Source organism: Microbacterium sp. CFH 31415 (assembly GCF_022538185.1).
GTDB lineage: Bacteria > Actinomycetota > Actinomycetes > Actinomycetales > Microbacteriaceae > Microbacterium.
On the sequence record NZ_JAKYXC010000009.1, the window covers coordinates 169990 to 227660 of the forward strand.

The following is a 57671-nucleotide window of genomic DNA, read 5'->3' on the forward strand; positions in this document are numbered from 1 at the left end:
GAGCACCTGGGCGTAGCGCGGGATCGCCGCGCCGACATCGGCCGCGGCACCCAGCGCGTCATCGGACCCCGACCAGATCGGCACCGACGCCGCCACCGCGAGGCCGTCGCGCTCGATCTCCGACGCCGTCCGTCCGAACGCCTCGCTGAGGTGCGTGCCCGTCACGATCAGCTGAAGCTCCAGCTCGGCGTGCGCCTCGATCTCCCGCAGCAGCCCGCGCAGCAGACCGTAGTCCGCGCGCGTGCCCGTGAGCACGGCGATCGTCCTCATGCCGCCGCCAGCGCCGGCGAGCTGGGGATGCACACGACCCCGGCATGGATGGCCTCCGCCGCGGGGACCGCGGCGTGCGGCAGGTGGCGGTAGGGCGCCTGGGTGTGGAGCAGATTCCACATCGGGCGGCACTGGAGTCCGGCGTCGTTGGTCGCCGTCAGCACGTCGTCGCGGACGGTGCGCCCGGCGTCGAACCGCACGGCGCACAGCCAGTAGTTGCTCTCGGTGCCCGCCGGCTCACCCACGAACGTCGCTCCCGGCATGCCGGCGAACCGCTCCCGGTACCGTTCGGCGAGACGCCGCTTGGCGGCGAGGAGCGCGGGCAGCCGCTCGAGCTGCGCGACCCCCAGGGCGGCGTTGAGATTGGGCATCCGGTAGTTGTAGGCGACCTCGTCGTGGTCGAACTCCCAGCGGTGCGGCACCTTGGCCGTCGTCGTGAGGTGCCGCGCGTGACGAGCCAGCTCGGCGTCGTCGGTGAGGATCATGCCACCACCGCCGGTCGTGATGATCTTGTTGCCGTTGAAGCTGATGATCCCGAGCCGGCCGAAAGTCCCCGTGTGCACACCGCCCGCGCGGCTGCCGAGCGACTCGGCAGCGTCCTCGACGACCGGGACGTCGTAGTCCGCGGCCAGCGCGACGAGCTCGTCGATGCGCATCGGGTGACCGAGCGTGTGCATCGGCACGATGGCACCGATCCGCCTGCCGCTGACGGCGTTGACCGGGCCGTCCGGCGACGAGGAGGCCGCGCGCAGCACCTGCGCGACCGCCTCCACCGACATTCCGAGCGTCTCGGGGTCGCTGTCGACGAAGAAGGGCCTCGCTCCGACGTGCGCGACCGCGTTGGCCGTGGCGACGAACGACAGCGTGGGCACGATCACGTCGTCGCCGGGGCGCACGCCGGCGAGCTGCAGTGCGACCTGGAGGGCCGAGGTCCCGTTCGACACGGCGACCCCGTGGCCTGCGCCGGTGAATGCGGCGATCCCTTCCTCGAACTGCGAGACGAAGGCGCCCACGCTGGACACGAACGTCGAGTCGAGGCACTCCATCACGCGCTCCTTCTCGAGCGGCGAGATGTCGGGCACGTGCAGTCCCACGAACGGCGCATCGCCGACGATGTCGCGCAGCGCGGCGACGACCTCTCCGGGAGCGTTCATACGATGTAGGCGTCGGTCCGGTAGCGAGCAAGGTTGGCCGGGTCTGTGAACCACTCCGCCGTTGCTCGCAGACCGTCCCGGAAGCCGTCCACGCCGTCGAACCGCGGCTGCCAGCCGAACAGCTCCTTCGCGCGGGAGTTGTCGGAGAACAGCCGCTCTACCTCCGAGTTCGCAGGCCGCAGGCGCTGCGGGTCTTCCGTCGCGGTGGCATCGACGCCCATCGCCTCCGCGATCAGGTCGAAGGTCTCGCCGATCGACACCTCGAACCCCACGCCGAGGTTCACGACCTCGCCGACACCTGCCGTGCTGGTCAGCGCCGCGGTGAAGCCCGCCACGGTGTCGGGCACATAGGTGAAGTCGCGCGTCGGGGTGAGGGCGCCCAGCTGCACCTCGCGCTTCCCCGCGGCGAGCTGGCTGATGATCGTCGGGATCACCGCCCGCGCGGACTGCCGCGGGCCGAACGTGTTGAACGGACGGATGGTCAGGGCCGGGAGCTCGAAGGAGGTGTAGTAGGCGTTGACCATCTGGTCGGCGGCGATCTTCGACGCGGAGTAGGGCGATTGCCCCTGGAGCGGGTGGGCCTCGTCCATCGGCACGTATCGCGCGGTGCCGTAGACCTCGCTCGTCGAGGTGTGGATGAAGCGGCCGACCTCTGCGGCGCGCGCGGCGTTGAGCAGGTTCACCGTGCCCTGGATGTTGGTCTGGACGTAGAGGTCGGGCGCGGCGTAGGAGTAAGGGATCGCGATGAGGGCCGCTAGATGCAGCACCGCCTCGCGGCCGCGCACCGCCGACATCATCAGCGCAGGATCGCGCACGTCGCCGGGGAGGAACTCGATCTCGGCGGCGACCTCGGGCGCCAGCCCGTCGAGCCAGCCCCGCGAGTCGAACGAGTTGTACAGCACGAGCGCGCGCACGTCGTGCCCGTCCCGAACGAGCTGCTCAGCCAAGTGCGAGCCGATGAATCCGTCAGCTCCGGTGAGCAGTACCTTCATGCCGGCCAGTTTACCCGGCCGGCATGACGGCTCATTTGAGCTTCACCGTTGCAGGCTTGCCCTTCGCGTAGCTCACCGTGCCGCCTTCGAAGGTCTGCGAGCAGGTGCTGCCCGAGCACTTCTCCACACCGGCCGGCCAGCCGAGCTTGCCGCGCAGCCAGCCCGCCTTGCTGTACGCCGTCATGACGGTCATGGACGACACGAAGGTCCCGCGGTCGGAGGAGTGCACCCAGCCGTCGGCGAACCGCTGGGCGAGACCGCTCCCGTTCAGGTCGGCGACCACCTGGACGGCGACCTGCGGCTTCCCGAGCGACGTCGTCACCGCGGTCTGCTCGGCCGCGGCGGTCGCGATGGCCTCGGCGGTCACTCCGACGCGCGCCGTGGCCGCCTTGCCCTTGATGTACTCGATGACGCCGCCGTCGAACGGCTGCACGCACGCCTTGCCCGTGCACGTCTCGGGACCGATCGGCCAGCCCAGTGCGCCGCGCAGCCAGCCCGCCGCGCTGTAGGCGGTCATGACCGTCGTCGAGGACGCGAAGCTGCCCGCGGCGGACGAATGGATCCACCCGCCGTCGAACGCCTGCGCCGTGCCGTTGCCGTTGGGGTCTGTCACGGTCTGCTCCGCGGCGCGCGGCCAGCCGAGGAAGCCGCGCAGCCAGCCGGCGGCGCTGTATGCGGTCATGATCTTGGCGGACGAGGCGAAGGCGCCGCGCGCCGAGGCGTGGACCCACCCCTGGGCGTACTTGCGCGCGAGTCCGTTCCCGTTGGGGTCTGCCACCGTCTGCACGGCGGCCGCGGCCTTTCCGAGGCCGGTCGTGCTTCCGGCGCGCACCGCCGCCAGCTCGTCCGGTCCGGCGTCGAGGATCGCCACCGCGGGCTTGCCGCTGGAGTAGACGATCACTCCGCCGTCGAAGGACTGCGAGCACAGCGTGGCCGAGCAGGTCTCGGCGCCGGTCGGCCACCCCAGGCCCCCGCGCAGCCACCCTGTCGCGCTGTACGCGGCCATCACCGTGTTCGACGAGACGAACGTCCCGAACCCCGACGAGTGGATCCAGCCCCTGGCGTACTTCTTGGCCAGGCCCGAGCCGTTCGGATCGGCGACGAGCTGTGCGAGCTGGGAGCTGCCGAGAGCGCCGGTGATGCTGATCTGCTGCGCCGCCGCCTTGTTGATGGCCGCGGCGTCCACCCCGACGGAGGCGGTCGCGGCGTCGCTGCCCACATAGCTGACGATGCCGCCGACGAACCGCTGTACGCACGCCGTGCCCGTGCAGAGCAGGGCGTCGGTCGGCCAGCCCAAGGCGCCGCCGACGCCGCCGGCCGCGGTGTGCGCGGTGGCGATCCGTGCCGGGGAGGCGAAGATGCCGCGCGTGGACGAGTGGATCGCGCCCCCCTGGAAGGTCTGGCTGCGACCCTTTCCGCCGGTCCCCGACACTGCCTTGTCGTCGCTCGTCGGCCAGCCGAAGGCGCCGCGAACCCATCCAGCCGCACTGTAGACCGTCATCGCGTCGGCCAACGTCGCGAAGGTGCCCGCCTTCGATGAGTGGATCCAGCCGCCGTCGTACTTGCGCGCCAGCCCGCTGCCCTTCGAGTGCGAGACGACCTGCACGCTCGATGTCGGTTCGCCCAGCGGTCCCTTGGCCCCGCCCTGAGCCGCGTACTCCGCGGAGATCGCGGCCGCAGAGACGTTCATCGTCGAGGTCGCCGCGCCACTGCCCGTATAGGAGATGATGCCGCCTGCGAACGGCTGGGTGCAGGTACCGCTGGTGCAGGTCGCCTGGGCGACCGGCCAGCCGAGATCGCCGCGCAGCCAACCGGCGGCGCTGTAGGCCACCATGATCGGCGTGAGCGACGAGAACGTGCCGGCGTCCGACGAATGGATCCAGCCGCCCGTGAACTTCTGCGCGAGACCGTTGCCGTTGGGATCGGTGACGGTCTGCACCGCGGCGAGCGGGTTGCCCAGCGCGCCCGTGGCACCTCCCCTTCGCTTCCACTCGGTGGCGATCGCGCCGGTCACGGGGAACGCTGCGGGCGCGGCGACGACCGCATGGGTCGAGCCGAACCAGTCGGTGAAGAACTGGTAGAAGTTGCGGTTGCCGTAGGAGGAGCACGCGTCACCGGTGCCGTAGCCCGCGCGGATGGCGGCGGCGTTGGGGCGGTACGGCGTGTAGTAGTAGAGGTTCGCCGTGGCCTGGTTCTGGATGTACACCGCCGACTTCCCGCACGAGGACTTCGGGTGGTACAGGATGTTCCACGTCTTGCCGGGCGCGTACCAGGTGAAGAACTTCGAGGTTCCCGCAGGGTTCGCGTACCGCTTCATCTGCCAGGCGCCGCCGTAGACCTGGTTGAAGAAGCCGTAGTAGCGGGTGTCGCACGCCGCGGTGTCGGGGCAGCCCTGTCCCATCGCCGCACGGTAGTTGTACGCCGAGGGGGCGTTGGAGAGGATCAGCCCCTGCTCCTTCTGCAGCATCACCAGCAGCACCTGCGGGTTGATGCCGCACGCCTGGGCGACCTTGTAGATGATGCGGGATGCGCGCTCGCGCGTGCCGCCCGAGTACTTGCCGCACATCGCGTCGGCCGTGACGGTGCGGGAAGTGTCGTAATAGTCCTTGAGGCAGGTGTACCCCGACCGGCAGCTCTTCACCTTCGACTGCAGGAAGGTCTGGATCTGAGCCTCGGTCATCGTGGAGCGGTTGAAGAAGACCGCATCGCTGATGATGTTGCCGGCCTGGAACTTGCTCAGGTCGGCGGTCTTCACGATTCCCGTCGATACGCTCGACCCCGTCGTCGGCGCCGCTGCCGCCGCGAGCGGTGCGGTCAGCACCCCCGCGATGAGTGCCACGACCGCGATCGCTGCCGCGCTGATCCTGTTCATGGACGCACGCGCGCCACCGTTTTTAGCCCCCGCCATGTGACCAGTGTGACGGAAGTGCCGAATGTTGACAACACGCGGGCCGGAATCGGAGGAGCAACACGCCGTTCTCGGAGATCTCGCGGTCCGCGTACAGTCAGAGCTCGGCGTGCAGGTGCCAGACCTTGTCGGCGGCCTCCCGCCACGAGAATGCGCGACCTCGATCGCCGGCCCGCACGGCGAGCCGGTCCGCTGCCGAGGTGCTGGCCAGCGCCTCGGCCAGCGCCTGCGCCAGCCCGTCGGCGAGAGACGAGGCATCCGCTCCGTCCACCCGACCACCGCCGTCGACGATCACCTCGTCGTGCACCTCGGATGCCGCGGCGATGACGGGGACACCGAGCGTGAGCGCGTCGACGACACGCCACGGGAAGGCGTTGCGCCGGCTCGGAGCGAGGAACGCCAGCGCAGACCCGAACACCGCTGCGCGGTCGGCCGCGTCCAACGCGCCGCGCACATGCAGCCTCCGCTCCGGGATGCCTGCTGCCGCGGCGAGGTCCGCGACCGCCGGCTCGCCGCCCTCCGCCACGTCGATCACCACGATGGGCAGATCGAGCCCCGATCCGGCGATGGAGTGGAAGCCCACCTCGAGCCCGTCCGATGCCGCAGGTCCGCCCGCGAGCATCAGGAAGCCCTCGGGAAGGTTCAGCGCGCGGCGACGACCGACATCATCGGTGGGAACGGCGAAGCCGAGGGGCGCGGCGCCCGCGATCACGCGCACCCGGTCGCCGACCCGGGCGATCCCCGACAGGCGCTCGGCCATCGAGTGCGTGGGCACGACCACCGCGTCGGCGTGCTTGACCGCACGCTTCAGCATGGCCCTGTTCCAGGACACCGCAGTGCGCGGCAGGTCGCCGGGCGACTCCCACGGCCGCAGATCCCAGATGGTGACCACGGTCTGGTCGTGGTCGTGCACGCGGTCGTGCTTCACGAGCGGCGCCAGGAGCGTGGGCGAGTGGATCATCCCTCTGCCGATGCCGGTCCCGGCGCCCATCTGGAGCGCAGCGGCGAGTTCGCGGCGCGGGAGCGCGGTCCTGCGCAGACCGGCCAGACCCGGCACGTCGGCGGTGCCGCCGCCCGCGGGCGCGATCCCCTCGACCTCGCACCCGGGCGGCGCACCGGCGATGAGGGCGCGGGTGAGATCACGGGATGCCTCGGCCAGCGCTGGTTCGGTAGGAACCACGAGCTGGTCCAGCATGACGCGCAGCGTGGCGACCACGTCAGCTCTCCGGAGTCGCGGTCGGGGTCGGCGGGTGGAGCGCGGTGCGCACGAGTTCCTCGATGTACGCGTAGTCGGGATCGTGCTCATCGATCCCGCCTGCGGGCGTGAGCTCGATCGTCTGCACCGGAAGCTCCTTGGCCTTGAGAGCGAGGTCCACCAGGAACGGCAGCAGCGATTGCGGCAGATCGGTCTGCACCACGTCGGCACCGGCGGATGCGACGTCCTGGAAGCGGGTCAGCACCGTCTGCGGGGTGAACTGCGCGAGGATCGCCTGCTGCAGGATGCGCTGACGCTCCATCCGGTCGAAGTCGTCGGTCGTGTAGCGCGACCGGGCGTACCACTGCGCGGTGTCGCCGTCCATGTGCTGCGGTCCGGCCTCGATCCATCCCGTAGCCCACTCGTCAACCGGCTGACCGGTGTAGGACGGGCCACCCCCCTCGGGCAGCCGCTCGGCCACGTCGATGTCCACGCCCCCGAGCGCATCGATCAGGGCCGCGAACCCGTGCATGTCGATGAACACGTAGTACGGGATCTCGACGCCGAGGATGCCCTCCGCCGCGTCCTTCGTCGCCTCGATGGCGGGCGCCGACCCATTGCCGACCGCGTCGGGGTAGAGCGCGTTCCCGTCCTGGCAGACCTCGACCTCGGTGCGCAGCTGATTGATGCCGCTTCCCCACCCGCACGTCGGGTCGGAGAAGCCCTGATGACCGTCCGGGTAGCGGTCCTGCATCGGCCCCTCCGCGAAGGGGAAGTGCGGCATGTCGCGCGGGATGCCGGTGATCGTCGTCGCACCGGTCTCGGCGTTCACCGACACGACCGAGATGCTGTCGAACCGCATCGAGTCACGGCCCGCGCCGCTGTCGGCGCCGAGCAGCAGGATGTTGTAGTAGCCGTCGGAAGGCGCGACGGCGGGGCCGCTCTCGCCGAAGATCTCGCCCAGCGTGTCACGCGCGCTGCCGACGACGTTCGCCGCGTACGCGGCCGTGCCGCTCGCAGCGACGAGCAGCGCGATCGCCAGCGCGGCGATGCCGAAGCGCGCGACGCGACCGGTCCGGACCAGCCGGACCAGCCGCAGCGTGTCGACGGTGAGCACGATCCACAGCACTGCGTAAGCGACGAGCAGCACCTGCGCCGCGACGAGCACGACCCAGTTCGTCGCGATCGTGAGGAAGACGGACTGCCAGAGGAGCGCGCACAGCACGGAGAGCACGGCGATCAGCCACATCGCGAGCGTCGCCCCGAGGCCGATCCGGCCGAGCCGCCGATTGCCGGCCAGCGCCTGCGCCGAGCCCGGAAGGAGGAAGTTCAGCAGGACGAGCCACCACCCGCGCCGCGTCATCATGGCGCGGGACGACGCGTCGGGATAGCGCAGGGGCCTCTCCTCGACGACCTGCGGCGCGCGGTACCCGGAATGGATCCGCGGCGGGCTGGCAACGGTCACAGGGACTCCTTGAGCCGCCGGTTCTTCTCCTCGACCTGGCTCTCGAGCGTGCGGGCGTATGCCTCGACGCTCTCGGCGAGCGCAGCGTCAGAGGTCGCCAGGACGCGCACCGCCAGAAGACCCGCGTTCTTGGCGCCGTTGATCGACACGGTGGCCACGGGAATACCCGCGGGCATCTGCACGATGCTCAGCAGCGAGTCGAGCCCGTCGAGGGTCGCGAGCTGCACGGGGACGCCGATCACCGGGACGGCCGTCACGGACGCGAGCATGCCGGGCAGGTGCGCCGCGCCGCCGGCGCCGGCGATGATCGCCTTCAGTCCGCGACCGCGCGCCTCGCGTCCGTACCGCATGAGTTTGTCGGGCGTACGGTGCGCGGAGACGACCTCGACCTCGTGCGGGACACCGAAGTCGGTGAGCAGCTGCGAGGCGTCGCTCATCACCCGCCAGTCGGAGTCGGATCCCATGACGACGCCGACCAGGGGCGCGTCGGAAGAGTGCAGCGGGCGAGTCACCCGTCAAGGCTAGGGGTCGTGCCTGGAAGAACCCCGCAACGGCGCGGTCCGCCGTGCGATCGCGGTCAGTCCTGGAAGAAGGATGCCGCGGCCCGTGCCCGGTAGGCGACGTCGTCGAGGTCGTCACCGCTCACGGTGATGTGACCGACCTTGCGCCCCGGCCGGGGCGCCTTGCCGTATGTGTGCACCTTGGCGTCGGGCTGATCGGCCATCGCGGCCGCGAATCGCGCGTCGAGGGGCTGCTCGGCCGGACCGCCCAGCACGTTGACCATCACCGACCAGGCCGCCGTCGGCTCGGTCCGGCCGAGGGGAAGGTCGAGCACCGCGCGCAGGTGCTGCTCGAACTGGCTGGTCACCGCGCCGTCCTGCGTCCAGTGGCCGCTGTTGTGGGGGCGCATCGCCAGTTCGTTGACGAGCAGCCGCTCGTCGGTCGTCTCGAAGAGCTCGACCGCCAGCATCCCGGTCACACCGAGGCCCTCGGCGATCGCGATGCCGATGTCTGCGGCGACGGCGCGCAGCCTCTCGCTGCCGTGGGGCGCCGGCGCGAGCACCTCGGCGCAGACGCCGTCGCGCTGCACGGTCTCGACGACGGGGTACACCGCAACCTCGCCGGAGGGCCGCCGGGCCACCTGCTGTGCGAGCTCACGCGAGAAGCCGACGAGCTCCTCCACGAGGAGCGCCCCGCCCCGGGCATCCTCGGCGAGCGTTGCGAACCAGTCGTCGGCCTCCGTAGCGGCGCCGACGACCCGCACACCCTTGCCGTCGTAGCCGCCTCGAGGAGTCTTCACGACCGCCCGGCCGCCGTGTTCGTCCAGGAAGGCCTGCAGCCCTTCCGCGTCGGTCACCGCCGCCCAGTCCGGCTGCGGCATCCCGAGCTCCGCCATCCGCGTCCGCATGACGAGCTTGTCCTGCGCCACGGCGAGGGCGCAGGGGCCGGGGTGCACCGCGACACCTGCCTCGACCAGCGCGGCGAGGACGTCCTGCGGAACATGCTCGTGGTCGAACGTGAGCACGTCGACATCGCGCGCGAAGGCGAGGACCGTGCCGGTGTCGCGGTAGTCGCCGACGGCGGTGGCGGCGAGGAATGCCGACATACCGGGCTCCTCGGCGAGCACGCGCAACTCGACCCCGAGCTCCACCGCGGGCGCGATCATCATCCGGGCGAGCTGCCCGCCTCCCACGACTCCGACTCGCAATGCCATGCCGCCCACCTCTCTCATGCGACCTCCATCATCCCGCACCACTGCGGGACTGCGGAGCGGTCAGCGAGCGGCCGGCAACGGCGGCTGCGGCGGCAACGGCGGCAGAGCGTCGCGGTGAGCGAGGATCTGGTTGACCTCGACCTGGTCGACGAGGGCTTCATGGACCAGGTCGACGCTCGGGATGTTCACGAGACGGAGTGCGGGGTCGACACCGTTCGACAGGGTCAGGGTGCCGGCGCCCCACATGCGCTGCAGCAGACCGCGTCGAACCTGGATCGTGTAGCCGCGCACGTGATCGAGTTCGCGGTGGCGCACGTTGAGCACACCGTTCCGCTCGAGCACGCGGCGCGTGGTGATGGTGTAGACGTGGCTCCACCACCTCAGGAACGGCAGGAGCACGAGCAGCAGCACGACCACACCGGCGGCGGACAGCAGCATCCAGTTCTCCAGCGGCGCCGGCAGGTTGCCGTAGAAGAACCCGGTGGCCGCGGCGACGCCGATGAGCACGATCGCCGACCACGAGAGCTGGCGTGCATGCCCGCGGAAGCGCGCCACCCGCAGCTCGGGGGTCGGTGCGCCCGGTGCCGGCGTCAGCGGCCGGCCGCCGTAGCTGATCGGCTGCGTCATGCTCCCATTGTGCGCGTCACGGACGACACCGCGCTCGCGCACCGCCGTTACGCGTCATGCGGGCATGTCAGCGCACGTGGACGACATCGCCCGCCGACACCGCGCTCTCGAACTCCGAGTCGTGCAGCACGACGAGCCGTCCGTCATCGTCGATCCGCTGCGCACGTCCGCGCAGCACATCCCCGTCGGGGAGCGACACCGCCACATCGCTGCCCAGCGTCGAGCAGAGGGCCTCCACTTCGGCGAGGACGCCCGAGGCGGCCGCGTTGCCCCGCGCCGCGATCAGCGCGTCGAGGTGCTCCTCGAGTGCCGTGAGGTAGTCCGCGACGAGTGCGTCGTCATCGGCCTGGACGCCGAGCGCCTCGAAGGACGTCGCGGTCTCGACGGGCAGGTCCGTCTTCGGCATGCGCGTGTTGACTCCCGAGCCGATGACGACCGTGTCGGGATGCCCCGGCACGACCTCCGCGAGGATGCCGCACACCTTGTACCCATCGAGCAGGACGTCGTTCGGCCACTTGAGCCGCGCCGTGTGACCCGTCCCGCGCAGCTGCGTGGCGACCGCGCGGGTCATGGCGGCCCCGGCGACGAGCGGAATCCAGCCGCGCGCGGCGGGTGGGATCGCACCGACGCGCACCACCACCGAGAGTGCCAGCGCGGTCCCCGGCGGCGTCGTCCAGGAGCGGTCGAGCCTGCCCCGGCCCGCGCGCTGGTCGGTCGTGAGCAGCAATGACAGGTGCGGCCACTCCTCGGGCGCCTCCGTGACGTGGCGGATCACGTCGGCGTTCGTGGAGTCGGTGGTGTCGACGACCTGGACGCGCGGGGAGACGGCGGCGGCGAGGGGATAGCCCTCGGATGCGATCGGCATGGGTCTCACGGTACCGGCGCGATCACCGGTTGCGCAGTCCGGTGTAGTACACCCAGAGCTTCCGTGAGCCGTACTGGAGCTGATACCACTCCCGCTGCGCATCCAGCACCTGCACAGCCGTTCCGCCGGGCACGGTCACGACGACCTTGCCCGCGGGGGAACTGCGCAGCCCCACGGGCTTGGTGGTCGCCATCTGCTTGACGGGATAGCTCGCGGCCGTTCCGAACGTGCCGTGGAAGTGCTCGTACACCGTGCGCGAGATCGCCCGCAGGGCGGCCTGCGGAGGGCCGTTGTCACCGATGATGGAGATCGCGTACGTCGACCGCTTGCCGTAGACGATCGCCGTGTCGCCCTGCAGGAGCCCGGAGGCGATCCACAGCGCACCCGGCTTGCTCGCCTGTGCGACCCCCGGAGGGATGCCCGATGCGATACGGGATCGCCAGATCTGCGTCCGCATGATCGACAGGAGCGCGTCGGAGTTCTTCTTCGAGAGGATCGACCCGCTCGACAGCTTCTGCACGAGCAGGGCGAGGTCGTTCGACGTGGACCGGTTGCCCGCGTAGAGCACGCTCGTGCCGCGCGGCACCGATCCGTATGTGGTGTTGGTGAATCCCGCACCGCGGATCATCGCGTTCAGGTTGCTGATGCCGATCCAGTGCGCGATGTCGGTATGGCAGTAGTTGTCGGACACGTGGAGCATGACCCGGATGCAGGTGCCGAGAGGCACGCCCGAGGGCAGGCGCGTCGACAGGGTCGCCCGGCCCTGATCGATGCGCTTGTACGCCGCCCACGCTGCGAAGATCTTGAGCATGCTCGCCGGCTCACGCCGGGTTCCGCCGCTCACCTGCGAGATCTGCCCGAGACCGCCGATCTCGCGGACCGTGACGCTGAACGTGCCCGAGTACTTCGACATCGTCGAGCGGATCGCTGATGTCAGCACGCCCTGCAGGCGGGTCTTCTCGGCGGAGCACGTGGTGTTCGTCGCGACTCTCGCGCTCAGCGCGTTCGTGTCGCCCACGAGGAAGAGCGGCTTGTTCGCCGCAGTCAGGCGTGAGGCCATGTCGTCGGGTACGCACTCCGCCCGCGGGTAGTAGAGCGGCTGGTGCATCGCGGCGGCGGCCGCACCGGCGATGCCGATGTGCGCAGGCCGCGCGGGATTCACAAGCATGGACACCCGCCGTCCTCCGGACTGGTTGGCGACCAGCATCGAGAGGGTCGGCGCATCGATGTGGGCGAGGCGCGTCACCGCGAAGCCTGCGGCGCGCAGCGCCGGCTCGTAGGCGGGTGCCATCGCCGCCGCTGCACTGCGCACGATGACGATCGATCGCGTGCCTGCCGCCCGCAGGAGCTCGATGGTCGCCTTGTCGAGTGGGGCCGAATGGCCGTTGACGACCAGGGTCCTCTTGCTCTTCGCCCGGCCCATGACGGCCGCCAGCGGTGCATCGTGGTTGGTCAGGCCACCCGCGATGTAGACGGTGTCGGCGGCGCTCGCCTGCTGCCCGAACACGAGCCGCGACGTCTCGTAGAGGTTCGCGCCGCCGAGTCGGGTGACGTCGGGGGTGACGGTGCGCGCTGCGGTTCCGACCGCCGTCGTCACGTACGACGTGCCGCCGACGATCACGATGGAACTCGGCGCCAGACGGCGCAGCTCTGTGAGCACGGCACCGGGGATGGCTGTCTTCTGCACGAAGAGGACGGCGGCGCCGCGCTCTGCCGCCAGCGGAGCCGCGACGGAGGCGAAGATCGGGTACGCGCCGGGAACGAGGTACACGGTGCTCGCGCCGTTGGGGAACATCGCCTTCGTCGCCGACACGGAGGCCGCGTACGCATCGGCTCCGGCGTTGATCCTGCGCGTGGACGGCACCGGCACGGGAACCTCCGCGGCGGCGAGAGTCTGCGACCGCAGCGCGGCGTCGGGCGCCGGGTCAGGCGCGGACTCCTCGTCGGTGGGCTCCGTCGGCGACGGGGTGGGATCGGGCGCCGGTTCGGGCGTAGGCGTCGGCGTCGGGTCGGGCGTCGGCGTCGGTTCCGCCGTCGGCGCCGGGTCCGGCGCCGCCGTCGGACCCGGCTCCGGAGAAGACGTCGGCGTCGGGGTCGGCGTCGGGTCGGGCGTCGGCGCTGCAGGATCCACGGCGGACTGCTGCTGCGCGTCGTCTCGGACGTCCGCGTAGGCGGCTCCCGCCGCGACTTCGCCGAGGGGCGGAACCATCAGAGCGGCCGCGACGATGACGGCGGCCGCTCGAAGCGACCGCATCCTGAAATTCCGTGAACGACCTGACACCGTGCTCCCGACCCTACCTGCGAGATCACTCGGGGGCATGAGAGCGACATGAGATTCGCGTCGGACGGCTGCCGGGTGCAGCATCCCGAACCCCCTCTTCCGACAGTGATCATCGTGACCCCTTGTGCAAACCCTCCAACCGCTCGACGAGGGCCGCCGATAGGGTGGAATCCGTGACCGATCAGCCCGACCTCTTCACGACCGCCGGCAAGATCGCCGACCTCCGCGCACGTTTCCAGGAAGCCGTCCTCGATCCCGAGGAGGTCGCCAAGGAGAAGCAGCACGCGAAGGGCAAGGGCACGGCGCGCGAGCGCATCGACCAGCTGCTCGACACCGGCAGCTTCGTCGAGCTCGACGAGTACGTGCGCCACCGCACCACCGCGTTCGGCATGGACAGGTCGCGGCCGTACGGCGACTCGGTCGTCACCGGCGTCGGGACGATCCACGGCCGCACGGTCGCGGTGTACTCGCAGGACTTCTCGACCTTCGGCGGTTCGCTCGGCGAGGTCGCCGGCGAGAAGATCATCAAGGTCATGGAGTTCGCGCTGCGCTCCGGCATCCCGATCGTCGGGATCCTCGACTCGGGCGGCGCCCGCATCCAGGAGGGCGTCGTCGCGCTCGGCAAGTACGGCGAGATCTTCCGCCTGAACACCCGCGCCTCCGGGGTGATCCCGCAGATCTCGATCATCATGGGCCCGGCCGCCGGCGGCGCCGTGTACTCCCCTGCCCTCACCGACTTCGTCGTGATGGTCGACAAGACGAGCCAGATGTTCGTCACCGGCCCCGACGTCATCAAGACGGTCACCGGCGAGGACGTCGGCATGGAGGAGCTGGGCGGCGCGCACACGCACAACACCCGCTCCGGCGTCGCTCACTACCTCGCAGAAGACGAGGACGACGCGATCGACTACGTGCGCACCATGCTCGGCTTCCTGCCCGACAACAACATGGCGGAGCTGCCGGTCTACGAGTCGGGCTTCGAGTTCGAGACGACCGATGCCGACCGCGCCCTGAACGCGATCATCCCGGACTCGCCGAATCAGCCGTACGACATCCACCAGGTCATCCGCGGCATCGTCGACGCCGAGGACTTCCTCGAGGTGCAGCCGCTGTTCGCCCCGAACATCGTCATCGGCTTCGGCCGCATCGAAGGCCGCTCGGTCGGCATCATCGCCAACCAGCCCTCGCAGATGGCCGGCACGCTCAACATCGAGGCCGGCGAGAAGGCCAGCCGCTTCGTGCGGTTCTGCGACGCCTTCTCCATCCCTATCGTCACGCTCGTCGACGTTCCCGGCTACCTGCCCGGCACCGACCAGGAGTGGACGGGCGTGATCCGCCGCGGCGCGAAGCTGCTCTACGCCTACGCCGAGGCGACCGTTCCCCTCGTGACCGTCATCCTGCGCAAGGCCTACGGCGGCGCGTACATCGTGATGGGGTCGAAGCAGCTCGGCGCCGACATCAACCTGGCGTGGCCGACGGCCGAGATCGCCGTGATGGGCGGTCAGGGCGCGGTGAACATCCTGTACCGCGGCGAGATCAAGCGAGCCGAGGCCGCGGGTGAGGATGTCGCGGCCGTGCGCGCCCGTCTCGCGAACGAGTACACCTACAACGTCGCCTCGCCGTTCCTCGCCGCCGAGCGCGGCGAGCTCGACGGCATCATCGAGCCCGCGCAGACGCGGGTCTCGATCGCGAAGGCGCTGCGGGCGCTGCGGGGCAAGCGTGCGAGCCTGCCGCCCAAGAAGCACGGGAACATCCCGCTGTGAGCCTGGCGGACGAGGGCGCCCCGGGCGTCACGATCGACATCCTGCGGGGCCAGGCCTCCGAGGAGGAGCTCGCGGCGCTCATCGCCGTCGTCACCGAGGCGTACACGGGCGAGGCTGCCGAGGCCGTCGCCCCCGATGACGCGCCGCGCTCGGCGTGGTCGCTGACCCAGCGCAACCTGCGGGAGCCCCTGCGCCGCGAGCTCGGCTGGGGTCGATTCACGGGCTGAGCGTGCTCAGCCGCGAATCCGGTTGTCGTGTGCCGCCGCGGGCGGTGTGTCGAATCGTCGTGCACCGGCTGATGCCGCCTCGCGCCTCGCGCCACCCGCCTCGCGCCGCCCGCCCCGCGCCACCCGCCCCCACCGTGCCGCAACGGCGGAGATCTCCGGCGACACGCCGGATGGCGGCGTTCGTCTCCCGCATGTCGCGCACGATCCCCGATGTTGCGCGGGGGGGCGCACGCGACGCTGCACTTCCAACCGGACAAGGCCCCCGAGTGTCCCCCGAAATACCTACAGACGGGGGGCTTGCGGCCCGGAGATACTTGTATCGCTGGAACGCTTCTGCGTTCGGCCGACTCGCTCTCCGCTCTTTGCGGAAGACCCGAGCTCGGCCACGCGGACTGTTTTCGGGTAACAGTCCGCCAGGCGAGGGGCGGGCGGCTTCGCCGCCCCTCGCCTCCTCAGATTCGGCTCCCCGTCTCGGTTCCCCTCCCCCATCGAGGCGGGGAGCATTCTCGTCCCCAGCGCGCATGCCGCTCGCACGCTCGGCCCCACACGCCGGGACCTCGCCGTCGACGACGATTCGAGTCAGCGCACCTCGGCCGCGCCGGGGTGCGGGATCTCGCGCCAGAGGTCCACGCCGTCCTCTTCGGAGGGGCCGCCGACCGAAGGCGACCGGCCGACCACGGTGACAGCCACGCGCGCATCGGGCGAGGTGCGGATGTAGAGCCGATCGGAGCTGGCCGAGCGCAGCGCCTCGGCGAGCTGTGCGCGGATGATGGACAGCGTCTCGTCGTCGACTCCCTCGAGCCCGCCCTCGTCGAGCACCGTCACGTTCGCACCGCGGCGGCGAGCGCGTTCGAGCTCGGCCCGCACATCGTCGTCGAGCAGGCGCGGTCCGCGCATCTCGTCGCGCAGCCGGCCCTCGGCCAGCCGCGCCTCGAGCCGATCATCGTCGGTCAGGCGACCGCCGGTGGCGACCGTGCGCGTGAGGACCGGGCCGGCCACGGCGAGCGCCTGCTGCACCTGCACGCGGCGCTCGCGCTGGCGGCCGACCTGAGAGGCCTGCCAGGCCGACGCAGCGCGCTGCAGCTGGGCCAGCCTCGACGTGTCGCGCGCGGCGCGGTCGAGGGATCCGACCAGCAGCTGCGCACACGTCACCCACACGATCGAGCCGACGAGTCCGAGGGCGAGCGCGTTGGCGGGGCCCATCCACGCCATCGAGCCGACGGCGAGGATCACGATGCCCGCCCACGCGGCCCACGGCCGGCGTCGCACCATCACGATCGTCATGAGCGCCCCGATGCCGCCGAGGTACCACGTGGCGAAGCCGGACGTCACCGAGCCCGGGCCCACCGCGAACGAGATGGCGCTCGGGACGACCACCGCGGCGGCCAGCGCGAGGATCATCGCGGGCACGGGGAGCCGGCCGCGCGTACGGTGCACATCGCCGATGTGCTCCTCCTCCGGCGCCGCGGCCGACGGCGCCGGGTCCCAGAAGATGCAGAGCCAGGTCGTCGCGAGGTACATCCCGAGCGTCGCGACGACGATGAGGGGGTAGGGCACGGCCGCTTCGGTCCACCACAGGCCGCGTGCTGCGAGGTAGGCCGTGAAGGCGACGGCGAGCGCGACCAGGACGTTCTTGACGCTGATCACTCCGGCTTCCCCTCCCAGTCGAGGCGCACGGTGGTGCCGTGCCGGCCGGTGTCGATGTCGGCGGATCCGCCGACGGCGGCGACCCGCGCGAAGATCGAGGCGCGGATGCCGAGGCGGTCGTCGGGCACGTCGTCGAGGTCGAATCCCTCTCCGAGGTCGCGCACCTCGACGTGGACGACGTCTCCGGATGCCTCGACCGACACTCTCAGGCCGGCGCCGCCCGCGTGCTGCAGGGCGTTCGCGATGGCCTGGGTCGCCGCGAGCACAAGCGCCCGTGCGACCCGGCCGGGGATCTGCGGGCCGTCGGCCACGATGTCGCGATCGACCAGCAGGTCTGCCCCGAGCTCGCGCGATGCGGCATCGATGTCGTCGGCGATCGAATGGGCGTCGCGCGGTTCGTCGGGCCCCTCGTGCGCATCCTGTTCGGTGTTCGCGAGGCGGGTGAGGGCTTCGCGCGCCATCGCGACGGCCAGCGTCTGGGCGCGCGGAGTGTCGGCGCGTTCGGCCGCGATGAGCGCTGCGAGCACGCTGTCATGCATGAGCGCTGCGACCGCGATGCGCTCCTGCTCCGCAGCATCGGCCGCGGCCGCCTGCGCGTACGACGACACCGCGCGGGCGCGGGTCTCGTCGACGTTCGCCGCGACCGACCGGAACACCCAGCCCAGCGTGAGGATGACGCCGCCGAGGATCAGCGCGAACGAGACGTCGAGGCCGTTCGCGAACCAGAACTCGGTGGCGAAGCCGCCCTGGATGAGGCGCACCAGGCCGAACAGGAGCGGCGCGAGGATCGTCCAGACGATCTGCAGCGGGAAGGGGAAGGCGAGCACCGCCGCGAGCGTGGCGATGTTGACGAGGTACCAGATCCACGGTTGCGGTGTCGCAGGCGGGTCGCTGCCGGCCGTGGCGATCGGCCACGCGATCAGCGCGAGCATGTAGACGAACGCGAAGACGCCCGCGGCGATGCGGACGCCGCGGCCGACGAAGCACGCGATGATCATCACGGCGAGCGGAGCGAACACGACGACCACGAGCGGCTCGTGCCAGCCCGGCTGCTCGTCGGACGGTCCGATCGCGCTCAGGAACGCCTGCAGCCCGAGCACGAGCGAGCCGAAGCCGGCGACGATGGAGATGATGCGCTCGACGCGCGTGCGCGTGAACGACCCGATGCCCGCGGTGGCCTCCCGGGAATGCGGAATGTGCCCCCAGGCGCTGTCGAGGACCGCCGGTGCGTCAGACGCCACGCGCGATGTCCTCCTGGTCGGCGGGTTCGACGATCCCATCCTCCATCGCCCGCCGCAGCAGGTCGACCTTGGTCGGCGCGGGGCGCCCGACCTCGACGTACTTGACCCGCACCCGCGTGATGTTCTCCTTCGCGGTCGAGTAGGCGACGCCGAGCCGGTCGGCGACGACCTTGAGAGGCAGGCCCGCCGCATAGAGGCGCAGCACCTCGCGCTCGCGCGCCGACAGCTGCGCGTCGGCGAACTCGCGGTCGCCTTCGACGGCGCTCGCCCATTCGACGTTGTTGAGCGGCTCGCCCTTGGCGACCGTGGTCACCGCGGCGATCACGTCGTCGATGCGCGATGACTTGCTCACCACGCCGGCGGCACCCGCGGCGAGCGCCTCGCGCACGGCAGCGGGCCGATCGGCGACGCTGTGGATGATCACGCTCGACCCGTCGAGCACGAGGCGGCGCACGTTCTCTGTCACCGTCGTGCCGTCGCCCAGCGTGAGGTCGAGGACCACGACGTCGGCCGGCGCGGCCGCCGAAGCGGTGCGCCACTTGAGGTAATCGGTGACGGTGCTGCCCGAGAAGACGACGTCCTTCGTGCCGACGCGTGCGCACGCGGCCTCGAGTCCGAGTCTGACGGACTCATGGTCGTCGATGAGCGCAACCCGGGTCATTCCGCCAGCCTAACGCCGACCGGCGGCGGGGGTGAGAGCCGCCACAGCCTCGACGTGGTGCGAGTGCGGGAACAGGTCGAGGGCCTGCGCTCCCGTCGTCTCGTAGCCCGCCTCGCGGAAGGTCGCGAGGTCGCGGGCCAGGGCCACCGGATCGCACGCGACGTACACGACGGCCGCCGGCGACAGCGACGCCACCGACTCCACCACCACCCGGCCGGCGCCGGCACGCGGCGGGTCGAGCAGCACGACGCCGCGCGAGAGCCGCTCGCGCTCGGCGGCGGACGCCTCGGCGGCGAGCCGGGCCAGCCAGCGGTCGACACGGCCGGTCTCGGCTCGCGCGCCGACCCACTCGGCGAGGTTCTCGCCGGCGTGCTCGGTCGCCCGAGGGTCGGACTCCACGCTCGTCACCCGCGTGGCGTGGCCGCCGACCTCGCCCAGCGTGGCGGCGAAGAGCCCCACGCCGCCGTACAGGTCGAGGTGCCAGGCGTCGGCATCCCACCCGACGCCCTCGCCGAGCCCGCGCAGCGTCTGCCCGACAGTCGATGCGAGGGTGGATGCCGCGAGCCGATGCACCTGCCAGAAACCGCCGGCGTCGACCCGGAACTCCCGGTCGCCGACGCGCTCGACGACCACCTCGGGCGTCGCCGGGCGAGGACCGCCCGTGCCCGCGCCGCCGCTGCTCCCCTTGCCGCCGCCGCTCCCCCCCGTGCCGCCGGCGCCGCGACTCCGTCCGCCGCGTCCACGGCCGCGCTCGGCCTCCGGCCGCGGGAGCACGCGCACGCGGCCGTCGGCCGGCTGCACCAGATCGATGCGCCCCGGCTCGGGGGACGCCAGGCTCAGCGCGATCCGCTCGACGTCGGGGGTGGCCAGCGGCAGGCTCCCCACCGGGATCACGCGATGGCTGCGGGCGGCGTACGGGCCGATCCGGCCAGCGTCGTCGACGTGGAGGCTCACCCGCGTGCGCCACCCGGTGCCGTCCGCGCTCTCGGCGTCGGATCCGGAGCCGGCGGGGGCGATGGAGACGTCGGGGTCCGGCATCCCACCGAATCGCTGCAGCGCGTCGCGCAGCACCTTCAGCTTCAGCTCGCGCTGGTACTCCAGCGCGATGTGCCCGAAGTCGGCGCCGCCCGGCCGGCTCTCGGGCGCGACAGCGATGTCGGCCTCGCGCCACACGTGCGGGCGGCGGTGCGGCGAGGCATCCCTCACCTCGATCGCCTCGGCGCGCCAGAAGGAGCTCTTGCTCGCGTCGGTGACCCGCGCGAGCACGCGTTCGCCGGGCAGGACGTCGGGCACGAACACCACGCGCCCCTCGTGCCGGGCCACGAACACGCCGCCGTGGGCCACGTCTCCGATCTCGAGTTCGAGGATCGGGCCGCGGTCACCAGTCGAGTCGGTCACGAAGGAGAGCCTACGGTGGACCTATGCGCGTGTGCCTCGCCTCGACCTCGCCTGCCCGCCTCATGCTGCTGCAGCAGTTCGGCATCCGTCCCCTCACCGTCGCCCCCGACGTCGATGAGGACGCCGTCGTCGCGGCTGTCGAAGCCTCCGAGGGCCGCACGCTCGCGCCGGACGAGCACGTTCTCCTGCTGGCGCGCCGCAAGGCCGCCGACGTCGCGGCGCGGCTGGCCGATGACATCCCGGGCTTCGACGGCATCGTGATCGGCGGCGACTCGATGTTCGAGCTGGGCGGCGAGGTGCTCGGCAAGCCCTACACGGCCGACACCGCGGTCGCGCGCTGGCACGCGATGCGCGGGCAGACGGGCGTGCTGCACTCCGGCCATGCCGTGGTGCGCATGGTCCCCGGCGAGCCGGCGCGCGAGGTGCACGCCGTGGCCGAGGCATCCGTCACCTTCGCAGATGATCTGTCGGACGCCGAGATCGACGCGTACGTCGCGTCCGGCGAGCCTCTGCACGTCGCCGGCGCCTTCACCGTCGACAGCCTCGGCGGCGCGTTCATCACGCGGGTGGAGGGCGACCCCTCGACGGTCGTGGGGATGTCGCTCTCGACGCTGCGTCGACTCGTGCGCGAGCTGGGCGTCGAATGGACGGCGCTATGGGCCACGACGGACCCCTCTCTCGAGCACGCCGATCTGGGCGAGGACAACGATCGGGACCTGCATTCCGCGCCCTGACCGTCATTGTGGGAGGCGTCCCATGTTTCGGCAGTGTTCTTGTGCGAACCAGTCAAATCCCGGCCGCGACGCGTGGGTAGGCTGGCACGCATGCCTCAGATCGCCAAGGTTCTCGTTGCCAACCGCGGCGAGATCGCCGTCCGCGTCATCCGTGCCGCCCGTGACGCCGGGAAGGCGTCCGTCGCCGTCTACGCCGAGCAGGACCGCGACGCCATGCACGCCCGTCTCGCCGACGAGGCGTACGCCCTCGACGGCACCACCAGCGCCGAGACCTACCTGTCGATCGACAAGATCCTCTCGGTCGCCCGCCGCTCGGGCGCCGATGCGGTGCATCCCGGGTACGGCTTCCTCGCCGAGAACGCCGACTTCGCGCGCGCGGTCATCGGCGCCGGGCTGATCTGGATCGGCCCGAGCCCGGAGGCCATCGAGGCGCTCGGCGACAAGGTCACCGCACGCGCCGTCGCCGAGAAGGTGGGCGCGCCGCTCGCCCCCGGCACCCCGGGTCCCGTCGCCGGCGCCGACGAGGTCGTCGCGTTCGCCGAGCAGGTGGGCCTCCCCATCGCCATCAAGGCCGCCTACGGCGGCGGCGGCCGCGGCCTCAAGGTCGCCCGCACGATCGACGAGGTGCCCGAGCTCTTCGAGTCCGCCACCCGCGAGGCGATCACCGCCTTCGGCCGCGGCGAGTGCTTCGTCGAGAAGTACCTCGACAAGCCGCGTCACGTCGAGACGCAGTGCCTCGCGGATGCCGCGGGCAACGTCGTGGTGATCTCGACGCGCGACTGCTCGCTGCAGCGCCGCCACCAGAAGCTCGTGGAAGAGGCGCCCGCGCCGTTCCTCACCGACGAGCAGAACAAGACCCTCTACGACGCGTCGAAGGCCATCCTCAAGGAGGTCGGCTACGTCGGCGCGGGAACGTGCGAGTTCCTCATCGGCGCCGACGGCACCATCTCCTTCCTCGAGGTGAACACCCGTCTGCAGGTGGAGCACCCCGTGTCGGAGGAGGTCACCGGCATCGACCTCGTGCGTGAGCAGTTCCGCCTCGCCGAAGGCCAGGAGCTCGGCTACGGCGACCCGACGCCCGAGGGGCACTCGATCGAGTTCCGCATCAACGGCGAGGACCCCGGTCGCGGCTTCCTCCCCCAGCCCGGACCGATCCACGTCTTCAAGACGTTCGGCGGTCCCGGCATCCGCCTCGACTCCGGCGTCACCGCCGGCGACACCATCTCCGGCTCGTTCGACTCGCTCCTGGCGAAGATCATCGTGACCGGCCGCGACCGCGCCGAAGCTCTCGAGCGGTCCCGCCGCGCACTCGATGAGTTCGAGGTCGCGGGCATGCCGACCGTGCTGCCGTTCCACCGCAAGGTCGTGCGGGACCCCGCCTTCACCGCCGAGGACGGCGAGTTCGGCGTCTTCACGCGCTGGATCGAGACCGAGTTCGTCAACGACATCGCGCCGTGGGACGGCGAGCTCGAGGCCCCGAAGCCCAGCGAGCACCGCCACACGGTCGTGGTCGAGGTCGCGGGAAAGCGCCTCGAGGTGAGCCTGCCCGACCGCGTGGTCGCCGCGCCCGGTGTCGCGGGGCGTCCTGCCGCGGTCCCGCCGTCGCGCCGGTCGCACGCGCCGACCGTGGTCGCGGGCGCCTCGGGAGACGCCGTGAAGGCGCCGATGCAGGCGACGATCGTCAAGGTCGCCGTCGAGGAGGGCCAGCAGGTCGTCAAGGGCGACCTCGTCATCGTGCTCGAGGCCATGAAGATGGAGCAGCCGATCCAGGCGCACAAGGACGGCACCGTCGGTGCGATCAACGCCGATGCCGGCACGACCGTGTCGGCCGGGCACCAGCTGCTCACCATCTCCTGACGCCTCTCGCCCGACGTCGACGCGCTCGCGCTGTCGAAGCGCTCGCACTGTTCAACGCGCGCGCGCTGTCGAAGCGCTCGCACTGTTCAACGCGCGCGCGCTGTCGATACCTGCAGTCGCGCACGCTCCCGCGGACCGCGAGTGCACGAAAGGGCAGCGGATGCCGCGGCATCCGCTCATCGACCGTCAGCGCGCGACTGCTCAGGCGACCCGCCCGATCCTTCGGCGATCAGCCGCCGTACACGTTGTGGTCGACGACGTGCATCGCACGGGCGGCGTCGGTGATGCTGCCCGAGAGCGACGGGTAGACGGCGAAGACGCGGGACACCTGGTCGACCGTGAGGCGACGCTCGACGGCGATCGCGATCGGGTAGATCAGTTCGGATGCGCGCGGTCCGACGATGACGCCGCCCACCACGGTGCCGCTGCCCTCACGGGCGATGAGCTTCACGAAGCCGTCCTTGATGCCCATCATCTTCGCGCGCGGATTGGCGGCGAGCGGCAGCTTGTGCACCACGGCGTCGATCAGGCCTTCGGCGATGTCCTTCTCCTGCCAGCCGATCGTCGCGATCTCGGGGGCGGTGAAGATGTTCGAGGTGATGCGGCGGCGCTCGAGTGGGATCACCACGTCGCCGAGCGCATGGAAGATCGCGGTGCGCCCCTGCATCGACGCGACCGATGCGAGCGGCACGAAGGTCGTGCAGTCACCGGCGGCGTAGATGTTCGGCACCGACGTGCGGGCGACGCGGTTGACCTGGATGTGACCAGAATCGGTCATCTGCACACCCGCCTGCTCGAGCCCGATTCCCGCGGTGTTGGGGATCGAGCCGACCGCGACGAGGCAGTGGCTGCCCTCGACGGTGCGTCCGTCGCTGAGGGTCACCAGTACGCTGTCGCCGAGGTTCTCGACCTTGTCGGCACGCGACTTCGACAGCAGCGTCATGCCGCCGCGCTTGAACACGCGTTCGAGCACGGCCGCGGCATCCGAATCCTCACCCGGAAGCACCTGGTCGCGGCTCGAGACGAGCGTGACCTTGGCGCCGAGGTTCATGTAGGCGCCGGCGAACTCGGCGCCCGTGACACCCGAGCCGACGACGATCAGGTGCTCGGGGATGGCCTTCATGTCGTAGAGCTGGGTCCACGTCAGGATGCGCACGCCGTCCGGCTTCGCCGTCGGCAGCTCGCGCGGGGACGAGCCGGTCGACACCAGGAGGGTGTCGGCCTCGATGCGGTCGAAGTCGGTGCCACCGGCGCCCGTCGAGACGACGACGGCGTTCTCGCCCTCGAGGCGGCCGTGCCCGGAGATGATCCGCACCCCCGCTTCGGCGAGGGAGGCGCGCATGTCGTCGGACTGCTGCCGCGCGAGCGACAGGAGGCGCCGGTTGACAGCGGCGAGGTTGATCGCGATCTCCGGCTTGAGCGGCTTGCCGTCCTTGCCCTTGGCGAACAGCTGCACGCCGAGGTCGCTCGCGCCCGCGATCGCCACGGCCGCGTCGGCGGTGGCGATCAGCGTCTTCGACGGAACGACGTCGGTGATCACCGCCGACCCGCCGATGCCCGCCCGTTCGACCACGGTCACCTCGGCTCCGAGCTGGGCGGCGGCCAGCGCCGCTTCGTAGCCGCCGGGGCCGCCACCGATGATCGCGACGCTCTGGGTGCGCTCGAAGCTCAAGGACATGGCATCCATTCTCTCCCGCGCGACGGCGTCGGCACGACACCCCGGCGGCCGCCCCCGGCTGGCCCTCGCCCCCGCCGCGCTCCTAGAGTGTCGGCATGTCTGACACCACCGGCAATCCCCTCGACGATCCCGCGGCCGACCCGTTCGAGGTCGCAGCCGCCGCAGCGGCCGACATCGCCCGCATCACCGGCGTCGAGCAGCACGACATCGCCCTCACCCTCGGCAGCGGCTGGGGCAAGGCAGCGGACCTCATCGGCGAGACCACCGCGACGTTCCCCGCGACCGAGGTCACCGGTTTCTCCCGGCCTGCCCTCGAAGGCCACGTCGGCACCCTGCGCAGCGTCGTCACCCCGAAGGGGCGCCGGGTGCTGGTGATCGGCGCGCGCACCCACTACTACGAGGGCCACGGTGTGCGCAGAGTCGTCCACAGCGTCCGAACCGCCGCCGCGACGGGCGCGCGCACGATGGTGCTCACCAACGGCGCCGGCGGCATCAAGCACACGTGGAAGCCCGGCACGCCGGTGCTCATCAGCGACCACATCAACCTCACCGGCGACTCACCGCTCGAGGGCGCCACGTTCATCGACCTGACCGACCTCTACTCGCTGCGGCTGCGCGATCTCGCACGGACGATCGATCCGTCCCTCGACGAGGGCGTGTACTGCCAGTTCCGCGGGCCGCAGTACGAGACACCCGCGGAAGTGCGCATGGCCAAGACGATCGGCGGGCACATCGTCGGCATGTCGACGGCGCTCGAGGCGATCGCCGCACGGCAGGCGGGCATGGAGGTGCTCGGCATGTCGCTCATCACGAACATGGCGGCCGGCATCCAGACCACGCCGCTCAGCCACCAGGAAGTCATCGACGCCGGCCGAGAGGCCGAGCCGGTGATCTCGTCGCTCCTCGCCCGCGTGGTGGGCGCGCTGTGAGCGACGAGGAGGCCCCGGCGGCCACACCGGACCGCCAGGAGCCCGCGCCCGCATCGGTGCCCGCCGGCGCCGCGGACGGGGCGTCGGTCCTCGACCGTGCTCGCGCGTGGCTCGCGCAGGACCCGGACGGCGAGACCCGCGCCGAGCTGCGCGCGCTGATCGCGGCGGCCGATTCCGGCGACGCGGCTGCGGCCGCCGACCTCGACGACCGCTTCGGCGCGCGACTCGCGTTCGGCACGGCGGGTCTGCGCGGCGAGCTGGGTGCGGGCAGCAACCGCATGAACCGCGTGCTGGTCGCGCAGGCCGCCGCCGGTCTGGCGGCGTACGTGCGCGAGAGGGCGGGCGAGGTCGAGAGCCCCACGGTCGTCGTCGGCTACGACGGGCGACGCAACTCGCACGTGTTCGCCCAGGACTCCGCCGAGATCTTCGCCGGGGCCGGGCTTCGCGCCATCCTCCTCCCGCGCCTGCTGCCCACGCCCGTGCTCGCCTACGCGGTGCGCCACCTCGGCGCCGCCGCCGGCGTGATGGTCACCGCGAGCCACAATCCTCCGAACGACAACGGCTACAAGGTCTACCTCGGCGGAGCGGACGACGGGTCGCAGATCGTCGCGCCCGCCGACGCCGACATCGCCGCGCACATCGAGCGCGTGGCCGAACTCGGGGACATCTCCACCCTGCCCCGCTCCCTCGGGTACGAGATCGCTCCTGAGTCGATCGTCGAGGACTACGTCGCGGCGACCGCCGCCGTCGCCCCCGCCCCCGCGGGCGCGTCGGGTCTCTCGTGGGTCTACACCGCGATGCACGGCGTCGGCTGGGAGACGTTCTCGCGCATCCTCGAGACGGCCGGATACCCGGCGCCCGAGCCGGTCACCGCGCAGATCGAGCCCGACAGCGCGTTCCCCACCGTGGCGTTCCCGAACCCCGAGGAGCCCGGCGCGATGGACCTCGCCTTCGAGCGCGCCCGTGAGGTCGGCGCCGAACTGATCATCGCCAACGACCCCGACGCCGACCGCCTCGCGGTCGCGCTGCCCGACACCTCCACCCCCGACGGCTGGCGCCGGCTTACCGGCAATCAGATCGGGCTGCTCCTCGGCTGGCGCGCGGCGCGCCTCGCGGCCGAGACCGGGGCCACCGAGGGCGCCTCGCTGGCGTGCTCGCTGGTGTCGTCTCCCGGGCTCGAGGTCGTCGCCCGGCACTACGGCCTGGACTTCCACTCGACCCTCACCGGGTTCAAGTGGATCTCGCGCGCGCCCGGCATCGTGTTCGGGTTCGAGGAAGCGCTCGGCTACCTCGTGAACCCCGAGACGGTGCGCGACAAGGACGGCATCTCCGCCGCGGTGGCCATGCTCGGCATGGTGTCGGAGGCCCGCGGCCGCGGCGCCTCGCTTGCCGACCTGCTCTCCGAGTTCGACGAGACCTTCGGCGCCTTCGCCAGCGACCAGATCTCGGTGCGGGTCGACGACGTGTCCACCATCGGCCGCATCATGGCGGCGCTGCGTGCCCAGCATCCGTCCGCCGTCGGCGACGTCGCGGTCGAGCGGATCGACGACCTGCTCGAGGGAGTCGACGATCTCCCCCGAGGCGATGTGCTGCGGCTGTGGCTCGTCGACGGATCGCGCGTGATCGTGCGACCGAGCGGCACGGAGCCCAAGCTGAAGCTGTACCTCGACGTGCGCGGAGACTCGTCGGGCGACGCGGCCGAGCGCATCACGGCACTCGCCGCGGGCGCGCGGCGACTGCTCGACGACCTCGGCGCCTGAGGCGCGCGCTGCAGGCCGCAGCGGCGATCCGTCCGCGGGTCCGCGCGCGCTGCGGGACGCGGGCCGCGCGTGTCCGGACCCCGTGCTAGAGTGCAGGTCGCGATATATCGTGAGCGCGTCGTCTTGCGGCGGGTGCATGCTATCGCCGGGGGATCGACGCTGACTCGAGGAGTGGTGATGGCCGTGGCGAACGGCGAGTACGAAGCGGATGCCGCGGCTGAGGCATCCGATCCCCCTCACTGGCTCCGCAAGGTCGTCCTGTTCCTGAGCGGCCAGACGATCAGCCTGCTGGGCTCGATGCTCGTGCAGTACGCCGTGTTCTGGTACCTCACGATCGAGTACCGGTCGGGCGTCTACATGATGCTCGCGGCGCTGTTCGGGTTCCTGCCACAGGCGGTGGTGTCGATCTTCGGCGGGGTGTGGGCCGACCGGCACAACCGCAAGTACCTCATCATGGGCGCCGACGCCGCGATCGCCCTGTCGACGCTCACGCTGGCCCTCATCATGATGACCGGATTCGACGCCGTATGGCTGCTGTTCGCGGTGATGGCGGTGCGCTCGGCAGGTGCGGGCATTCAGATGCCCGCCGTCGCTGCCCTGCTCCCCCAGATCACGCCCACGCGCAACCTGATCCGGGTGAACGGCGTGAACGGGTCGATCCAGTCGGCGATGGCGCTCCTCGCCCCGGCTGCGGCCGGCGCGATCTATGCATGGTCGTCAGCGGCGACGGGCGGCACCGCGGCGTCACTCATCCCCATCTTCTTCATCGACGTGGCGACCGCTGTGATCGGCATCGGAATCCTCGCCTTCATCTCGGTGGGAACGGTGCGCAAGGCGTCCGAGGTGCAGACCGGCTACTTCGCCGACCTCGTCGACGGCGTGCGGTACGTCGTGCACCACGCGTTCGTGCGCTGGCTGCTGATCGTCTTCGCGATCATCTTCGTGCTCACGGTGGCACCCTCGAACCTCACGCCGCTCATGCTCGTGCGCTCGTTCCCCGCGGGGGCCGAACAGGACGTCGTCAACCTCGCGGTGCTCGAGATCGCGTTCAGCGTCGGCATGATGCTCGGCGGCATCCTCGTCGCGTCGTTCTTCGCCAAGCGCAGCCGGATCGGGCTTATCGTCGTCTCGTCGCTCGTGTTCGGCGTGCTGTCGATCGGCCTCGGACTCGCGCCGAACGTGTGGATCTTCTTCGGCTTCATGTTCCTCGTGGGGCTCGCCGTACCGTTCTTCTCGACGCCGTCGATGACCCTCCTGCAGGAGACGGTCGAGCCCGAGCGGCAGGGGCGCGTGTTCGGGTTCATGGGCATCGTCATGGCCGTCGCGATGCCATTGGGCATGGTCGTCTTCGGGCCCCTCGCCGACGTCCTCCCGATCGAGCTGCTGCTGGTCGCGGCGGGCATCCTGACGTTCGTCGTGATCGGGCTCGCCGTGTGGCTTCCGGCCGGGCAGCGCGCGATCGCGGCGGCACGCGCTGCGTCGCAGGTGGCCGGGGGCGACCCCGCGGTGGCCGCGGCCGCGGTCGAAGAGGCGATGCACACCAAGGAGCCGTGAGCCGCGGCATCCCGCCCCGCGTCCTAGGCTCGGAGGATGCTCCTCACGCAGCCGACCACGCTCGAGAACGACCACGTCCGCCTGGAGCCGCTCAGCGCTGATCACGTCGCGGACCTCGCCGCCGCGGCGGTCAGGCTGGAGCACGCGTGGTACACGTCGGTTCCCATGCCGGACGAGGTTGCGGCCGACGTGGCGCAGCGCCTGCGGTGGCAGGACGAGGGGCACATGACGGCGTGGGCCGTGCGCAGGCTCGACACCGGCCGCGTGATCGGCGAGACGACGTTCTGCAACATCGACCAGGCCAACCGGCACGTCGAGATCGGCCACACATGGATCGGCCTCGAGGCCCAGCGCACGTTCGTGAACACGGCGTCGAAGCTGCTGCTGCTCGGGCACGCGTTCGAGGCGTGCGACGCGATCGCCGTCGAGTTCCGCACGCATTGGCACAACCGGCAGTCGCGCGCGGCGATCGCGCGCCTGGGCGCCAAACAGGACGGCGTGCTGCGCAATCACCGTCTCGGTCCTGACGGCACGCTGCGCGACACCGTGGTCTTCTCGATCCTGCCGACCGAGTGGCCCGCGGTGCGCCTCGGTCTCCAGGAGCGGCTGCGCGGCGGGTGACGCATGCCGCGGCCCTCGCGTCGCGGCCTTCGCCCCCGGCCTTCGGGCCCGCCCTTCGCTCCCGGCCCTCGCGCCCGCCCTTCCCCCCGCCCTTCGCCCCCGCCCCTCGCGTCCCTGCCTTCGCCCAGAACAGGAGGTCTGGCCGAGACAGGACGATTCCCGGCAGAACGTCCTGCGTGCGCCAGATCACCTGTTCTGGGCAACCCGGAAGACGAGCGGATGCCTGCGGCAACGGCTGCGCCGCGACGAGCGGATGCCGCGGCTCAGCCGTCGATGACGGCGACGAGCTCGTCGAGGAAGCCGCCGAAGTCGGCGGAGCGCCGGACGATCCGCTGCACGCTGTCGCGCTCGGAGAACACCTCGACGAACTGCTCGAACACCGTCTGGAACGCCTCGCGGTCGGTCTCGGAGAACGCCACCAGCGCCACGACCTGCACGCGCCCTTCGCCCCACGGAATCGAAGGGTCGGCGATGCCGATGGCGATCGAGGTGCGGGTCGCGGTCATCCCGAGCGCGTGGGGTACGGCCAGCGCGTCGGTGAACGCGGTCGACGACAGCTTCTCGCGCTCGATCGTGCGCTCGACATAGTCTTCGTCGATCACGCCCTGCGCGATGAGCGCGTCGCCGAGGAGACGGATGACGGCCTCCTCGCCTCCGGCCTCCCCCAGCCCATGCACGAAGGCCGACGGCGCGAAGTACCGCTCGAGCTCGGTGCGCAGCCGGGCGAGCCGCCGGCTGCGACGGATGCGGCCCGCGGCCGCCTGCACGCGCTCGATGTCGGCGTCCGTGAGGAACGGCTGGATCTTGACGATCCGCTCGCCCGGCACCGCCGGGTCGATCGTCGTGAGGACAAGGTCCGTGTCGATCGACGCCCAGTCGGGGTCGACGCGGGTCTCGACGCCGACGACCTCGATCGCCTGACCGAGAGACCGGTCGACGCTCGACCGCAGCAGCTCGTGCAGGTCGTAGTACCCGGGGCACACGATCGTCGCGGTGAGGAGCTGGTCTGCGCGCCGGCTGCGCTCGAGGCGGCCGCCGACGTGCATCGCGATGTAGGCGATCTCGTCGTCGGGCAGCGGGATGCCCAGGCGCTCCTGCAGGCGGCTGGCGATGAACACCGCCACCTCGAAGATCATCGGGTACGTCGACTTGAGCGACCGGGTGAGCGGGTTGCGCGACCACGCCTGCTCCCGGGCCCGGTGCTGCAGGTTCTGCACGTGCAGCGCGAGCCGCAGGATGAAGTCCTCGTGGGCGATGTCGACGAGGAACTCGGCCGACGCGGTGCCGACGACATCGCGCACCGCCGCCTCGACCTCGGGGTCCAGTCGTGATCGGGCGTGATCCGCCGGCGCCTCGGCCCCGGGCGCGACGACGCGCGTGAGGACCAGCGTCGCGAGATGCTGCAGGTCGCCCGACCCGAGCTCGACGCCGAGATGCTTCTCGGCGAGCCGGCCGAGCAGCGCGGCGACCTCCTCCTGCGCGGGCTTCGATCCGGCCGTCGGGCGCTCGAGGCCGCGGTCCTGCGACACCCGGTCGGCGGCGATCGCGATGTGCATCACGACGTCGGCGATCCCGAACTCGTTCACGAAGTAGCCCTGGGCGCCGAGCTCGGCGACGAGGTCGGCCTTGAACGGCCCGAAGGCAGCCGCACCCACGGAATCCTCGCCGAGTGTGCGGCGCAGGGCGACGATGTCGAACGATCCGGCGTCCATCTCGTCATGGGCCAGGCGGCTGAGCAGCCGCCGCTGCGCCATCTCGGTGCCGCGCAGCCGCGCGCGGGACGCGGAGCGCTCGAGGGTCAGCTCGGTTCCGCCGAGCAGGCCGCGCACGCGCGCGAGGTCGGCGTCGAGCGTGGCCGGGCTGACGTGCAGCCGGTCGGCGAACTCGAACGTGTCGACGCCCTCGGGGTCGTCAAGCAGTGCGCGCACGAGGGTGTGCAGGCGATCGCGCGGGGTGCCGGCATCCGTCCCCGTCGTCCGCTGTGCAGCCGCCGCATCCGCTCCCGCGCGATAGCCGAGCGACCCCGATTCGATCGCCGTGCCCGGTGCGACGCGCGCGTTCACCGCGGTCACATACGAGCGGATGCTGCGCGGCGTGACGCCGAGCGCATCGGCGAGGGTCGCGGCCGTCGCCCACTCTCCGTCGCGCAGGAGCAGGCCGAGCAGCCTGTCCTGTCGCGCTCTCGTCACGGGGGGGTCCTTGCTTCGACGGCGGGCCTCGGCGCCCGGGTTCTGCCAGTCAACCACGCGTCGCACGCGGGCGAGCCGCGCCGCCCGCATCCGCTCGATCTTTCCGCCCCTCCGGAAGAAGGACTGGTTGTCCGCTCCCAGGGAACTCACAAGAATGGCCACATGGAGGCGGGTCGATGAGGATCCTCGTGGTCTGCGGAGCGGGTGCGTCGAGCACCTTCGTCGCCCAGCGCGTGCGCCATGCGGCCCACGACGCCGGGTTCCCCTATTCCGCCTTCGCCGGCACCGAGCAGTCGCTTCCGATCGACCTCGACGCCGCGGATGTCGTGCTCATCGGTCCGCATCTGGCCCACGCGATGGAGCGCATCGAGCGGGATGCCGCGGCCCGGGGCACGACGGTGGTGCTGCTGCCGCCCGACATCTTCACCGACCTGGACGGCACACGGACGCTCGCTCTCGTCCGCGACGCGGTCGGACCCGCCGGGGGGCCGGCTCCGACCGCGGCGGGCACACCCGGGCCGGCCGCAGCACCCTCCTCCGCCGACCCGATCACCACCAGCGACTGACGACAGAGAGGTCACACCAATGCCATCCATCTCACGAACCGTCCGCATCGGCTCGTCCCATGGCCTGCACGCCCGGCCGGCGAAGCTCTTCGCGCAGGCGGCGAAAGAGGCGGGCATCCCCATCACTGTCGCCAAGGACTCCGGCAGTCCCGTCAACGCGGCGAGCATCCTCGGCGTCATCGCGCTCGGCGTCGAGCAGGGCGACTACGTCACGCTGACGGCCGACGGCGACGGCGCCGAGGCTGCGCTCGACACCCTCGCCGAGCTCCTGACCACCGACCACGACGCGGCCTGAACCATGACCGAGCTGCGTGGAGTGGGAATCGGCCTCGGCGTCGCCCAGGGGCCGGTGGCCCGCATGGCCGAGCCGCTGCCGGCGCCGAGCGATGCGCCGAGCACGATGACTGCCGATGACGAGAAGGCGCGCGTCACAGAGGCGGTCGCCGCGGTCGCCCGCGAGCTGGAGCAGCGCGGTGCGCAGGCCGGCGGTGCCGCGCAGGACGTGCTCGAGGCGCAGGCCATGATGGCCGAGGACCCGAGCCTCGCCGACGAGGTCGCCTCGCGGATCGACCAGGGAAAGACCGCAGAGTTCGCTGTCTTCGACGCGTTCGCCTCGTTCCGCGACCAGCTCACGGCGCTCGGCGGCTACCTCGGCGAGCGCGCCGCCGACCTCGACGACGTCGCCCAGCGGGTGATCGCCCGGCTGCGGGGCGAACCGGCTCCGGGAGTGCCCGATCCAGGGCATCCGTTCGTCCTGGTCGCCAAGGATCTCGCGCCCGCCGACACCGCCCTCCTCGACCTCGACAAGGTGCTCGCGCTCGTCACGAGCGAAGGCGGTCCGACCTCGCACACCGCCATCCTGGCGCGCGAGAAGTCGATCGTCGCCGTGGTCGGCGCGGTCGACGCGAGCGGCCTGCGCGAGGGCGAGACGGTGATCGTGGATGCCGCCTCCGGCGTCGTCACAACCGACCCGACGCCGGACGAGCTCGAGCGCGCGCAGCGCCGCGCCGACGACCGCGCGGCGGCGTCATCGGCGCCGATCACCGATGGCGCGCTGGCGGACGGGACGCCGATCCCGCTGCTGGCCAACCTCGGCAAGCCGGAGGGTGCGGCGGACGCCGTCGCTCTCGGCGCCGAGGGGGTCGGCCTGTTCCGCACCGAGTTCCTGTTCCTCAGTTCGGCGCAGGCGCCGACCGTGGAGCAGCAGCGGGAGGCCTACATGCAGCTCCTCTCCGCCTTCCCGGGCAAGAAGGTCGTCGTGCGCGTGCTCGATGCCGGCGCCGACAAGCCGCTCGCCTTCCTCAACGACGCGCACGAGGAGAACCCCGCACTGGGGCTGCGCGGCATCCGTGCGCTGCGCGCAAGCGAAGACATCCTGCGGGAGCAGCTGACAGCGCTGGCGGAAGCGGATGCCGCGACCCGGCAGACGCCCGAAGGGCCGGCCGACCTGTGGGTCATGGCCCCCATGGTGGCCACGTTCGAGGAGGCCGTGTACTTCACCGACCTCGCGCACGACTACGGCATCAGGACGGCGGGCGTGATGGTCGAGGTGCCGTCCTCGGCGCTCCTCGCCGACCGAATCCTCGCCCACACCGACTTCGCCTCGATCGGCACCAACGACCTCACGCAGTACACGATGGCCGCCGACCGGCTGCTCGGCTCGGTCGCCTCGCTCCAGGACCCGTGGCACCCTGCCGTGCTGCGACTGATCCGCGAGGTCGGCGACGCCGGTCGTGTCCACGGAAAGCCCGTCGGCATCTGCGGCGAGGCCGCCGCCGACCCGCTCCTCGCGGTCGTGCTGGTCGGCCTCGGCGCGACCAGCCTCTCCATGGCCCCCACGGCGCTCGCCGACGTGCGGGCCACCCTGCTCCAGCACTCCCTCGACGATGCGCGTGTCATCGCCGAGGCCGCCCTCGCCGCGAACGATGCGGCATCCGCCCGAACCGCGGCGCAGGCCGCGGCCACCCGATAGGCCGCACGCGCGGTCGCCTGAACGACAAGGGAGACACAGCAATGACGACGACGTCAGCGCCCGCATCGGGCATGAGCAAGGCGAGAGTGGGGGTCCAGCGCTTCGGCACCTTCCTCTCCGGCATGATCATGCCCAACATCGCGGCCTTCATCGCATGGGGATTCATCACCATGCTCTTCATCCCCGCCGGGTTCTTCGGCGTGGACAGCCCGTTCGGTTGGCACTGGTATCCGGTCTCCGAGATCATCGGCGGCGGCGGCGACCAGGCGATCATCGGCTGGCAGGGGTCCATGGTGGCTCTCGCCGAGGCCGACGGAGCGACCTTCCTGGCGTACGTGGGTCTGGTCGGGCCCATGGTCACCTACCTGCTGCCGCTCCTCATCGCCAACACCGGAGGCCGGATGGTCTACGGCGAGCGCGGTGGCGTCGTCGCCACGATCGCAACCGTCGGCGTCATCGTCGGCACCAACATCCCGATGTTCCTCGGCGCGATGATCATGGGGCCGTTCGCGGCGCTGGTCACCAAGTGGATGGACCGCATCTGGGACGGCAAGATCAAGCCCGGCTTCGAGATGCTGGTGAACAACTTCTCCGCGGGCATCCTCGGCATGCTCCTTGCGATCGTCGGGTTCTTCGCCTTCGGCCCGGTGATGCTCGGCATCAGCGCCGTCCTGGGCGGTGCGGTCGGCTGGCTGGTCGAGTTCAACCTGCTGCCGCTCGTCTCGATCATCGTGGAGCCGGCGAAGGTGCTGTTCCTCAACAACGCGATCAACCACGGCGTGTTCACACCGCTCGGCATCGAGCAGGCTGCGGAGACCGGCAAGTCGATCCTCTTCCTCATCGAGGCGAACCCCGGGCCCGGCCTCGGGCTGCTGCTCGCGTTCACCTTCTTCGGAGTGGGCGCAGCGAAGGCATCGGCTCCCGGCGCGATCATCATCCAGTTCTTCGGCGGCATCCACGAGATCTACTTCCCGTACGCGCTGAGCAAGCCGATGACGATCCTCGCCCTGATCGCGGGCGGCGCTACCGGCGTCACGACGAACATGCTGCTGGGAGGTGGACTCGCGTTCCCGGCGGCCCCGGGCAGCATCATCGCGGTGACCGCCGCAGCGATCGGGCCCGGCATCGGCAACCTCCTGGTGGTCTACCTCTCGGTCGCCCTCGCGGCCACGGTGACCTTCCTGGTCGCCGGCGTCATCCTGCGGGCGTCACGCAAGCGCGACCTCCTCGCCGAGGCCGACACGTTCGGCGCCGCGATCAGCCAGACCGAGGCGAACAAGGGCAAGTCGTCGGCGGCACTCGACGCTCTGCGTGCGTCGGACGGCAAGGACCGCGAAGCGGTGCGCGAGGCCGAGGAGACCGTCGACAAGCTGGAGACCGAGGCCGAGACTGCGGGTGTCGCTGATGGCGGTGTGCTCACCACCAAGCGCGTGCGCAACATCGTGTTCGCGTGCGACGCGGGCATGGGCTCGTCGGCGATGGGCGCGAGCGTGCTGCGCAACAAGATCAAGAAGGCGGGCATCGAGGACGTCACGGTCGTCAACAAGGCGATCGCCAACCTGGATGCCTCGGCCGACCTGGTCATCACGCAGAACCAGCTCACCGACCGCGCGCGCAAGCAGACGCCCAACGCGGTGCACGTGTCAGTGGACAACTTCATGAACTCGCCCAAGTACGACGAGGTCGTGGACCTCGTGCGTGACCAGCACCAGGATGGGGTCTGAGGGCGCGTAGGCGGCTGCGGAGCCGGGCGGCGGGATGCCCCCGGCTCCGTGGTCTTCGATGAGAAGCATCCGTACCACCACGAAAGGCAACGAAATGGCACGTGACGTACTGAGCATCGGACAGGTGCGGATCCACCGCGGGAGCGCGACGCGCGAGGACGCGATGAAGGAGGCAGCCGACATCCTCGAGTCCGCGGGTGCCGTCACGAGCGCATACTTCGACGCGATGCAGCAGCGCGAGCAGACGGTGTCGACGTACATGGGCAACGAGCTCGCGATCCCCCACGGCACGAACGAGACCAAGCACACGATCCTCGATTCGGCGCTGTCGGTCGTCCGCTACGACGGCGGCGTCGACTGGGACGGCGAGCCGGTGACGTTCGTGATCGGCATCGCCGGGAAGGGCGACGAGCACCTCGAGATCCTGTCGCAGATCGCGATACTCTTCTCCGACGAGGACGAGGTGCAGAAGCTCAAAGAGGCGCAGACGCCCGAGGAGCTGTTCGCGCTGGTCTCCGCCGCGGGCGTGTGATGAAGGCCGTCCACTTCGGAGCCGGCAACATCGGCCGCGGGTTCGTCGGGCTGCTGCTGCACGAGGGCGGCTATGAACTCGTCTTCTCCGACGTCGCAGCCCCGCTCGTCGACGCCATCAACGCCGTCGACTCCTACACCGTCCACGAAGTGGGTGATGGGGGCGCGCGTCAGCAAGCCGGGGGTGTGGGGCGAAGCCCCATTGGGAGCCACGACACGGTCGTCACCGGCTTCCGGGCGATCAACAGCGCCGAGCATCCGGACGAGGTGATCGAGGAGATCGCCTCGGCGAACGTCGTCACGACGGCGGTCGGGCCGACGATCCTGAAGTTCGTCGCCCCGCACATCGTGGCCGGGCTCGCCCTGCGCGACCCCTCGTCTCCGCCGTTGCAGATCATGGCGTGCGAGAACGCGATCAACGCCACCGACGTGCTGCGCGACCTCATGCGGGAGTCCGCGGGCGACGCATGGGAGGCCCTCACCGCTCGCGCGGTGTTCGCGAACACCGCGGTCGACCGCATCGTCCCCGCCCAGCCGGAGGGCGCCGGCGTCGACGTCACCGTCGAGCCCTTCTACGAGTGGGCGATCGAGCGCCCGCCTTTCGGCGACGAGCCGCCCGTCATTCCCGGTGCGCACTTCGTCGACGACCTCGCACCGTACATCGAGCGGAAGCTCTTCACGGTGAACACCGGGCACGCCGCGACGGCGTACTTCGGCGCCCGGGCGGGCATCGACACGATCGCGGCGGCATTGTCCGACGAGGCCATCGCCGCGCGCGTCGCCGCCGCGCTCGAGGAGACCTCCGCGCTGCTGGAGGCCAAGCACGGCCTCGATGCCGCCGACCTGGCGAGCTACCGCGCGACGATCCTGGGCCGCTTCCGCAACGCGGCGCTGCCCGACACGGTGTGGCGGGTCGGACGCCAGCCGCTGCGCAAGCTCTCCCGGCATGAGCGCTTCGTCGGGCCCGCAGCTGAGGCGGCCGAGCGCGGCCTGTCGGTGAACGCCCTCGTCGCTGCGATGGGCGCCCTGCTGGCGTTCGACGACAGCGAGGATCCGCAGTCGGTGGATCTGCAGCGGATGCTGCGTGAGCAGGATGCCGCGAGCTTCACCGCAGCGGCGACCGGCCTCGAGCCGCAGCATCCGCTCTTCGCGAAGGTCGTCGCCGTCGTGGAGGCTCGACAGGCGGAGATCCGCGCGGACTGAGAAGGCACGCCGACGCACCTCTGCCCGCGCAGCGCGGAGGGTACCCGCGCGCGATTACGCTCTTGTGGTGACCGCTTCGTCCTCGCCCGATTCCCCCGCCGCCCCCTCCAGGACACCACGCTCGCGCCGGCGCGGGCTGCGAGTGCTGTGGCGGATCCTCGGGTCGGTCGGCGCCCTGCTCCTGCTCGCCGTCGTCGGCATCCTGATCTGGAGCCAAGTCGGAGTCATGGCGGCCGAGCCGGAGCCGCTCGCAGAAGTGAGAGCGAACGCCGCGATCGAGATCACCGACACGTCGGGCGCGATCGTCATGGAGCCCGCCGTCGGCGCGTCCGACACGGGACTCGTCTTCGTCCCCGGCGCGAAGGTCGATCCTTGGGCGTACGCGAACAACCTCGCGGGCGTGGTCGAGGACGCGAACGTCACCGTGGTGATCACGAAGCCGTGGCTGAACCTCGCGTTCTTCGACCTGCGGCCGCTGTCGGCGTTCACCGAGCTCGTGCCCGGGATCGACACGTGGGCGGTGGGTGGCCACTCGCTCGGCGGCGTGCGCGCCTGCCAGCTCGCGACCGATGCCGAGGCTCTCGTGCTGTTCGGCTCGTACTGCGCGAACGACCTGTCCGACTCCGGGCTTCCCGTGATCAGCATCGCAGGAAGCGAGGACGGCCTCTCCACTCCGGAGAAGATCGCCGGCGCCCAGCCGCTCCTGCCCGAGGACGCACGCATGGAGGTCATCGACGGCGCCAGCCACGCGTCCTTCGGCGACTACGGCCCGCAGGCAGGAGACGGCGCGCCCACGATCTCGGACGCAGAGATGGATGCCGCATTGTCGGCGCTGCTGGTGTCGTTCGCGGAGGAGCTCGCGCAGTGACGCTCGTCCTCGCGTGCTCCGCCGCGTTCGTCTCGGCCGTCATCCAGCGCATCACGGGGCTGGGCTTCGTCCTGGTGCTGGTCGGGCCGATCGTGCTGCTCTACGGCCCGCTCGAGGGCGTGACGATCGGCGTGCTGCTCGCGCTCGTCGCGTCGCTCACGGCCATCCCTCTGGTGTGGAAGCAGATCGAATGGCGTCGCGCCTGGTGGCTCATCTGGCCCGGGCTGCTCGCCGCTCCGTTCGGCGCCCTCCTCGTGCGCGTCCTTCCCGAGCCGGCACTCCTCCTGCTCATCGCCGCCATGGCGTACTTCGCCCTGCTCGCCGGCCGGATGCCGGCGCTGTCGGCCCCGCTGCGGGGGCGGACGGGCGCCGTCGTCGCGGGTTCGGCGGCGGGGTTCATGCACGTCGCGAGCGGTCTGTCCGGCCCTCCGCTCGCCGCGTACGCGGTCGGCGACGGGTGGCCTCAACGCCGGTTCGCCGCGAGTGTGCAGGTGATCTTCGCCGTGTTCAGCGGCGTCTCTGTCGCGCTGCGCGGGCTGCCGGCATCCCCCGTCCCCGATGTCTGGACGCTCGTTGCCGCCACGGCCGGCGGGATCGCGATCGGAACGATTCTGAGTCGGCACGTCGCACCGGGCATCGCGCGGAGGGCGATGCTCGCCATCGCGTGGGCAGGCGCCACGGTGGTGCTCGTGCGCGGCATCCTGGCACTGTTGTCGTAACGGCATCGCCGCTGATCGGATCCGATTTCGGTTAATGCCGACTAACGTTTAGTGTTTCTTCGCTGGGGTCGGCGTTGTCACGCCGACACAATGACGTGTGGGAGACGAATGAGCGAGCTTCGCTATGCCATCATCGGCGCCGGTCCTTCCGGACTGTCCGCCGCGCGCGCCCTTCAGAAGGCCGGCATCGACTTCGACGGCTACGAGGCATCCCGCGGGGTCGGGGGCCTCTGGGACATCGAGAACCCGCGCTCGACCATGTACGAGTCCGCGCACCTCATCTCGTCGCGCACCACCACGGAGTTCGCCGAGTTCCCGATGGACACCGACGCCGACTACCCGAGCCATCGCACCCTCATCCGCTACTTCCGCGACTTCGCGGACCGGTTCCGCCTCACCGAGCGGTTCCGGTTCGAGACGAAGGTCACCTCGCTCACGCGCGACGACGACGGCGAATGGATGCTGCGCGCCGACTCCCCCGACGGCCCTGTGGACGAGCGCTACGACGGCGTGATCCTCGCGAACGGCACCCTCGCCGAGCCCAACATCCCGACCTTCCGCGGCGAGTTCACCGGCGAGCTGCTGCACACCAGCGCGTACAAGGCCGCGAGCCAGCTGACCGGCAAGCGCGTGCTCATCATCGGGGCCGGCAACTCCGGCTGCGACATCGCGGTCGACGCCGTGCACCACGCGGCATCCGTCGACATGAGCGTGCGCCGGGGCTACTACTTCGTGCCGCGGTATCTGTTCGGCAAGCCGAGCGACACGCTCAACCAGGGGCGACCCCTCCCCGCGCGGATCAAGCAGTTCGTGGACAAGAGGGTACTGCAGGCGTTCACCGGCGACCCGGTGCGGTTCGGCTTCCCGAAGCCGGACTACCGGCTCTACGAATCCCACCCGATCGTCAACACCCTGATCCTCAACCACCTCGGCCAGGGCGACCTGCGCATCCGCCCCGACGTCGACCGCTTCGACGGCCGCACCGTGCACTTCCGCGACGGCTCCAGCGGCGAGTACGACCTCGTGCTCCTCGCGACCGGCTACACGCTCGACTACCCCTTCGTCGACCGCGAGGCGCTGCACTGGACCGGGTGGGCGCCGAAGCTCTTCCTCAACGTGTTCCCACCGTCGTTCAACGGGCTCTACGTCATGGGCATGATCGAGGCCTCGGGCATCGGCTGGCAGGGCCGCTACGAGCAGGCCGAGCTGATCGCCGAGTACCTCGCCGCGGTGGAGCGCGACCCCGCGCGCGCGGCCGAATTCCGCCGCCGCGCGACGAGCGAGCCGTGGCCCGACCTCACCGGCGGCTACAAGTACCTCGGACTCGAGCGCATGTCGTACTACGTGAACAAGGACGCCTACCGCCGCGCCGTGCGCGCGGCCACCACCGCACTCCGTGGCGACGCACGCGACGCGGCGCCCGCGCGCGGCATCCGCTCATCTCGTCGCCGTTCGAAGAAGGTGCCCGCATGAATCCCGACGACATCGTCCTGAACTTCAATCCCGGGACCCTGGTCATCTTGAACGTGGTCCTCGGACTGATCATGTTCGGCATCGCGCTCGACACCACGGTCGACGATTTCAAGGTCGTCGCGCGCAAGCCGAAGCCGTTCGTCATCGCGATCCTCGCGCAGCTGCTCGTGCTGCCGGCCGTCACGTTCGGGTTGACGCTGATCCTTCCGGTGACGCCCTCGATGGCGCTCGGCATGATCCTCGTGGCGTGCTGTCCGCCCGGCAACATCTCGCAGGTGCTCACCCACCGCTCGGGCGGCAACGTCGCCCTGTCGGTGTCGATGACGGCCGTGTCGAACGTGATCTACATCTTCGCACTGCCGCTCAGCGTCGCCTTCTGGGGCTCGCTGCACCCGACCGCCTCGACGCTGCTCGAGGCGGTCGAGCTCAACGCGTGGGCGATGCTGCTCGACATCTTCCTCATCATCGGGCTGCCCTTCGCGGCGGGCCTCCTCATCCGCAACCGATTCGAGCGCTTCGCCGTGCGGGTGCAGCCGTTCGTCAAGTGGTTCTCGCTCCTCGCGCTCGTCGGCTTCATCGTCGCCGCGCTGGCCGGTAACTGGGCCTACTTCGTGGCGTTCCTCGGGATCATCGTGCTCGTCGTGACGATCCACGACGCCGTCGCCCTCGCAATCGGCTACAGCACCGCAGTCGTGGGCGGGCTCGGCACCCGCGAGCGCAAGGCGATGACGTTCGAGGTCGGCATCCGCAACGCCGGCCTCGGGCTCGGCCTCGTCTTCGCGTTCTTCGGCGGACTCGGCGGCATGGCCATCGTGGCCGGCTGGTGGGGCATCTGGGACATCATCGCCGGCCTGATCGTCGCCGCCCTGTGGGCGCGGCACACGAGGAAGCGCACCGGCAGCTCGAAGGGCGACGCCACCCGGCACGCGGCGGGCCGGGATGCCTCAGCTCCCCATGCCGCGGGTGACACCGTCGCGGGTGACGCCGCCGCGCCCGACGCCGCCGCGGGGCCGGCATCGTGAGCGTTCGCGTGCTCGTCACCGGCGGAGCTGGCTTCCTCGGATCCAACGTCGCCGCCGCCCTCGTGGCGCACCCCGAGGTCGAGCTCGTCGTCGCCGGCGATGTGCGCCGGCCGGAGCATCCGCTGGAGGGAGTCGTCTACGACGACTGCGACGTCGCCCGGGCGTCGGGCCTCGTGCCGTCGCTGGAGCGCCACGGCATCGACGTCGTCGTGCACCTCGCGGCGATCGTGAACCCGGGTCGTGACCACGACCTCGAATACCGCGTGGACGTCGAAGGATCGCAGCACGTGCTCGACGCATGCGTCGCGGCGGGCGTTCGCCGCATCGTCGTGTCGTCGTCGGGCGCGGCGTATGGCTACCACCGCGACAACCCGGAGTGGCTGCGTGAGACCGACGCGATCCGCGGCAACGACGAGTTCCCTTACTCGAAGCACAAGCGCCTGGTCGAGGAGATGCTCGCCGAGCGCCGGCGCACCGCTCCCGAGCTCGAGCAGGTCGTGTTCCGCATCGGCACGATCCTCGGCCCGACCGTGCAGAACCAGATCACGGCCCTCTGGGACGGCCCGCGCGTCCTCGCGGTGCGCGGCTCGGACTCGCCCTTCGTGTTCGTGTGGGTCGACGACGTCGCCGCCGCGATGGCCCGCGCCGCGACGGACGGTCCCCCCGGCATCTACAACATCGCCGGCGACGGGAAGCTCACCGTGCACGAGATCGCCCGGCGACTCGGCAAGCCGCTGCTCACCGTGCCGGCGGGCGTCCTCGCCTTCGCGCTGCGCGTGGGACGGATGCTGCGCCTCACCGTCCACGGACCCGAGCAGGTCGGCTTCCTCCGCTACCGCCCGGTGCTCGCCAACGAAGCGCTCAAGCGCGACTTCGGCTTCACCCCGAAGAAGACTTCGGCCGAGGCCTTCGAGGCCTACCTCGAGTCCCACCCCGGCGTCGCGCGGCGCTGAGCCGCGGGCCGTCCGCTGAGCCGGGCGAGCCGTGCGCTCGTCGGAGACGCTGGGCCGCGGCATCCGTCCCCTCCCCCGTTGCCCAGAACAGGACATCTGGCGGAGACAGGACGATTCCCGGCGAATCGTCCTGCGTACGCCGGATCACCTGTTCTCGGTCAGTGGGGAGCGGATGCCGCAGGGCGTGGCGAGGCGGGGATAGAGCCGTGCGCCCGTGGTAGACGCTGGGCCGCGGCATCCGTCCCCTCCCCGGTTATCCAGATCAGGAGATCTGGCGGAGACAGGACGATCCCCGGCGGATCATCCTGTGTACGCCAGATCACCTGTTCTCGGTGAGTGAGGAGCGGATGCCGCAGCCGCAGGGCGTGGCGCAGCGACCGGCGAGTCTCCCCGACCTAGTCCCCGAAGCCCTCGGCCCGCGGGTCAGGGAAGCTAGTCCCCGAAGCCCTCGGCGATGAGCTCGATGAGCTCCTCGCGCTCCTCGACCGGCAGGAACGCGCCGGCGGCCGCGTTGAGCTGGAACGATTCGAGGTCGTCGAGGCCGTAGTCGAAGGTCTCCGCCAGCAGGGCCAGCTCGCGTGTGAGCGAGGTGCGGCTCATCGTGCGGTTGTCGACGTTCACCGTCACGGAGAACCCGAGCTGATAGAGAAGGTCGAAGGGGTGGTCCTCCATCGTCGTGCCCCACGCCGAGATCGCGCCGGTCTGCAGGTTCGACGACGGCGAGAGCTCGAGGGTGATCTCGCGATCGCGCACCCAGCGGGCCAGATCGCCGAACTGCACGAGCACCTCTTCACCGGCCCGCGAGACGACCTCGAGGTCCTCGGCGATGCGCACGCCGTGACCGAGGCGCAGGGCCCGACCGTCGAGCAGCGCCGAGCGGATCGAGTCGAGCCCGGCGGCCTCACCGGCGTGCACGGTCGACGGGAAGAACTGCGACGCGAGGTAGTCGAACGCCTCGCGGTGGTTCGAGGCGGGGAAGCCGTCCTCGGGTCCGGCGATGTCGAAGCCGACGGCGCCGCGCGTGCGCCAGTCGACGGCGAGCTTGGCGATCTCGAGCGACCGGTCGGTGTGGCGCATCGCCGTGATGAGCTGGCCGACGCGGATGTCGCGACCCGCGCGCTCCGCGGCGTCCTCACCCTCTTCGATCCCCTCCTGCACGGCAGCGACCACCTCGTCGAGCGACAGTCCGCGCGACAGATGCTGCTCGGGCGCCCAGCGCACCTCGCCGTAGATCACGCCGTCGGCGGCGAGATCCTCGACGAACTCGCGCGCGACGCGCGTGAGCCCCTCGCGGGTCTGCATCACGGCCGTGGTGAGGTCGAAGGTCTTGAGGTACTCGACCAGCGATCCGGAGTCGCTCTTCTCGGCGAACCAGTCCGCGAGATCGTCGGGGTCGGACTCGGGTACCTCGACCCCGGCCGCATCGGCGAGCTCGATGATCGTCGCCGGCCGGACACCGCCGTCGAGGTGGTCGTGCAGCGAGACCTTGGGCAGGTCGCGGATCGAGGCTCCGTCGAGGAGGGCATCTCCGTGCTGGTCGATGGGCATGTGCGTCTCCTCGGGACTGGGCGGCTGGGTTGGGCGTCGGGGCGGATGCCTCGGCTCAGGCGGTGATGCGCTCGAGCACGAGCGGGGTCGCGGCCGGGGCTTCGGCGCCCACCTGCCACGCGCCGTCGAGCGCGTCGAGCGCCCGCTCGAACCTGGTGTCGTCGTGGCCCAGCAGCGTGAACAGCGGCTGGCCGACGGCCACGGCGTCGCCCGGCTTGACGTGCAGGTCGATGCCGGCTGCGTGCATGACCGGGTCCTCGGCCCGCGCGCGGCCGGCGCCGAGGCGCCAGGCGGCGATCCCGAAGGGCAGCGCATGCATCTCGGTGACGAACCCGGCCTCGGAGGCGGTGACGGTGTGCGTGTCGGCCGGCGCGGGGAGCGCGGCATCCGGGTCCCCATCCTGCGCACGGATCATCCGGCGCCAGACATCCATCGCACGGCCGTCCTTCAGCGCGGCCTCGACGTCGGCGTCGGGCTGGCCCGCGAGCGCGAGCATCTCCCGCGCGAGCGCCACGGTGAGTTCGACGACATCGGCCGGTCCGCCGCCGGCGAGCACCTCCACCGACTCGCGCACCTCGTTCGCATTGCCGATCGCGAGGCCGAGTGGAGTGTTCATGTCGGTGAGCAGCGCGGTGGTGGCCACGCCCGAGTCGGTGCCCAGGGCCACCATCGTGCGGGCGAGCTCGCGCGCCTTGTCGACGTCACGCATGAAGGCGCCGGAGCCGAACTTCACGTCGAGCACGAGCGAGTCGGTGCCCTCGGCGATCTTCTTCGACATGATGCTCGACGCGATCAGCGGGATCGCCTCCACGGTGCCGGTCACGTCGCGCAGCGCGTAGAGCTTCTTGTCGGCGGGGGCGAGGCCAGATCCGGCGGCGCAGATGACGGCGCCGACGTCGCGCAGCTGTGCGAACAGCTCGTCGTTCGAAAGGGCGGCCGTCCAGCCGGGGATGGACTCGAGCTTGTCGAGCGTGCCGCCGGTGTGGCCGAGGCCGCGGCCCGAGAGCTGCGGCACGGCGACGCCGAAGGCTGCGACGAGCGGCGCGAGAGGCAGCGTGATCTTGTCGCCGACTCCGCCGGTGGAGTGCTTGTCGACCGTGGGCTTGCCGAGTCCGGCGAAGCTCATGCGCTCGCCCGAGGCGATCATCGCGTCGGTCATGACGCGGATCTCCTCGCGCGTCATGCCGTTGAGGAGCACCGCCATCGCGAACGAGGCCATCTGCGAGTCGGCTACGTAGCCGCGGGTGTAGGCATCGACCATCCATCGCAGCGCGTCGCCGGGGACTGCTCCGCCGTCGCGCTTGGCCCGGATGACGTCGACGGCGTCGAACGGCTCCACCGTGCTCATCGCGCGGCCTCCTCCAGATCGCGCGGTCCGAACGCGTCGGGCAGCACCTCATCGATCGTGCGGATGCCCGACACCGTCTCGAGCAGCATCCCGGGGATCGCGAACTCGTACAGCAGCTGACGGCACCGCCCGCACGGCATGATCGTGTGGCCTTCGCCGTTCACGCACACGAACGCGACGAGGCTGCCTCCGCCCGACATCGCGAGCTCGCTCACGAGCCCGCACTCGGCGCACAGCGTCACGCCGTACGACGCGTTCTCCACGTTGCACCCGGTCACGATGCGCCCGTCGGTCACCAGCGCGGCGGCGCCCACCTTGTAGCGCGAGTACGGCGCGTAGGCGCGCTTCATGGCGTCGGTCGCGGCCGCCCGCAGCTCATCCCAGTCGATGTCGGTCACGCACGGCCTTTCTCTACAGCGGTATCAGGAGGGTCGGATGCCTGCATCCTCGGTCAGCCCTTGATGTAGGGCTTGCCCGCCGCAGCGGGCCCGCGGATCTGCCCGGCGAATCCGGCCACCGCGATGATGGTCACCAGGTACGGCAGCATCAGCATGAACTCGCTCGGGATCGGCGTCTTGAGCACCGTGAGCAGGTTCTGCAGGTTCGTCGCGAATCCGAAGAGGAGCGCCGCGAGGGTGGCCCGGATCGGATCCCAGCGACCGAAGATGACGGCGGCGAGGGCGATGAAGCCGAGTCCGGCGGTCATCTCCTTCGTGAACTGGCCGACCGACACGAGGGTGAAGAACGCGCCGCCGATGCCGGCGATCGCACCCGCGAGCGAGACGTTCCAGAACCGGCTCGTGTTCACCTTGATGCCGACGGTGTCGGCGGCCTGCGGGTGCTCGCCGACCGCACGGAGACGCAGGCCCCACCGGGTGCGGTAGAGGCCCCATGCCACCACACCGACCGTGATGTACATCAGGTAGACGATGAACGTCTGGTTGAACAGCACGGGTCCGATGATCGGGATGTCGCCCAGGAGCGGGATCTCCATGCGCGTGAACCGGATCGGACGGTTCAGCGTCGCCTCGTTCGGCACGAGCAGGGCCCCGTAGAGGAACCCGGTGAGTCCGGTGACGAGCACGTTGAGCACCACACCGACGATCACCTGGTCGACCAGATACTTGATCGAGAAGGCGGCGAGCACGAACGCCACCAGCACACCGCCGACCATCGCACCGAGGAGGCCGACGAACGGGTTGCCCGTGATGCTCGAGATCAGTGCGGCGCTGAACGCGCCGAGAAGGAACTGACCCTCGATCGCGACGTTGACCACGCCGACCCGCTCGCCGATGACACCGCCCAGCGCGCCGAAGATCAACGGGACCGAGAGCGACACGGCGCCGAACAGCAGGCCGGTGACGGGCACGAGCCCCCCGGCGGCCGCCCAGGTGAGGAAGGCGAAGATCGCCAGGACGCCGTAGACGATCGGCAGCCACACGCCCGTCCGACGGTAGGACCAGGCGTTCCAGACGGCCCACAGCGTGAGCAGCACGAGCACCACCAGCACTCCCCAGCTGGTGGCGGCCGTCGGCACGCTGACGTTGGGGATCTCCAGCGACGAGGACCGGTCGCTGAGGCGGAAGGTGCTCAGGCCGTCGCGCGGCACGAGGAGGAACAGCAGGAACAGCAGGACCGTGGTGATGCCGAGGCTGATGGCCATCTTCCAGTGGCGCACCTTGACGGTCGCGAGCTGGATCGTGCCGTCGGCAGCGGTGGCGGGGGCGAGCGTGGTCATGCGGCCACCGCCTTCTTCGCAGCCTTGGCTCTCGCCTTGGCGGCCTTCTCGGCGTCGGTCTTCGGCAGGAAGAAGATCGCGCGCACCAGCGGCGGGGCCGCGATGAAGAGCACGATGAGCGACTGCACGACGAGGACGATGTCGACGGGGATGCCCTGCGAGGCCTGCATGGTGAACGAACCCGCCTTCAGGGCGCCGAAGAGGATGCCGGCGGCGAAGACGCCCCACGCGCGACTGCGGCCGAGGAGAGCGACGGTGATGGCATCGAACCCGATGCCGGCATCGATGAACCCGTCGAAGCCGCTGACCACCGAGCCCTGGATCTGGTTCATGGCGGCCAGACCCGCGAGGCCTCCGGCGAAGAGCATCGCGTAGATGTACATGCGCTGCACCGAGATGCCGGCCGCGCGCGCCGCGTGGGGGTTCTCACCCACGGCACGCAGGCGGAAGCCGAGGCTGGAGCGCTCGACGAGCCACCACACGAACACCGTCGCGGCGATGACGATGAGGAAGCCCCAGTCGAGCAGGGGGAAGCGCGGCCCGAAGAGGTCGGGGAACTGCGCAGTGGGCGGCGTCGGATCCGAGATCGGCTGATCCTCGGCGGCGCGCTGCAGCAGCCCGGGAGTGCGGACCATCCACGTCACCAGGTAGAACGCGACGTAGTTGAGCATGATCGTGAGGATCACCTCGTGCGCGCCGGTGCGGGCCTTCAGCACGCCGACGATGCCACCCCAGATCGCACCACCCGCGATGCCGGCGGCCAGGGTGAGCGGGAGGTGGATGAACATCGGCAGGTCGAGGTTGAAGGTCACGAGACCGGCCACCGCGGCGGCGATGAGCATCTGGCCGCGACCACCGATGTTGAACAGGCCGACGCGGAACGCGAGAGCCACACCGAGGCCGGCGGCGATGAGCGGCGCCGCGAAGCCGAGCGTGTTCGTGATGGGGCGGATCTGCGTCAGGAAGTCGGGGGCGCGCGGATTGAACACCGCGCCGCGGAACAGGGCCTCATAGCCGCCGTACACCGAGTTCCAGATCGCGATGAGCGTGTCGCCGGGGCGGGCGAAGAAGTAGGCGGATGCCGCGCGCACGTCCTCGTCGGTCACTGCCATGAGAATGCCGCCGACGATCATCGCCGCGACGATCGCGAGGACGGTCGTCACCCAGTTGCTGCGCAGGAGGTCCTTGATGAACGCGTTCTGGCGCGGCGGCGGCGGGACCTCGCCGCCAGGCGTGGCGGGGGTCGCGGGCTCCGCGGGGGTTGCGGGCGCGGCAGCGGTGACCGGAGTCCCGGTCAGCGGGCCGGAGACCGGCGGAAGCTGCTCGGGCGGAAGCCCCCTGGTCGGGTCCGGCGCACCCGGCGTCGTCCCCTTGGCGTCGTCGTTCACGCGGCTACCCCGTCTCCCGGCGTCTCGCCGGCCATCATCAGTCCCAGAACATCGCGCGGGGTGTCACCCGGTACGATTCCGACGATCGCGCCGCGGTACATCACGGCGATGCGGTCGGCGAGGGCGGCGACCTCGTCGAGTTCGGTCGACACCACGAGCACCGGCACCCCGGCGTCGCGCGTCTCGACGATGCGCGTGTGGATGAACTCGATGGAGCCCACGTCCACACCGCGGGTCGGCTGGGCAGCCACCAGCAGCTTGAGGTCGCGGCTCATCTCGCGCGCGATCACCACCTTCTGCTGGTTGCCGCCCGAGAGCGTGCCGGCGGGCACGTCAGGACCCTGGGTGCGGATGTCGTATTCGGCGATGCGTGCCTGCGCGAACTCGTGCAGCACACCTCGCATGACGGTGCCGCCTCGCACGAACTCCGAGTCGCCCGAGCGGTCGAGGATCAGGTTCTCAGCAACCGTGAACCCGCCGACGAGACCGTCCTCGGTGCGGTCTTCGGGTACGAAGCCGACGCCTTCGTCGAGGATGCCGCGCACGCTCTTGCCGATGAGCTCGACGCCGTCGAGCGTGATCGAGCCGGAGGCACGGTCCGCGAGGCCGACGATGGCCTCCACAAGCTCGGTCTGACCGTTGCCCTGGACGCCGGCGAGGGCGACCACCTCACCGGGCTTGACGTCGAAGCTCACACTGTCGACGACGACCGCGCCGGCCGGCGTGAGCACGCGGAGGTCCTTGACCTCGAGGCCGCCGCCGTCGCTGACCTTCGGCGGTCCCTTGTGCACGGTCAGCTCGACCGCGCGTCCCACCATGAGAGACGCCAGCTCGGCGTTGGTGGCGGTGGGGGCCGCTTCGCCCACGACCTTGCCGAGCCGGATGACGGTGATGCGGTCGGCGACGGCGCGGACCTCACGAAGCTTGTGGGTGATGAAGACGATGGAAGTGCCCTCGTCGCGCAGCTGGCGCATGATCGCCATGAGCTCGTCGGTCTCCTGCGGCGTCAGCACCGCGGTCGGCTCGTCGAACACGAGCACCTTGGCGTCGCGCGAGAGAGCCTTGATGATCTCGACGCGCTGCTGGACGCCGACCGGCAGGTCGCCGACGATCGCGTCGGGGTCGACCTGGAAGCCGAAGCGCTGCGCGACGTCGCGCACGTGCTGGCGGGCCTTGGGCAGGTCGAGCGCGCCGAGGCCCTTGGTGTCCTCATGGCCGAGCATGACGTTCTCGGCGACAGTGAAGACGGGGATGAGCATGAAGTGCTGGTGCACCATGCCGATACCGGCGGCCATCGCATCACCGGGGCCCCGGAAGTGCTGCACGACGTCGTCGAGGAGGATCTCCCCCTCATCGGCCTGGTACAGGCCGTAGAGGACGTTCATCAGTGTTGATTTGCCTGCGCCGTTCTCGCCCAGGAGGGCGTGGATCTCTCCGGGCTGGACCACCAGATCGATGTGGTCGTTCGCGACGAGGGACCCGAAACGCTTCGTGATCCCACGGAGCTCGAGCTTCATATGTGCACCTTATCCACTGTCTCCATCGGGCTGGAAGAACCGCGGCCGGGTGGACTCATCCACCCGGCCGCGGTCAGCAGTCGTTCGACTACGCCGAGATCACTGCTGGGGCGAGCTGGGCGAGGTCACCTCGAGCTCACCCGAGATGATCTGCTCCTGCAGCGCAGCGATCTCGTCGGTCAGGCCCTCGGGCAGCTCCGACTCGAACGCGCCGAAGCCGGAGAGGCCGACGCCCTCGTTCTCGAGCGTGCCGACGTACGGCGACGCGTCGAACTCACCGGTGGCGGCCTGCATGGTGGCGTCGTACACGGCCGCATCGATGCGCTTCATGATCGAGAAGAGCACCAGGTCGGCGACCGACGGGTCGACGACGGCGAGGTCGGAGTCCACGCCGATGAGCAGCGAGTCCGAGCTGGCGTCGGTGATCGCCGCAGCGGCGCTCTGGTAGATCGGGCCGCCGACGGGCAGGACGACGTCGACGCCCTGGTCGAGAATGCCCTGCGCGGTCTGCTTGGCGGTGTCGTTCGCGGCGAAGCCACCGGTGAACGAGCCCTCCTGAGCCTCGACGTCCCAGCCGAAGGTCTCGACCGCGGCGCCCTTGTCCTCGTTGTACTTGGCGGCGCCGTCGACGAAGCCGTCCATGAAGATCGTGACGGGCGGGATCGGGATGCCGCCGAACGTGCCGATCTTGTTGACGCCCTGCTCGGCCGACCAGGCGGCCGCGGCGTAGCCGCCGAGGTACGCGGCCTGGACCGTGTCGAACTGGAGCGGCTTGATGTTCTCCGCGTCGGGGGCGCCGTCGCCGTCGGCGTCGGCGATGTCGTCGATGATCGCGTAGTCGATGTCGGGGTTCGCGGTCGCCGAGGCGATCGTGTCGGCCGAGAGCTTGAAGCCGACGGCCACGATGAACGTGCAGCCTTCGGCGACGAGGTTCTCGAGGTTCGGCGCGTAGTCGTTCGCCGAAGCCGACTCGACCTCGATGAACTCGACGCCGAGCTCGTCCGACGCCTTCTCCATACCCATCAGAGCGGACTGGTTGAACGACTTGTCGTTGAAGCCGCCGTCGTCCGAGACGAGGCAGGGCTTGAAGCCCTCGACCGCGACGGGGCCTTCGGACTCGGAGTTCGTCGGGGTCGCCTCCGGGGCGGAGCCACAGCCCGCGAGGGCGACGAGAAGGCCCGCGGCGGCGACGACGCCGACGAGCTTCTTGGTGCGTGAGATGGTCAACTCAGCCTCCACTTGTATCGCCCCGCGTCCTTCACGGGGACTGCACAAAGTTACCCACTGTGACGCGATGCTTGCAGTCGCGGCGGGGGGTCGGTGCCGAATGGTTACAAAGACGCAATGTGGCGAGACGGAGGCGTGATCGCCGCGCGATTCAGAGGACGTCGCCGCGGCCGTTGAGCTTCAGTGCGTCGACGACGCCTTTCACCCGCTGCGCGTGCTCGCTCGTGGTGACCAGCAGCGCGTCGTCGGTGTCGACCACGACGATGTCGCGCACCCCGATCAGGCTGATGACGCGCGAGGTCTGGCTGACCACGATGCCGCTCGCGGCATCCGACAGCACTCGCGCGTTCTCGCCGAGGATCGCCAGGTCGTTCTTGCGTCCGTGCGAGTTGAGCTTGGCGAGGCTGGCGAAGTCCCCCACGTCGTCCCAGTCGAAGTGGCCAGGGATGACGGTGAGCCGGCCGCGCGCCGCGGCGGGCTCCGCCACCGCGTAATCGATCGCGATCTTCTTGAGCTCCGGCCAGACCCGGTCGACGACGGGACCGCGGCGCTCGCGGTCGTCCCAGCCCTCGGCGAGCTCCATGAGCCCGGCGTGCAGCTCGGGCTCGTTCGCCGCGATCTCGTCCAGCAGCACGTCCGCCCGGCTGATGAACATCCCGGCGTTCCACAGGTAGGAGCGGTCGGCGAAGTACTCCTTCGCCGTGTCGAGGTCGGGCTTCTCGACGAAGCTGTCGACGAGTGCCGCCTCGGGCGCGCCGTCCACGACGAGCTCGGACCCCTTGCGGATGTAGCCGAATCCGACCGACGGCTCGGACGGCTGGATGCCGATGGTGCAGATGTAGCCGGCGCGCGCTGTGGCCACGGCCTGGCGCACCGCCCAGTCGAAGAGGTGGGGCACGCGGATCACATGATCAGCGGCGAACGATCCGATGATGACGTCGGGCTCGCGGCGGAGGAGGACAGCGGCGGCGAGACCGATGGCAGCGGTCGAGTCGCGTGGTTCCGACTCCAGGAAGACGTTCAGATCGGGGATGCCCGGCAGCTCGCCCTCCACGGCGGCGCGATGCGCGCGGCCGGTGACCACCGCGATGCGGTCGGGCCCGGCGAGCGGCTCCAGCCGATCCCACGTGTCGCGCAGCAGGGTCTGACCGGACCCGGTCAGGTCGTGGAGGAACTTCGGCGCGTCGGCGCGCGAGAGGGGCCACAGTCGGCTGCCGATGCCCCCCGCGGGGATCACAGCGTAGAAGTCCTCGATGGGTTCAGGCATGACGAACAGCGTATCCGCGACGGCTGTGCGCGTCCGAAAGAACTTTGGTTCTTGCTCCCTGCGAAGGACCTCCCAGGAAGGCGGCCGGTAAGGCTCCCCTACGTCGCCGCCCTGTTCAAACCGGCAATAGGATGGGAGAAGCGCCCGCGTGACGCCGATGGCCCGAGCCTCCAGTGCCGGACCACCTCAGGGGCAACGTTTCCCGCCCCGCCATGTTCGATTCAGGGAGGACGGCCGTGTCTGCACCAGCACGCGTCACACCGTCGGTATCCGAGACCACGTCCCGAGTCCCCCGCGGAACTCTGTACCGCGGGAACGAAGGCATGTGGTCGTGGGTGCTGCACCGCATCACCGGCATTGCGATCTTCTTCTTCCTGCTGGTCCACGTCCTCGATACGGCGCTCATCCGGGTCTCGCCCGAGGCCTACGACGCGGTGATCGGCACCTACAAGAACCCGGTGATGGGCATCGGCGAGGTCGCGCTGGTCGGCGCGGTCGCCTACCACGCCTACAACGGGCTGCGCATCATCCTGGTCGACATGTGGTCGTGGGCCACCCGCCACCAGCGCCAGCTGTGGTGGGGCGTGCTCGGGCTCTGGGCCGTGACGATGCTCGGCTTCGCTCCGCGTCACCTCATGAACGTCTTCGCCGAGATCGGAGGCGGACACTGATGACCACCATCGCCGAACCGCGCGCACCGCGCGCCACCGTCCGCCGCAAGGGACCCAACCTCGAGAAGTGGGGCTGGATCTACATGCGCGTCTCGGGCGTGCTGCTGATCGTGCTGATCTTCGGGCACCTCTTCATCAACCTGCTGACGGGCACGGGGATCCACCAGATCGACTTCGCCTTCGTCGCCGGGAAGTTCGCCACCCCGTTCTGGCAGTGGTGGGACGTGATCATGCTCTGGCTCGCCCTCATCCACGGCGCGAACGGCATGCGCACGATCGTCAACGACTACGTCGGCCACGAGACCACTCGCAAGGTGCTGGTGTGGGCGCTGTGGCTGTCGGCGGGCTTCCTCATCGTCCTCGGCACGCTGGTGGTCTTCACATTCGATCCCTGCCTGGGCGTGACCTCCGACAGCTCGCTGTGGGAGATGTGCCAGAGCGTCGCCAACTGACCGACAGAGAACGAAAGCACTCTTACGTGAGCAATCAGACCCCGGACAGCTACGTCAAGGACGGCGTCCACTACCACCAGTTCGACATCGTCATCGTGGGCGCCGGCGGCGCCGGCATGCGAGCAGCGATCGAGGCAGGGCCGGGCGCCCGGACGGCGGTCATCTCGAAGCTCTACCCGACGCGTTCCCACACGGGGGCGGCGCAGGGCGGCATGGCCGCGGCGCTCGCCAACGTCGAAGAGGACTCGTGGGAGTGGCACACGTTCGACACCGTCAAGGGCGGCGACTACCTCGTCGACCAGGACGCCGCCGAGATCCTTGCGAAAGAGGCGATCGACGCGGTCATCGACCTCGAGAACATGGGTCTGCCGTTCAACCGCACGCCGGAGGGCAAGATCGACCAGCGCCGCTTCGGCGGCCACACGGCCGACCACGGGAAGACGCCGGTGCGCCGCGCGTGCTACGCCGCCGACCGCACGGGACACATGATCCTCCAGACGCTGTTCCAGAACTGCGTCAAGCTCGGCATCAACTTCTTCAACGAGTTCTACGTGCTCGACCTGATCACGGTGAAGGATGCCGACGGCAAGACGGAGATCGCGGGCGTGGTCGCCTACGAGCTGGCCACCGGTGACCTGCACGTCTTCCACTCGAAGGCCGTCATCTTCGCCACCGGCGGGTTCGGCAAGATCTTCAAGACGACGTCGAACGCCCACACGCTCACGGGCGACGGCGTCGGGATCATCTGGCGCAAGGGCCTGCCGCTCGAGGACATGGAGTTCTTCCAGTTCCACCCGACCGGTCTCGCCGGCCTCGGCATCCTGCTCACCGAAGGCGCCCGCGGTGAGGGCGCGATCCTGCGCAACGCCTCGGGTGAGCGGTTCATGGAGCGCTATGCCCCGACGATCAAGGACCTCGCCCCGCGCGACATCGTGAGTCGCTGCATGGTCCAAGAGGTCGCCGAGGGCCGTGGCGCGGGGCCGCACCGCGACTACGTGCTGCTCGACTGCACTCACCTCGGCGCCGAGGTGCTCGAGACGAAGCTCCCCGACATCACCGAGTTCGCCCGCACGTATCTGGGCGTCGACCCGGTCGTCGAGCCGGTTCCGGTCATGCCGACGGCGCACTACGCGATGGGCGGCATCCCGACGAACAACGATGCACAGGTGCTGAGCGACAACACGACCGTCGTCCCCGGCCTCTACGCCGCCGGCGAGTGCGCGTGCGTGTCGGTGCACGGGTCGAACCGCCTCGGCACGAACTCGCTGCTCGACATCAACGTCTTCGGCAAGCGCGCCGGCCGCAACGCGGTCGAGTACGTCAAGACGGCCGACTTCGTCCCGCTGCCCGACGACCCCGCCGCCGAGGTGCGCGGGCTCATCGAGGGGCTGCGCGACAACCAGGGCACCGAGCGCATCGCCGTCCTGCGCAAGCAGCTGCAGGAAGAGATGGACCGCAAGGCACAGGTGTTCCGCACCGAGGAGTCGCTCGGCGAGGTGCTCGAGGTCATCGAAGAGCTGCGCGAGCGGTTCAAGAACGTGCACGTCGATGACAAGGGCAAGCGCTACAACACCGATCTGCTCGAGGCGGTCGAGCTCGGGTTCCTCCTCGACATCGCCGAGGTCGTCGTCGTCACCGCCCGCAACCGCAAGGAGAGCCGCGGCGGCCACATGCGCGACGACTTCCCGCACCGCGACGACGAGAACTACATGCAGCACACGATGGCGTACCTCACCGGAGACCCGCACTCGTCCCACGCCGAGGACCACATCGAGCTGGATTGGAAACCGGTCGTCTTCACGCGGAACGACAAGGGCGAGTTGAACTACCCGCCGATGGAGAGGAAGTACTGATGACCACCGTCATCGCTGCGGACGCGTCCACCGACGCCCCCACCCAGGTCGAGACGCCGGCAGACACCGGCATCCAGTCGTTCCTCGTCACGTTCATCATCCGTCGCTTCGACCCCGAAGTCGACGAGGAGCCGCGCTGGGTCGATTACGACGTCGAGCTGTACTCGACCGACCGCGTCCTCGACGCGCTGCACAAGATCAAGTGGGAGGTCGACGGCTCGCTGACCTTCCGCCGCTCGTGCGCGCACGGCATCTGCGGCTCCGACGCGATGCGCATCAACGGCCGCAACCGCCTGGCCTGCAAGACGCTGATCAAGGATCTCGACATCTCGCAGCCGATCTACGTCGAGGCGATCAAGGGCCTGCCCCTCGAGAAGGACCTCGTCGTCGATATGGAGCCGTTCTTCGCCTCCTACCGCGAGGTCCAGCCGTTCCTCATCGCGAACTCGACGCCCGAGCCGGGCAAGGAGCGCATCCAGTCGATCGTCGACCGTGAGGTCTTCGACGACACGACCAAGTGCATCCTGTGCGCCGCGTGCACCTCCTCGTGCCCCGTCTTCTGGACCGACGGCCAGTACTTCGGCCCGGCCGCGATCGTCAACGCGCACCGGTTCATCTTCGACTCGCGCGACGATGCCGGCGACGTCCGCCTCGACATCCTCAACGACAAAGAGGGTGTGTGGCGCTGCCGCACGACCTTCAACTGCACCGAGGCGTGCCCGCGTGGCATCGAGGTGACGAAGGCGATCGCCGAAGTCAAGCAGGCGGTTCTGCGCGGACGCCCCTAGGCTTCCCTGTGTGACAGAGCCGCTGCGCGACGACGCGCCGACCGCTCCGCTCGACCCCTCGCTCGGGCGCGCCCGCGGCGCGGTGACGGCCGCCTACGTGGCGCAGGGTCTGGGTTACGCGGTGATCGTGACCTCCCTGCCCGCGCTGCAGCAGCGACAGGACATCCGGGATGCCGCGATCGTGTCGATCCTCGTGCTGGGCGTAGCCGTCGCCGCCGCCCTCGGCTCGGTGATCGCCAACGCCGTCGCCGTGCGGTGGGGAAGCCGCACGGCGCTGTCGCTCGGCCTGATCGTCCAAGCCGTCGCGCTGCCGGTGATCGCTCTTCCGACCCCCTTCGCGGTGTTCGCCGGCGCCTTCGGCGTGTTCGGCGTCGGCCTGGGCTGCGTCGACGCCGCCGCCGCGATGCAGGGCGTGGCTGTGCAGCGCGCATACGGGCGCCACCTGCTCGGCTCGTTCTTCGCCGCGGCGACGGCCGCCGCGATCGCCGGCGCGCTCCTCGTCTCCGCCGTCGCCCTCACCGCGACGGCCGCCGGCATCGCGCTGATCTGCGCGGCCGTGATCGCCCTCGGCGCGGCCGTGATCGGCATCCGATTCCTCCTCCGTGAGGTCCCGATCGACGAGGCGCTGCCGCCCGGCGAGCGCGCGAACCTGCCGCGCGCCGGGATTTGGATCTTCGGCCTGGTCATCCTCGCGGTCTTCATCGCCGACTCGGCGGTGAGCACCTGGAGCACCCAGTACCTCCAGCTCGACCTCGAGACGCTCGCGTGGATCGCGCCGCTCGGCTACGCGGCCTACCAGGCGGTCGTGCTGGTCACCCGGCTGGTGACCGACCGCCTGATCCCAGCGCTCGGGCGTCCGCGGCTCGTCGCGATCGCCGCGGTGACGTCGGCGATCGGCTGCGCCGTCGTCGCGCTGGTGCCGTTCCCGGCCGCGGCGATCATCGGCTTCGCGCTCGCGGGCGTGAGCGCCGGCGTGCTGATCCCGGTGACGTTCGGCGCAGCCGGCGAGCTCTCCCCCGCTCACAGCGACCAGGTCATCGCCCGCGTGAACCTGTTCAACTACGCCGGCGCGATCCTGGGCGCCGTCGTCGTGGGGCTGCTCGCCGACGTCAC

The 57671-nt window shown here is 70.4% G+C and carries 49 protein-coding genes (2 of these 49 only partly in view); 24 read left to right on the forward strand and 25 right to left on the reverse strand.

What is annotated here, in order from left to right; translation table 11 throughout:
- The 11 genes from neuC to MK786_RS11560 all read right to left on the reverse strand — a co-directional run.
- Window positions 1–270, reverse strand: the 5' end (the start) of a protein-coding gene (gene neuC, locus MK786_RS11510) for a UDP-N-acetylglucosamine 2-epimerase (RefSeq protein ID WP_241112377.1). Its footprint begins 894 nt before the window's first position; 270 of the gene's 1164 nt are visible here — the first part of the coding sequence; the start codon lies at window positions 268–270; its stop codon lies off the left edge, out of view.
- Entirely contained in the window at window positions 267–1424 is a 1158-nt protein-coding gene (locus MK786_RS11515) for a LegC family aminotransferase (protein WP_241112378.1), read from the reverse strand. Before MK786_RS11515 ends, neuC begins: the two co-directional genes overlap by 4 nt.
- A complete protein-coding gene (locus MK786_RS11520; protein WP_241112379.1) occupies window positions 1421–2416 on the reverse strand; it encodes a GDP-mannose 4,6-dehydratase in 996 nt (331 codons plus the stop codon). Before MK786_RS11520 ends, MK786_RS11515 begins: the two co-directional genes overlap by 4 nt.
- Window positions 2417–2447: 31 nt before the next feature.
- Window positions 2448–5288 (reverse strand): hypothetical protein, encoded by a 2841-nt coding sequence (locus MK786_RS11525; RefSeq protein WP_241112380.1) that lies wholly within the window; start codon window positions 5286–5288, stop codon window positions 2448–2450.
- A gap of 133 nt (window positions 5289–5421) precedes the next feature.
- On the reverse strand, window positions 5422–6540 hold the full coding sequence (locus tag MK786_RS11530; protein WP_241112381.1) for a glycosyltransferase: 1119 nt from the start codon (window positions 6538–6540) through the stop codon (window positions 5422–5424).
- A 1-nt stretch (window position 6541) separates the two neighbouring features.
- A complete protein-coding gene (locus tag MK786_RS11535) occupies window positions 6542–7984 on the reverse strand; it encodes an LCP family protein (protein ID WP_241112382.1) in 1443 nt (480 codons plus the stop codon).
- Entirely contained in the window at window positions 7981–8448 is a 468-nt protein-coding gene (gene purE, locus MK786_RS11540) for a 5-(carboxyamino)imidazole ribonucleotide mutase (RefSeq protein ID WP_241112474.1), read from the reverse strand. The genes MK786_RS11535 and purE overlap by 4 nt, the downstream gene beginning before the upstream one ends.
- Window positions 8449–8561: 113 nt before the next feature.
- The gene (locus tag MK786_RS11545; RefSeq protein WP_241112383.1) at window positions 8562–9698 is read right to left on the reverse strand and encodes a 5-(carboxyamino)imidazole ribonucleotide synthase; all 1137 of its coding nucleotides are present in this window, start codon (window positions 9696–9698) and stop codon (window positions 8562–8564) included.
- 60 nt (window positions 9699–9758) lie between these two features.
- A complete protein-coding gene (locus MK786_RS11550) occupies window positions 9759–10325 on the reverse strand; it encodes a PH domain-containing protein (RefSeq protein ID WP_241112384.1) in 567 nt (188 codons plus the stop codon).
- A gap of 67 nt (window positions 10326–10392) precedes the next feature.
- On the reverse strand, window positions 10393–11190 hold the full coding sequence (locus MK786_RS11555) for a biotin--[acetyl-CoA-carboxylase] ligase (protein ID WP_241112385.1): 798 nt from the start codon (window positions 11188–11190) through the stop codon (window positions 10393–10395).
- Between the two features lie 22 nt (window positions 11191–11212).
- Window positions 11213–13444 (reverse strand): serine hydrolase, encoded by a 2232-nt coding sequence (locus MK786_RS11560; RefSeq protein ID WP_241112386.1) that lies wholly within the window; start codon window positions 13442–13444, stop codon window positions 11213–11215.
- 200 nt (window positions 13445–13644) lie between these two features.
- On the opposite strand from MK786_RS11560, the gene MK786_RS11565 reads away from it, so the two are divergent.
- Together MK786_RS11565 and MK786_RS11570 are read left to right on the forward strand one after the other, a co-directional pair.
- A complete protein-coding gene (locus MK786_RS11565; RefSeq protein ID WP_374200468.1) occupies window positions 13645–15234 on the forward strand; it encodes an acyl-CoA carboxylase subunit beta in 1590 nt (529 codons plus the stop codon).
- Complete coding sequence (locus MK786_RS11570; protein WP_241112388.1) at window positions 15231–15461, forward strand: acyl-CoA carboxylase subunit epsilon; 231 nt, start codon at window positions 15231–15233, stop codon at window positions 15459–15461. The genes MK786_RS11565 and MK786_RS11570 overlap by 4 nt, the downstream gene beginning before the upstream one ends.
- A 579-nt stretch (window positions 15462–16040) precedes the next feature.
- Here the strand turns inward: MK786_RS11570 and MK786_RS11575 are convergent.
- The 4 genes from MK786_RS11575 to MK786_RS11590 are packed head-to-tail and all read right to left on the reverse strand — an operon-like array spanning window position 16041 to window position 20408.
- Window positions 16041–17108, reverse strand: coding sequence for a hypothetical protein (locus MK786_RS11575; RefSeq protein WP_241112389.1), 1068 nt, complete (start codon window positions 17106–17108; stop codon window positions 16041–16043).
- Window positions 17105–18349, reverse strand: a complete 1245-nt coding sequence (locus tag MK786_RS11580) for a sensor histidine kinase (RefSeq protein WP_241112390.1) — start codon at window positions 18347–18349, stop codon at window positions 17105–17107. Before MK786_RS11580 ends, MK786_RS11575 begins: the two co-directional genes overlap by 4 nt.
- Entirely contained in the window at window positions 18339–19010 is a 672-nt protein-coding gene (locus MK786_RS11585) for a response regulator (protein WP_241112391.1), read from the reverse strand. The genes MK786_RS11580 and MK786_RS11585 overlap by 11 nt, the downstream gene beginning before the upstream one ends.
- Window positions 19011–19019: 9 nt before the next feature.
- Window positions 19020–20408, reverse strand: coding sequence for a class I SAM-dependent RNA methyltransferase (locus MK786_RS11590; protein ID WP_241112392.1), 1389 nt, complete (start codon window positions 20406–20408; stop codon window positions 19020–19022).
- A gap of 23 nt (window positions 20409–20431) precedes the next feature.
- Between MK786_RS11590 and MK786_RS11595 the strand changes: the two genes are divergently transcribed.
- Together MK786_RS11595 and MK786_RS11600 are read left to right on the forward strand one after the other, a co-directional pair.
- Complete coding sequence (locus MK786_RS11595) at window positions 20432–21142, forward strand: Maf family nucleotide pyrophosphatase (RefSeq protein ID WP_241112393.1); 711 nt, start codon at window positions 20432–20434, stop codon at window positions 21140–21142.
- A 90-nt stretch (window positions 21143–21232) separates the two neighbouring features.
- On the forward strand, window positions 21233–22999 hold the full coding sequence (locus MK786_RS11600) for a biotin carboxylase N-terminal domain-containing protein (RefSeq protein WP_241112394.1): 1767 nt from the start codon (window positions 21233–21235) through the stop codon (window positions 22997–22999).
- A 229-nt stretch (window positions 23000–23228) separates the two neighbouring features.
- On the opposite strand, the gene MK786_RS11605 is transcribed toward MK786_RS11600, so the two are convergent.
- Window positions 23229–24677, reverse strand: a complete 1449-nt coding sequence (locus tag MK786_RS11605) for an NAD(P)H-quinone dehydrogenase (protein ID WP_374200469.1) — start codon at window positions 24675–24677, stop codon at window positions 23229–23231.
- Window positions 24678–24772: 95 nt separating this feature from the next.
- Here MK786_RS11605 and MK786_RS11610 point away from each other — a divergent pair, with 95 nt between their 5' ends.
- The 4 genes from MK786_RS11610 (at window position 24773) to MK786_RS11625 (ending at window position 29541) form a co-directional block, all read left to right on the forward strand.
- Window positions 24773–25606 carry a purine-nucleoside phosphorylase gene (locus tag MK786_RS11610; protein WP_241112396.1) on the forward strand — a complete coding sequence of 278 codons (834 nt, stop codon included), beginning with the start codon at window positions 24773–24775 and terminating at the stop codon, window positions 25604–25606.
- A 56-nt stretch (window positions 25607–25662) separates the two neighbouring features.
- Window positions 25663–27366, forward strand: coding sequence for a phospho-sugar mutase (locus MK786_RS11615; RefSeq protein ID WP_241112475.1), 1704 nt, complete (start codon window positions 25663–25665; stop codon window positions 27364–27366).
- Window positions 27367–27543: 177 nt separating this feature from the next.
- Window positions 27544–28920: an MFS transporter gene (locus tag MK786_RS11620; RefSeq protein ID WP_241112397.1), complete on the forward strand. Its 1377-nt coding sequence runs from the start codon at window positions 27544–27546 to the stop codon at window positions 28918–28920.
- Between the two features lie 36 nt (window positions 28921–28956).
- Window positions 28957–29541, forward strand: coding sequence for a GNAT family N-acetyltransferase (locus tag MK786_RS11625; protein ID WP_241112398.1), 585 nt, complete (start codon window positions 28957–28959; stop codon window positions 29539–29541).
- Window positions 29542–29804: 263 nt separating this feature from the next.
- Here MK786_RS11625 and MK786_RS11630 read toward each other — a convergent pair whose 3' ends face one another.
- Window positions 29805–31730, reverse strand: a complete 1926-nt coding sequence (locus tag MK786_RS11630; protein WP_241112399.1) for a transcription antiterminator — start codon at window positions 31728–31730, stop codon at window positions 29805–29807.
- A gap of 176 nt (window positions 31731–31906) precedes the next feature.
- Here MK786_RS11630 and MK786_RS11635 point away from each other — a divergent pair, with 176 nt between their 5' ends.
- From MK786_RS11635 to MK786_RS11685, 11 genes are all read left to right on the forward strand, one after another.
- Window positions 31907–32296 carry a PTS sugar transporter gene (locus MK786_RS11635; RefSeq protein ID WP_241112400.1) on the forward strand — a complete coding sequence of 130 codons (390 nt, stop codon included), beginning with the start codon at window positions 31907–31909 and terminating at the stop codon, window positions 32294–32296.
- A 19-nt stretch (window positions 32297–32315) separates the two neighbouring features.
- The gene (locus tag MK786_RS11640; RefSeq protein WP_241112401.1) at window positions 32316–32591 is read left to right on the forward strand and encodes an HPr family phosphocarrier protein; all 276 of its coding nucleotides are present in this window, start codon (window positions 32316–32318) and stop codon (window positions 32589–32591) included.
- 3 nt (window positions 32592–32594) lie between these two features.
- Complete coding sequence (gene ptsP, locus MK786_RS11645) at window positions 32595–34268, forward strand: phosphoenolpyruvate--protein phosphotransferase (protein ID WP_241112402.1); 1674 nt, start codon at window positions 32595–32597, stop codon at window positions 34266–34268.
- A 41-nt stretch (window positions 34269–34309) separates the two neighbouring features.
- Window positions 34310–35992, forward strand: a complete 1683-nt coding sequence (locus MK786_RS11650) for a PTS mannitol transporter subunit IICB (protein WP_241112403.1) — start codon at window positions 34310–34312, stop codon at window positions 35990–35992.
- A gap of 94 nt (window positions 35993–36086) precedes the next feature.
- Window positions 36087–36524 (forward strand): PTS sugar transporter subunit IIA, encoded by a 438-nt coding sequence (locus tag MK786_RS11655; protein WP_241112404.1) that lies wholly within the window; start codon window positions 36087–36089, stop codon window positions 36522–36524.
- The gene (locus MK786_RS11660; protein ID WP_241112405.1) at window positions 36524–37726 is read left to right on the forward strand and encodes a mannitol-1-phosphate 5-dehydrogenase; all 1203 of its coding nucleotides are present in this window, start codon (window positions 36524–36526) and stop codon (window positions 37724–37726) included. Before MK786_RS11655 ends, MK786_RS11660 begins: the two co-directional genes overlap by 1 nt.
- 67 nt (window positions 37727–37793) lie before the next feature.
- Entirely contained in the window at window positions 37794–38594 is an 801-nt protein-coding gene (locus tag MK786_RS11665) for an alpha/beta hydrolase (protein WP_241112406.1), read from the forward strand.
- Window positions 38591–39313, forward strand: a complete 723-nt coding sequence (locus MK786_RS11670; protein ID WP_241112407.1) for a TSUP family transporter — start codon at window positions 38591–38593, stop codon at window positions 39311–39313. The genes MK786_RS11665 and MK786_RS11670 overlap by 4 nt, the downstream gene beginning before the upstream one ends.
- Window positions 39314–39421: 108 nt before the next feature.
- Window positions 39422–40786, forward strand: a complete 1365-nt coding sequence (locus MK786_RS11675; RefSeq protein WP_241112408.1) for an NAD(P)/FAD-dependent oxidoreductase — start codon at window positions 39422–39424, stop codon at window positions 40784–40786.
- The gene (locus MK786_RS11680) at window positions 40783–41808 is read left to right on the forward strand and encodes a bile acid:sodium symporter family protein (protein WP_241112409.1); all 1026 of its coding nucleotides are present in this window, start codon (window positions 40783–40785) and stop codon (window positions 41806–41808) included. Before MK786_RS11675 ends, MK786_RS11680 begins: the two co-directional genes overlap by 4 nt.
- The gene (locus MK786_RS11685; RefSeq protein WP_241112410.1) at window positions 41805–42761 is read left to right on the forward strand and encodes an SDR family oxidoreductase; all 957 of its coding nucleotides are present in this window, start codon (window positions 41805–41807) and stop codon (window positions 42759–42761) included. The genes MK786_RS11680 and MK786_RS11685 overlap by 4 nt, the downstream gene beginning before the upstream one ends.
- Window positions 42762–43193: 432 nt before the next feature.
- On the opposite strand, the gene MK786_RS11690 is transcribed toward MK786_RS11685, so the two are convergent.
- The 8 genes from MK786_RS11690 to MK786_RS11725 form a co-directional block, all read right to left on the reverse strand.
- Window positions 43194–44309: an adenosine deaminase gene (locus MK786_RS11690; RefSeq protein WP_241112411.1), complete on the reverse strand. Its 1116-nt coding sequence runs from the start codon at window positions 44307–44309 to the stop codon at window positions 43194–43196.
- Window positions 44310–44364: 55 nt separating this feature from the next.
- A complete protein-coding gene (locus tag MK786_RS11695) occupies window positions 44365–45657 on the reverse strand; it encodes a thymidine phosphorylase (RefSeq protein WP_241112412.1) in 1293 nt (430 codons plus the stop codon).
- Window positions 45654–46055: a cytidine deaminase gene (locus tag MK786_RS11700; RefSeq protein WP_241112413.1), complete on the reverse strand. Its 402-nt coding sequence runs from the start codon at window positions 46053–46055 to the stop codon at window positions 45654–45656. The genes MK786_RS11695 and MK786_RS11700 overlap by 4 nt, the downstream gene beginning before the upstream one ends.
- Before the next feature lie 53 nt (window positions 46056–46108).
- Window positions 46109–47395: an ABC transporter permease gene (locus MK786_RS11705; protein ID WP_241112414.1), complete on the reverse strand. Its 1287-nt coding sequence runs from the start codon at window positions 47393–47395 to the stop codon at window positions 46109–46111.
- Complete coding sequence (locus MK786_RS11710; protein WP_241112415.1) at window positions 47392–48783, reverse strand: ABC transporter permease; 1392 nt, start codon at window positions 48781–48783, stop codon at window positions 47392–47394. Before MK786_RS11710 ends, MK786_RS11705 begins: the two co-directional genes overlap by 4 nt.
- The gene (locus tag MK786_RS11715) at window positions 48780–50300 is read right to left on the reverse strand and encodes an ABC transporter ATP-binding protein (RefSeq protein ID WP_241112416.1); all 1521 of its coding nucleotides are present in this window, start codon (window positions 50298–50300) and stop codon (window positions 48780–48782) included. Before MK786_RS11715 ends, MK786_RS11710 begins: the two co-directional genes overlap by 4 nt.
- Before the next feature lie 99 nt (window positions 50301–50399).
- On the reverse strand, window positions 50400–51527 hold the full coding sequence (locus tag MK786_RS11720) for a BMP family protein (RefSeq protein WP_241112417.1): 1128 nt from the start codon (window positions 51525–51527) through the stop codon (window positions 50400–50402).
- 151 nt (window positions 51528–51678) lie between these two features.
- Window positions 51679–52794: a mannose-1-phosphate guanylyltransferase gene (locus MK786_RS11725; protein ID WP_241112418.1), complete on the reverse strand. Its 1116-nt coding sequence runs from the start codon at window positions 52792–52794 to the stop codon at window positions 51679–51681.
- 236 nt (window positions 52795–53030) lie between these two features.
- Between MK786_RS11725 and sdhC the strand changes: the two genes are divergently transcribed.
- The 5 genes in view from sdhC to MK786_RS11750 are tightly spaced (at most 26 nt apart) and all read left to right on the forward strand, a layout consistent with a single transcriptional unit that may run on beyond the window.
- The gene (gene sdhC, locus MK786_RS11730; RefSeq protein WP_241112419.1) at window positions 53031–53465 is read left to right on the forward strand and encodes a succinate dehydrogenase, cytochrome b556 subunit; all 435 of its coding nucleotides are present in this window, start codon (window positions 53031–53033) and stop codon (window positions 53463–53465) included.
- Complete coding sequence (locus MK786_RS11735; protein WP_241112420.1) at window positions 53465–53917, forward strand: succinate dehydrogenase hydrophobic membrane anchor subunit; 453 nt, start codon at window positions 53465–53467, stop codon at window positions 53915–53917. Before sdhC ends, MK786_RS11735 begins: the two co-directional genes overlap by 1 nt.
- A gap of 26 nt (window positions 53918–53943) precedes the next feature.
- Entirely contained in the window at window positions 53944–55770 is a 1827-nt protein-coding gene (gene sdhA, locus MK786_RS11740) for a succinate dehydrogenase flavoprotein subunit (RefSeq protein ID WP_241112421.1), read from the forward strand.
- Window positions 55770–56558, forward strand: a complete 789-nt coding sequence (locus tag MK786_RS11745; RefSeq protein WP_241112422.1) for a succinate dehydrogenase iron-sulfur subunit — start codon at window positions 55770–55772, stop codon at window positions 56556–56558. The genes sdhA and MK786_RS11745 overlap by 1 nt, the downstream gene beginning before the upstream one ends.
- A gap of 10 nt (window positions 56559–56568) precedes the next feature.
- Window positions 56569–57671 carry the 5' portion of an MFS transporter gene (locus tag MK786_RS11750; RefSeq protein ID WP_241112423.1) on the forward strand. Its footprint extends 142 nt past the window's final position, so only the first 1103 of its 1245 coding nucleotides appear in the window; its start codon is at window positions 56569–56571; its stop codon lies off the right edge, out of view.

Coding starts and splice junctions, on each gene's coding strand:
- MK786_RS11545 (WP_241112383.1), bottom strand. CDS start 9,698: ATGGCATTGCGAGTCGGAGTCGTGGGAGGCGGGCAGCTCGCCCGGATG.
- ptsP (WP_241112402.1), top strand. CDS start 32,595: ATGACCGAGCTGCGTGGAGTGGGAATCGGCCTCGGCGTCGCCCAGGGG.
- purE (WP_241112474.1), bottom strand. CDS start 8,448: ATGGGATCCGACTCCGACTGGCGGGTGATGAGCGACGCCTCGCAGCTG.
- MK786_RS11725 (WP_241112418.1), bottom strand. CDS start 52,794: ATGCCTGAACCCATCGAGGACTTCTACGCTGTGATCCCCGCGGGGGGC.
- MK786_RS11585 (WP_241112391.1), bottom strand. CDS start 19,010: ATGACCCGGGTTGCGCTCATCGACGACCATGAGTCCGTCAGACTCGGA.
- MK786_RS11680 (WP_241112409.1), top strand. CDS start 40,783: ATGAATCCCGACGACATCGTCCTGAACTTCAATCCCGGGACCCTGGTC.
- MK786_RS11610 (WP_241112396.1), top strand. CDS start 24,773: ATGTCTGACACCACCGGCAATCCCCTCGACGATCCCGCGGCCGACCCG.
- MK786_RS11620 (WP_241112397.1), top strand. CDS start 27,544: ATGGCCGTGGCGAACGGCGAGTACGAAGCGGATGCCGCGGCTGAGGCA.
- MK786_RS11640 (WP_241112401.1), top strand. CDS start 32,316: ATGCCATCCATCTCACGAACCGTCCGCATCGGCTCGTCCCATGGCCTG.
- MK786_RS11690 (WP_241112411.1), bottom strand. CDS start 44,309: ATGCCCATCGACCAGCACGGAGATGCCCTCCTCGACGGAGCCTCGATC.
- MK786_RS11520 (WP_241112379.1), bottom strand. CDS start 2,416: ATGAAGGTACTGCTCACCGGAGCTGACGGATTCATCGGCTCGCACTTG.
- MK786_RS11715 (WP_241112416.1), bottom strand. CDS start 50,300: ATGAAGCTCGAGCTCCGTGGGATCACGAAGCGTTTCGGGTCCCTCGTC.
- MK786_RS11745 (WP_241112422.1), top strand. CDS start 55,770: ATGACCACCGTCATCGCTGCGGACGCGTCCACCGACGCCCCCACCCAG.
- MK786_RS11555 (WP_241112385.1), bottom strand. CDS start 11,190: ATGCCGATCGCATCCGAGGGCTATCCCCTCGCCGCCGCCGTCTCCCCG.
- MK786_RS11655 (WP_241112404.1), top strand. CDS start 36,087: ATGGCACGTGACGTACTGAGCATCGGACAGGTGCGGATCCACCGCGGG.
- MK786_RS11735 (WP_241112420.1), top strand. CDS start 53,465: ATGACCACCATCGCCGAACCGCGCGCACCGCGCGCCACCGTCCGCCGC.
- MK786_RS11560 (WP_241112386.1), bottom strand. CDS start 13,444: ATGCGGTCGCTTCGAGCGGCCGCCGTCATCGTCGCGGCCGCTCTGATG.
- MK786_RS11550 (WP_241112384.1), bottom strand. CDS start 10,325: ATGACGCAGCCGATCAGCTACGGCGGCCGGCCGCTGACGCCGGCACCG.
- MK786_RS11660 (WP_241112405.1), top strand. CDS start 36,524: ATGAAGGCCGTCCACTTCGGAGCCGGCAACATCGGCCGCGGGTTCGTC.
- MK786_RS11605 (WP_374200469.1), bottom strand. CDS start 24,677: ATGTCCTTGAGCTTCGAGCGCACCCAGAGCGTCGCGATCATCGGTGGC.
- MK786_RS11635 (WP_241112400.1), top strand. CDS start 31,907: ATGAGGATCCTCGTGGTCTGCGGAGCGGGTGCGTCGAGCACCTTCGTC.
- MK786_RS11625 (WP_241112398.1), top strand. CDS start 28,957: ATGCTCCTCACGCAGCCGACCACGCTCGAGAACGACCACGTCCGCCTG.
- MK786_RS11675 (WP_241112408.1), top strand. CDS start 39,422: ATGAGCGAGCTTCGCTATGCCATCATCGGCGCCGGTCCTTCCGGACTG.
- MK786_RS11695 (WP_241112412.1), bottom strand. CDS start 45,657: ATGAGCACGGTGGAGCCGTTCGACGCCGTCGACGTCATCCGGGCCAAG.
- MK786_RS11595 (WP_241112393.1), top strand. CDS start 20,432: ATGCGCGTGTGCCTCGCCTCGACCTCGCCTGCCCGCCTCATGCTGCTG.
- MK786_RS11600 (WP_241112394.1), top strand. CDS start 21,233: ATGCCTCAGATCGCCAAGGTTCTCGTTGCCAACCGCGGCGAGATCGCC.
- MK786_RS11515 (WP_241112378.1), bottom strand. CDS start 1,424: ATGAACGCTCCCGGAGAGGTCGTCGCCGCGCTGCGCGACATCGTCGGC.
- MK786_RS11525 (WP_241112380.1), bottom strand. CDS start 5,288: ATGAACAGGATCAGCGCGGCAGCGATCGCGGTCGTGGCACTCATCGCG.
- MK786_RS11650 (WP_241112403.1), top strand. CDS start 34,310: ATGACGACGACGTCAGCGCCCGCATCGGGCATGAGCAAGGCGAGAGTG.
- MK786_RS11705 (WP_241112414.1), bottom strand. CDS start 47,395: ATGACCACGCTCGCCCCCGCCACCGCTGCCGACGGCACGATCCAGCTC.